The sequence below is a fragment of the Clostridium beijerinckii HUN142 genome, assembly GCF_000621745.1.
In the GTDB taxonomy this organism is placed as follows: Bacteria; Bacillota; Clostridia; order Clostridiales; family Clostridiaceae; genus Clostridium; species Clostridium beijerinckii_A.
In genome coordinates, this window is record NZ_JHXK01000005.1 from 288,356 (window position 1) to 346,026 (window position 57,671).

A 57,671-nucleotide genomic window follows, 5' to 3' on the forward strand; every position below is an offset into this window, starting at 1 on the left:
ATTCTCATAGAGGAGTAAATCACATTCTTTAAATTCACCTTGTCAATAACAAAATATACACTACATCTCTAACTCGTTATTTTCTATCGTATTTCTTAGTGTCAATAATACTAATCTACTAGTTTATTTGCATCTAACACAAACTGCTTTATCTTATCTTCATCTTTTAATCTCTTTATTGTCTTATTAACTTGGTCTGCTAATTCAGTTGAACCTTTTTTCATAGCTATAGCAGATCCGCCGTCTGGATCTTTAACTTCTAATTTATCTGCAATTGCTATGCCTTCATTCTTGGCAACATTTATTTGAGCAACTGGTTGTTCAGCTAAAACAGCATCAACTTTATTATTTTTTAAATCTAATATTAAATCAGTAACTTTGTCCAATGATTTAATATTTGCTGCATCGAAGTTATCCTTTGCTATACCTTCTTGTATAGAACCTTTTTGTACTCCAATTTTCTTTCCTTTTAAATCTTCCATTTTAGTTATTCCAGCTTCATCACCTGATCTAAGTACAAATCTATGTGTTGCAGTATAATATATGTCTGAGAAATCTGCATTCTGTTTTCTTTCATCTGTTGGAGTCATACCTGCAAATACCATATCTATTTTATCTGATTGAAGTGCTACTAGCAATCCATCAAAAGCCATGTCTTTTATTTCAAGTTCTACTCCTAAATCTTTTGCAATTTCTTTTGCCATTTCAATATCAAATCCAACTATTTGATCTTTTCCGTCTACTTCTTTATGGAATTCATATGGTGGATAATCTGCACTTGTTCCAATTACAAGTTTACCTTTTGATTTTATTGCCTGTAATGCTGAAGCATTACTACTTGTATTTTCTTTGTTTCCAGTACTGCTTCCACAGCCTACCATACCTATTGCAATAGCTGATGCTGCTGCAATAGCAACTAATTTTTTCACTATACCAACTTTCATTTATTAATACCTCCAAAAATTTTCTCTAATAACGATAGCATAATTATACACACTTTTTCATATTTACTCAATAGTAATATGATAAAAAATTTTAATTATTATTCATTAAAATTAAATTTACCTTCACTAGTTATTATATATTTAAATATATATTTTATGTATTAGAAATAGTTGTATATATTATTATTATAAGTCGTACAAGCTTATTTCAAGCTTTATTTAACCTATTTTAAAATTCCAAAAGAATTTTATTTAATATTTCTATATATTTCTATAATTTTAAAGTTATGAAATTTTATTCTTATTAAATTTATATTATAATTTTTCACTTTGCATACTTTATGAAAAATTATTCACATAATAAATATAAGTAGCACTACTATGCAAATCATATTATTAGTGCTACTTATTCGTTATTTAAAATTTGCTATTTAATTTATTACATTATATACTTAACTACAGATAATCTGTGTAATGCTCTAGTACACATTATATACTTAACTAGTGATTCAATTCTCTCATTTTCTACTATTATAACCCCATCAAATTCTAAGCCTTTTGCTAAATAAGCTGGTATGAGTATTTTTCCGCCCTTGTATAGAATATCATCATTATCCAAACTTTGTATATTAATCTTTTCTTTAATAATATGAGATAATTTACTTAATTCATTTTTATCTTTGAAAATTACCGCAATATTCTCATATCCTTCTTCTTCATAATCTTCAATTAATGATATTATTGTATCAACAAATTCCTCATCGTCGGAAACCTCTTCTTCAATGACAGCTTCTCCTTTTCTAACTAAAGGAACAATTTTATATTTATCTAAGAACTTATTTGAGTATTCCATTATTTCTTGAGTAGATCTATAACTCTTATTTAACTCATACTTTGTAATTTCTACATTAAGATCTTTAAATACTTCCTCGAGATTAAGCATTGCAGGCTCTTCACTAGTTGTAATCAATCTCTGATTTGAATCACCAACAATTGTATAACTCTTACAACCCGTTATTTCTTTAATTATTTCAAATTGGATAAAACTATAATCTTGTGCTTCATCAATTACAATATGTTTTATCTCATTTTCTACTTTTATTCCTTTTAATTTAATCATTAAATAAAGTATGCCAGATAAATCCATATAACTTAGTTTCCCTTTATTTTCGCTTAAAGCTTCATTATATAGATTATCTAAATCATTGATGTACTCTTTATCACTCTCTAAATTAATGATTTTCTTATAAATATCTATTACTGGTTCATGCTTAATCCAGGCAGCTAATTCATCACGAGATTTCATAACTGCTTTTATAAGATTTCTTATTTTAATTCTTCTTAAATATTCTAGATTACTTCTTTCCATTTCACGTTCTTTTTCTGATAAACTGCCAATCTTTTCTTTAAACTCAGTATTTATTTTATAAAATTCTTCATCTCTCTTATCTTTTATTTTAGATATTAGTATTCTTTTTATTTTCTCACTTCTTCTAAATAAAGGCATATCCTTATAATAATTTGTAAATAGCTCCTCTATTTCTTGAATTGTGACGATCTCTTCTTCCTTAAATTTAATTGCTTGTATCTTAAAATATTCTTTATTTAAAATTTCTAAATTAGAATTCAATAAATCAACAAACTTCTTAGAACTCTTATATCTATATTCTTCTAAGGCGTCATCATTTCCATTCATGACATCTTCAATATAGCTGCCGAAGCTCTTTATATTTTCATATTTCAAATGAATTTCTTTTTTCGCAAAACCTTCAAAAGTTGTTTGCTTAATATTGCTTTCTCCAAGTGAAGGCAATACTTGAGCTATATAATCCATAAAAATATCATTAGGTCCAAAAATTAATACTTTATCTCCAAATTGCTTTCTAAAATTGTATAGTAAATAAGATATTCTATGAAGCGCAATAGTTGTCTTTCCAGAACCAGCAACTCCATTTACAACAACTATTTTATTTCTATCTTCTCTTATAATTTCATCTTGTTCCTTCTGAATAGTCATTACTATATCTTTCAATTTATCCGATGAATTGTCTGTTAGAACCATTTGTAGTATTTCATCTTTAACATCTATAGCTGAGTCGAATACTCCTTTTAACTGACCTTTCTTAATTACAAGTTGTTTTCTTGATAATATATCTGCTTCTATTTCTCCTGAAGGTGGATTATAACTAGCTCTGCCAAGAGTCCCCTTATAAAAAAGTGATGCAATTGGTGCTCTCCAATCAACAATTAGTGGTTCAAAACTATTTTCTAGTGTTAATCCATATCTACCTACATAAATTTCTTCTGGAATGTCTTCTCCTTCTTTAAAGGAAACCTTTCCGAAATAAGGTATCTCTTTAAGCTTTGTAAATTCCATAAGCCTTTTATCAATTGTCCTATAAGCTTCTTCTTTAACATAATTTTCATGATCAAAATAATCTATAATTTGGTCTTCATCATCTTTATATTCTTCAACGTATTTCTTTCTAGCTTCAAGAATATAGTTTGTAACATTCTTTCTTTTTTCTAGATACTTTAAAATCTCTTTATTTAAAATCTCTAAGATTTCATTTAGCTTTTCTTCTTCTCTTATAAAATCTACTTGTTTACTCAATATTACGACCCCCTTAGATCACTAGATAGTTAATTTATCACATTACAAGATCATATAAAATAATTAACCATCAATAACTATTTTTTTATTTCTTCCTGTGAAATATTATTATATACTTATAGCAATATTTTTACACAAGTTCCATCAATTTTGTATTGTTAATTATACATTATAAACTATAAAATGCACAATGTATGGCTAAAAACTCTTTTTGGTTTTATTCCTCCATTGTGCATTAAATGCTATATTTACATTTTTTATAGTTAGCTATTTTTAATATATATTACAATTGAGTTTCTACACCTTAATACTAGTTAGTTACTTAACTTGCTAGATTTCTATATAAACTTATTGTTGCGCATATATACTATATTGGTCTGCTTAAATATTATTACTTTCAGAATCTTTCTTATCAGATCCATCTTCTTTAGATATAGGTCTATCATCAGTCATATTTTCAGCCGCACCCTCTGCTTTAGCTTCACTTTCCATAATAACAGAAGTTTGATCATTTATTATTAATTCTGATTTAAATGCGTCTTGAGAATCTCTTTCTGACCTTTCAGGCTTATCATCTATAACAATATCTAAAGAGTGCTTTTTAGCTCTTCTTTCTGCTAACTCTTTCACTCTTTTTTCATTCTCTGATTTTTCTTTTTCTTTTTCTTCCTTCTTTTCAGGATATTTTTCATAAACTAAATCGAAGAATTCTTCTCCAAATATTGTTTCTTTCTCTAAAAGTACTTCTGAAATTTTATCTAGTAAATCTCTATTATCTCGAAGAATTTGTCTAGCATTTTCATGTGCAAGCCTTATTATCCTTAGTGTTTCTTCATCCAAAATAGTCGAAGTCTCTTCACTACAGTTTCTGACAGCTCTACCATCCAGATATCTATTCTGTACTGATTCTAAAGCCATCATATCAAATCTATCACTCATTCCATAAATCGAAACCATGCTTCTAGCCTGCTGAGTGGCTCTCTCTATATCATTTGATGCTCCTGTAGAAACTAAATCAAATACTTCCTCTTCAGCAGATCTACCACCAAGCATTACAGTAATTTGATTTATTAATTCTTCTTTTGATGTTAAATACTTTTCTTCTTCTGGTAATTGCATAGTATAGCCTAATGCTCCCATAGTTCTAGGTACTATTGTTATTTTATGTACAGGATCCGCTCCTTTAAGCATCGCTGCAACAAGTGCATGCCCAACTTCATGGAATGCAACAACTTCTCTTTCCTTAGGTGATAAAATTCTATCTTTCTTTTCTTTACCTGCAATTATAACCTCAACAGCTTCTCTTAAATCCTCTTGAAGAACTGTTTTTCTTCTTCTTCTTACAGCTCTCAAAGCACCTTCATTTATGATATTCGCAAGATCAGCTCCTACAGCTCCAGGGGTACTCTTAGCTATTTCAGCTAAATCTACATCTGGCCCTAGCATTACACTCTTTGCATGAACATGAAGTATAGCTTCTCTTCCTTTAAAGTCTGGTCTATCAACTATAACTCTTCTATCAAATCTACCTGGCCTTAAAAGCGCCTTATCAAGTATTTCTGGTCTATTTGTAGCTCCAAGTAAAACTACACCTTTAGATGAATCAAATCCATCCATTTCAGAAAGCAATTGATTTAGAGTTTGTTCTCTTTCATCGTTACTTTGCATCTGATTATCTCTGCTCTTACCAATTGCATCAATTTCATCTATAAAAATGATACATGGAGCTTTAGCTACTGCATCTTTGAATAACTCTCTTACTCTTGATGCTCCAACTCCAACGAACATTTCAACAAAACTTGAACCTGAAAGTGAGAAAAATGGAACTCTTGCTTCTCCTGCAACTGCTTTTGCAATAAGGGTTTTCCCTGTTCCTGGAGGTCCTACAAGTAAAACACCTTTAGGTAATTTAGCTCCAATTTCAGTATATTTGGCTGGCGCATTTAAGAAATCTATTACTTCTTTTAAAGATTCTTTAGCTTCTTCCTGACCTGCTACATCATCAAAAGTAACTTTTATTTCACTTTCCATATAAACCTTAGCGTTGTTTTTGCCGATGCCCATGACACCGCCTCCGCCTCCGCCCATCTTAGAGAACAAAAATCTCCACATAAAGAATATAAGCACCATAGGCAATATCCATGTAAGTAGAATATTCATCATTGGTGATTCTTTAGGATTTTTACCTGTAAAATCAACTCCGGCTGCATTAAGCTTAGTTATTAATGTTTCATCATTTACATTTGCTGTATATAAGGTCTTTCCTTTATATTCTTCATTATCCTCACTTGGTGTTATTAATAAGTTTTCACTAGTTATAACTACCTTTGAAATTTCCTTATTATCTAATAAAGTTAAGAACTCATTATAGTTAATTTCTTTCGTTGTAGCTGTATCTTTTGCATAATTAAACGCCATTAAAAACGCAAAAGCTATTAAAAAATAAGTAATTGCTACAGTAAAAGAATTCTTATTTTTATTATTCTTTTTGTTACCATTATTATTATTCTGCATCTAATCACCTTCCCATTATATTTATTAATCCTTATGTCTAATACTGCAATACTTCTACATTCATCAATTCCTTTAGTGATTATAATATTAGTAACACAATTCCAGACAATATAACATTTCATTACCTTTTATTTTTTATTGCAAGTTAAACTCAACTTCAATTATATCTGAATTGGTTTTAACTTTACGCTTTGATAATATTCATCGATTAGATTATTATTTCCACATATCTTTCATTTCATCTTCTATTTGTTTTTTACGAATTTCTGTGAACTTTTTATCTACTTCAAAATATTTATCATCTATATTAATTAAAATATCTCCTTCTTTAAACTCCCCTTTAACATTACTAATAGATATTTTATCTATATCTGCATTTTCCTTTTCAATTATAACATACTTCCCTTCCACTCTATCTATTATATACTTTTCACTCACTTAACATCCTCTTTTCATAGTATAAATTAATTCCAAGAATAGTGAATCGCTTACTTAGAGAGCGAACGCAAGTCAGTTTTCCTCTGATCTCCTAAATTATACATTATATCCAGCAAAATATCATCAATAACTCTTAATTTAAGCTTCCGAAATCTTTAAATGGATAGAATTTCAATACAGCTCTTCCTTGTATATTTGAAGCATCTATATATGGATTAATCCATCTTCTTGCATCATTTGATCGGCTCCTATTATCTCCTAAAAAGAAAAATTTATTTTCAGGCACATCAAAAACGCCATCAAAATTCTCGTTATTTTTTACATAATCCTCTTTAATATCTGATCCATTTACACTAACAATACCATCACGTATTTCAATATGATCTCCTGGAAGACCTATAACTCTTTTTATAAGCACCTGATCAAGCTCCTTTGAATAGAACACTGTTATATCTCCTCTATTAATTCTATTAGTGTTATAAATCTTGGTTACTATTAATTTATCACCAATATTTAAAGTAGGAACCATTGATTCGCTAGGTATATATACTGTATAAATCAAAAATTTATTTATCAAAAAAGCCATTCCTATAGCTGCTAGTATAGGAATTATCCACTCCCTAAAAAAGGTGCTTTCAAGTGAAAAACTTCCTATAATGCTTTTATTAGATAGCAATTCTTTATTCTCTTTTTCATTTAATTTTTTCTTCAAAAAATCTCTATCTGATTTATTAGTGATGTTCTCAGAACAATTTAAATCTATGTCCTTTGATTCCATTATATAATCATTTTCATTCATTAAATGTTCTCCCTTTTTGCAAGATTCGTTTATCTAATGCTGCATATTAAGTATTATTCACACTTTATAAAAATTTTAACTAATATTATTTTAATATTTCAAAATCTTTTATAGGATAATACTTTATTTGAGCCTTCCCTTCTATATATGATTCATCAACGTAAGGATCTTTCCAATACCTAGAATCATCTGAATTTGCTCTATTATCTCCCAAGAAGAAATACTTATTATCTGGCACTTTAAAAGCTCCATTATATATCTCATTATTTTTTACATAGTCTTCATTAAGCTCTTGACCATTTCTATAAACAATACCATTTTTGATTTCTATTGTATCTCCTGGAAGTCCTATTAATCTTTTTATTAAAATTTCACCCTTAAACTCATCATTTTTAAATAATACAATGTCTCCTTCTTTTAAATTTTTAGGATTATGCACTCTAGTTACGATCAATCTGTCTTTAACTTCTAATGTTGGAATCATAGATCCACTTGTAATCCAAACACCATATCCCACAAAGTTCCATAATAGAAGCGCTATGCCAAGAATAACTGCAATATCAATTATCCATTCATTCAATATGGACTTCTTTTTTTCTTTTTTATCTGCTACAATTTCATCTTCGTTATTTTCTGCCACAATATTCCCTCCATGTCCCACATTACACATAAATTTTCATTAATACCCCATTTTTCATAACCCTCGATCATCTATTATTGTATGTTTTAATATACTATTTTAGTATAACATATTTTACTATCTAAAATATTTATAGGATGTTAATTTTATAACAAAAATATGCACCAATCTTAAAAATTAGTGCATAATCCTTTTAAGGAATCTATATATAATTTAAACTCTTACCTGAACATAGTCAATATACTTATATCTATTCAACATCATTCTTTAACAAATCATCATAAGACTCTCTTCTGCAAATAAGTCTTGTTTCATTATCCTTAACCATCACCACTGCTGGCTTTGGTATCCTATTGTAATTGCTTGACATAGAATAACCATATGCTCCTGTAGTCATTATGGCTAGAACATCTCCGCTTTTAGCTTCTGGAATCTTAATGTTTTCCAATAATATATCCCCTGATTCACAGCACTTCCCTGATATTGTAACAGTTTCTTCTTTTTCACACTCAACTCTACTCGCAAGAATACACTCATATCCTGCATTATAAAGAGCTGGTCTTATATTATCAGTCATTCCGCCATCTACTGACACATATTTTCTAACACTTGGGATTTCCTTAACTGAGCCTACAGTATATAAAGTTGTTCCTGCATTGGCTACAATGCTTCTTCCTGGCTCTATTGTAAGAATTGGTCTTTCCTGACCTGTTCTTGCACACACTTCATCAACTTTGTTAATTATTGTGCTACAATATTCCTCAGTACTTCTTGGTTCATCTCCATTGGTATAGTATATACCAAAACCTCCACCAAAATCTACTTCTTTTATCAGGTAACCTAGGTTCTCTTTTGTATTCCTTACAAGTTCTAACATTATTTCAACAGCATCTTCATATGGCTCCAAATCAAATATTTGGGAACCTATATGACAGTGTATTCCTGCAAGATTTATATTCTCTAAACTTATGGCTTTTTTAATAGCATCTTCTATTACAGTACCAACTGGCGCAAAACCAAATTTCGAATCTATTTGTCCAGTCTTGATATACTCATGAGTATGCGCTTCAATTCCTGGTGTTATTCTTAAATAAATATTTTGTATCTTATTATATTCTTTAGCTATATCATTTAACGCGTCTATTTCGTAATAATTATCTACTACAAAGTTCCCTACACCTAGTCTTACACCAAGCTCAATCTCTGATAAAGTCTTATTATTCCCATGGAACATTACTTTTTCAAGTGGAAATCCAGATTTATGTGCAGTATATAATTCTCCTCCTGATACAACATCAAGACACATATTCTCTTCCTTCAATAGTTTACACATTTGAATTGTCAAAAATGCTTTTCCCGCGAAAGCTACTCTATTGTTATTCTCTTCACATTTGAAATATTTCCTATAATCCCTACAGTATTCTCGTATTAAAGCTTCATCAAATACATATAATGGACTCCCGTATTCCCTTACTAAATTTTTAGCACTGATGCCTCCAATCATTAATTGATTCTCTTGTATTTTCATTGTTCCAAACAATTTCATTTGATTAACCCCCAAATTATATTTTATTAGCTATTGCTTTATTGACTAAGTTACTTAAACTAAATCCCAACACCAATTTCAACAAAAAAATATCCACTTTCTTCGTTCTCTTTGAATTATTGCTGTTGTATTCCACTAATAGTTATAATAAAAAACAAACGCCACAGAATATGTCTGTGACGAGCGGTAGATCTTTACGCTAAATTTATGCACAATATTTTCGTTAATTATCAATTCTTTACAAAAAGATCAACAAATGAATTTGAAAATCTATATTAACAAAATCATTACTGTTCTTTTCAAACTGTTAATTTTCAACTGAAAAAAGTACCTTGTAGCTCAACACTCTTCGTGACAGTTATTCACATATTCTATGAATACCCAGAAAAAAATTATCGCATAATAATTTATTTTCTTCGGCCATAATACCTTTTAGCATAAATCAATGTCTGCCAACTACTTATGCCTACTCTTTATTACAGCACCTCTACCCCAGGTCATGTTATATATTACATTATTAGAATTCTTTAACATTAATGATATTATAGATCACTATCTGCATAATATCATTTTATTAAACTGTTACAAATATGATACCATAAATTAAACTTAAAGCAATACTTTTTTAACTTTAAATTAATGGTATAAAACCCAAGTTTGTTGTATTCCTATTCTTTCCTATACTCATCCATAAGATCTCCCATAATACTTGCTGATGATGGTGGAGTAAAAGTTATAGCATTTGCTCCAGCTTGAATTGTCTCTTTAATTGACTCTTCTGTTGGACCACCAGTTGCTATTATAGGAAATTCTGGAAACCTCTTTCTGATATTTCTAACTATACTAGCGGTATTTCTTCCACCTGAAACATTTAGTATTGTAGCTCCAGCTTCAATCCTTTTAGCAATATCTTCATCTTCAGAAATAACTGTCACTATGACCGGTATATCTATGGTTGATCTAATCTTATTAACAACTTCATTACTTGTAGGAGCATTTACAACCACTCCCATAGCACCTTTAAATTCTGCATCCATAGCTAAATTTACAACTCTTTTTCCTTGTGTTATTCCTCCGCCTACACCACAAAAAACTGGGACATCAGCTGCCATAACAAGTGCCTGTGTTATTACAGGCTGTGGTGTAAATGGGTATACCGCAATAATTGCATCTGCATTACTGTTTCTTATTAATGCTACATCAGTACTAAATAGCAATGACTTTATTCTTTTTCCAAAAATTTTGATTCCGCCACAATTCCTTATAACTGTTGGAACCTCAATTACATGATTTCTAAGCGTACCTTTTATTTGAGGAACATATTTAACATCTTTATTTGTCATGATTTTTATCCCCTCCCCATTAACTATTGGTTAGATTTTTATAATAAATTTCTCTAGTTATAAATTTTTATTTTATTATATTTATAATTATATTTTCCTATAAACTCACACTCTATTAAAAGTTCCTTAAATTAGAACTATCTTTCTCATATATACTCACAATTATAATATTTTCAAAACAAATCACTTATTTTAGGTATAATATGTTAAATTCCATTAATTACTATTTATATTATACTACTTTCTCCTATTACTTAAAGTTAAATTTTATTTATCCACAATATCCACAGTTTTTATCCACAAATGTGTGAATATTGTTTATAAATATATATCATAAAATTTCTTAACAAGAAATCGCTAAGAAAGACTTTCTACAAATTTCTCTTATTATACTCAATTATCTCCATATTTATTGGAATCAAGTCTGTCATTACTTCTAAAATATTCATAAATAACTAATTGAATATCATATTTGACAATTAAGTTATCCACAGATTTTATACTATTATCAACAATATACACAAGCGTTATGTTTACTAGCCTAAGGCTTAGTTTTATTTTATAATATTTAAGTTTGTCCACAAGTTTATTCACAAAATTTCTTGTTTAAGCGTATAATTACAAAATTCGATTCTAGAATTAAACATATTTATGTGGATAACAATAACAACAATAATATCAAAATACTATAAAATCCTTAAGAGTTTCTTAATACTTTGTTAATTTCTAAGTTATAACACCTTAATAAAACATTAAAGTATAAAGTAATATCTTGTGGTCTTTTCATTCCTATCATATACTTTTAATCAGGAAATATATTCTTAAGTTACAGTAAAAGGAGATTTATTATAATGACCCAAAATGAATTTTTTAACATTTTAATGGATGGTTTAAAAGACTTTCCTGAAATAAAGCTGCAAGATATTATTTCTTATTATGAAAACTACTTTAAAATTAGATTAACTGTTGGAAGAACAGAAGACGATATATCAAAGGAGTTAGATAATCCTAATTTAATAGTTAATAAACTTAGAAGTGAAAATTCACATATTACCGTTAACTTAGACAATTTAACTAATAGTTCTAATACTAAAACTAGCGATAAGATTTCTAACATAGATACTACTGATATAGATATTAATAATAGTCATAGCAATGTATATGACAGTTTTAAAACTAACAGAAAGTTTGGTAATATCTATTCAGAAAACAAGAATGATTTAAAAACTGATTCCAACTTTAATGATTTTAAGTCTAATAATTCTTATGCTTCAAATGATTGTTTTTATGACCTTCATAATGAAAATATATCACTTGATATTCAAAAAAGCAATTATAAATGTGCTGAATTAAAAGAATCAAAATATAATATCAATAATGAGGATAAATTTAATCGCAGTGATGATATTTCCTTCAACTCAGAATTTAATTTTAGTACATGTCAAATAAAGAATATTTTTAATACTCATAAATCTAAAAATAAGATTCCTAACTTTAATATAAATATTATCTTAAAGATTTGTATTATAATCTTATCTTTAATAATATTGTTTCCAGTTATAACTGGTATTGTTGGTTGCTTTATAGGGCTTTTAGGAATAGCGATAAGTCTTTTTATTGCTAGTATTGGAGTGCTAATTGGTGGAACTTTTACAAACCTTTTTACTATTCCTAATATTCCAGCATTTGTCTCCAATTTTCCGTACCCAGTAATAGTATTATTTTCTTTGGGTTCACTCTCATTATCACTGCTTTTAATAATTATATTTTTCTACCTTTGTAAATTTCTTATATTAATTCTGGCCAAAATATATAACTTTTTAAAGTTTAAAGGTGGTGAATCATTATGAAAAAAAAATTCATTTCTTCTAATATGAAGATATTTATGTTAATATTATTGCTTCTATCTATTACGTTCTATACTTCTGGATGCATTGCTCTAGTTCAAAGTGGCTACAAGCTTTCTAATTATGCTGATGAACTTCATATAAATCCTTATACATTGGAACATAATTTGAATTTTAAAAATTTTAATCTCGACTTTAATACTTCATACTTATCTAAGGATTATGTCCTCAATAATAATGTCAATGAGATCGATTTTAACTTAAACTCTCAGGATATTAAATTAGTTGATTATAATGGTGATGATTTAAAGATTCAAATCAAGAGTAACAATAATATTTCTAATGATTTATCTGAAATTCAAAGCGGAAGTAAATTAACTTTCAGCACTAGATATGATACTCCAAGTGATGCAAGTATTTCAGTAAGTATTCCTTATAAATTTAAAGACAGAAGAATTCTAAAAATAATCACAAGTAGCGGTGATATAAATATTTCTGGTTTATCGCTAAATACACTGAATCTTTCATCTGCTAGTGGATCCATAGTTCTTTCAGATTCATTTTTAAATTATTTAGGATTAAATAGTTCCAGCGGAAACATAAATTTTAATAATATAGAAACATCAACTGAAACAAAACTATCTTCTTCTTCTGGTAATATTATTGGAAGTGGTAATTTAGGAAGTATAATTGGAAATATCTCATCTGGAGATATTAATTTGAGGATCATTAATTATTTAAATAATATATCTTTAAGCTCTCATTCTGGATCTATAAACTTATCTATACCAGAAGGCTCAGGCTATAAAATAAACTATGAAACAAATTCCGGAAGTTTAAATTCGCCTAATAATCAATTATCTTCTGGCGATGAAAGTTCTCTTATAAACATTACTACTGTAAGTGGAGATCTTAATATAAAATAAAAACTTTAATGCACAATGAACAGTCTTATATTAATTGTTCATTGTGCATTACGTTATATAACCCTATAACTTAAACTTTGAAATAACACTGCTTAGTTCTTCAGCTTTAATTGCTTCCCTACTTATCGTTTCAACTACTTGTTTCATAGCTGTTGATGTATCATCTATTCCTTGTTGTATACTATGTGTGCTACCAGAAACTTCTTCAGAATTTTTTGCAGTATTTGATATGGCTGCGCTAACTTGTTCAATTGATGCATTCACATGCTCAGACATCTCAGCTATTTGCTTAGACATTGTACTTATAAATGCACCATCTTTAGTATATTGCAAAGCGATACTTCCATATCCCTCTAAATCTTCTTTTACATTAGTTTTAATAAAGCGAATTATTTCTTTGCTATTCTCTGAAAGATTATTAAATGCTTTTTCTACTCTTTCTATTGTATTTTGTATTGTAATTACTGATGATGCTGACTCCTCTGCAAGCTTTCTCACTTCTTCTGCAACGACTGCAAACCCCTTACCTGATTCACCAGCTCTAGCAGCTTCAATTGCTGCATTCAATGCCAATAAATTTGTTTGCTCCGCTATACTCGCTATTGAATCTGCCATCACTTTTATTTCTTCTACTACCTTAGATTCTTCGATTGCTATCTTTATATGCTCTTCTTTCTCACGATATACAAGTGATGTATTTTCAATTGCCCTTTTGCTATTTTTTTCTACAACCTTAGCTCTTTCCTTTATACTATTTGAATTCTGATTACCTCTTTCCGCTTGTGCCTCTAATTCCTCCATATTAGCAGTTACTTGTTGAATTGATGCATAAACCTCTTCAACATTGCTGCTATTAGCTTGTGTTTTTGAATCAATTTTTTCAAACTCTAGATTTATATTTTCTAGACTTGTTGATATTTCTTGAACAACAGCGGAGGCTTCTTCACTTAAAGCAGATACATTTGCTGCATTATCTGCACATAATTCTATCATATATCTTAGATTATCTTGAGCTTTGTTCAAAGCTTGTCCTATAAATCCAAATTCATCTTTTCTTGTAATTGTAATATTAGTTGAGATATCATACTCGCTCATTCTTTCTGCTAACTTCTTTATTTTATGTAGTGGTGTAATTATTTTGCCTAATGTTGTAACTACAAATATAACTCCTAATATAATGGAAATTCCTACAGCTATAATCGTAAGTGTTGTACTAGTTTTTATTCCTATTCCTATTCCGATTCCCATTAATGCCATTATGAAATATCCAGAGAAAATTTTTACTCCAACAGATTGTAACAAGCTAATTTTTTTATCTTCATTCATATAAAACACCCCTTCTTTCTGCTTCATCGTATAATTAATACTTATATTTAATTTTACTAAAATTATTTATACTTTAATTTTTAACAAATATAATTATCTAATATCTAAAAGATTTCCTAACTATAGTTAATATTAATCTGTACTAAATATAATTCACTGTAATCGTTCTACCACTTTTTAATATTTAATGTAAAATTTCTACTTTTTTATACACATATTAGCATATCATGCGATTTTTTTATTTTCAACCATATTGATTAAAGTTTCATGTTATTTTAAGTTTAACTAGATTTAGCTTAATGAGGTTCATATATAATATTATTTCTAATCATTCACTAAGATATATATATTGCTATTGAATTTCTACATTTGTCTTAACTTAGGACTTACCTGACTGAAATTTAAAATGTAAATTTATTATTGCAACATATATATTATATTTTTAGTGATAAATTTACATATATAAACCTTACAAGTTAAGTTACAAATTAAAACTAAAATTGTATAAACTTAATTGTAATATATTCCTAAATAAATTACTCTATTATTAATTATTATTGTAAAATGTGATAAACTATATATATTAAATTGAACATGCTTGTAAAAAATTAGAATAAATTTTAAATATAAATCGGGGGGGCTAGAAATGATATCAAATAAAATGAAATCTCTTGTTGCAAATAATTCCATTATAAGAGCTATGTTTGAAGAAGGAAAAAGATTATCTGAAATATATGGAGAAGAAAATGTTTTCGATTATAGTATAGGAAATCCAAACGTTGAACCTCCAAGTAAAGTAAAGGAAGTTATCTTTGAAATCTTGAATGAAGAAACACCAAATTTAGTACATGGTTATATGAATAATTCTGGCTATGAGGATGTTAGAACGAATATAAGTGATTTTATAAACAAAAAACATAATTTAACACTTTCAAAAGATAATATTGTTATGACTTGTGGGGCTGCCGGCGGATTAAATATAATTTTAAAATCTATATTAAATCCTGATGACGAAGTTGTTACCTTTTCTCCTTACTTTGGAGAATATGGAAACTATGTAAGAAACTTTGATGGCAAACTAGTAACTTGTCCTACTAATACTGAAACTTTTGAGCCTGACTTAAAGGCTTTAAGTGAAGTTATTACTCCTAGAACAAAAGCTTTAATAATAAACAATCCAAATAATCCTACTGGTGTTATTTACTCAGAAAAAGCAATAAAAGATTTAGCAGTGTTACTTAATAATAAGCAAGAAGAATTTAATACATCAATATATTTAATCTCTGATGAACCATACAGAGAAATTGTTTATGATGATATTGAAGTCCCTTGTATCTTAAAATATTATGATAATACTTTCATCGGATACTCTTATAGCAAATCTTTATCTTTGCCTGGTGAACGTATTGGTTATGTAGTTGCTAGCTCATCTATGGCTGATTTTACAGATATGATGGCTTCACTAAACATTGCAACTAGAATTTTAGGATTTGTAAATGCTCCATCTTTATTCCAAAGAGTAATTGCAAAATCCTTAGATGCTGAAGTAGATGTAAATATTTATAAGAAAAATCGTGATCTTTTATATAATCATTTAATATCTCTTGGTTTCACTTGCGTTAAACCACAAGGTGCATTTTACTTATTCCCAAAATCACCAATTGCTGATGATAAAAAATTCTGCGAAGCTGCAAAACAATTTAATTTATTACTTGTGCCAGGATCTTCGTTTGGATGCCCTGGGCACGTAAGATTAGCTTACTGCACTTCATATGAGAAAATAAAAAAATCTTTGCCCGCTTTTGATAAGTTAGCTCCTCTATACAATTTAAAATAATACTTTCTATAATTTAAGTAGATATAAATATTACTCAGATAATATTTATATCTATTTTTTATAAAAGCATGATTTCTACTATTTTTCTAAAAAAATTACTGTATCATTCTAAGCCTCTCATATGCTAATTTCTTTACAGTTATATATAGATCTATTAATAATATAGCTCCTCCTAAAATCACAGAGATATTAAGAATTTTCATATTCTCCATATATAACTCATATAAACTAGGTTGCAAATAATAAAGCCCAATAAGGCTAAGCACCATCCAATATATAGAGAATCTAAGAGTGACAAATCCATGAATATTATACTTAAATCCAGAGTAATCCCAATATACTTTGTTAAAAGAGTGCTTAAGTATATATCCACTTATATATTCTACTGTTGTTGGTATTAAGAAACATAATAATATTAATGGAAGTCCAGAAATCTCTAACAATTCATTGCATATTATAAGAAACGTAACTGCTGTTCCATACATAGGCTTAAACGGTCCTATTAAGAAACCATCTTCTTGAAACTTTTTTGTAGTTGAAAAGCTATAACCTTCCTCTAATATCCACCCTATAAATGAATAAAATATAAAATTAAATACCAGATAAAACACTACATTCATATTAATCACCTCTTCTAAATATCAAGGTATAAAAGATATGTATCTTTTTGTACACCTAAAGTTATTACTATTATTTGTAGGGTTTAACTCTTTTATCCCGTAAAAAACTTCTACTATAGGGTAATAATAATTCTTAAGGAAATTTTGTACCTATTTCTTAATCCTTAAAAATGCAATATTAATAAACTATCTGCTATAATAGTATTATTGAACTTTTCTTAGACTCAGGTTAAACAAACTATAAAAATTATTTATAGCTGAGCCTTAGATATTATTATATTTTAGGAGGCTAATTTACATATGGAAAAATTATATTATGATAATCGATACCTTAAAGAATTTACTGCTGAAATTATTGATATAAAAGAAATTGATAATAAATTTCATGTTGTATTGGATAAAACAGCATTTTTCCCAGGAGGTGGCGGACAAAGCTGTGATATTGGAACTCTAGAAGATCAAAAAGTTATTGATGTATACGAAAAAGAGGAAATTGTTTATCATGTGGTTGAAAAGAAACCACTCAAAATACATAAAGTTAAATGTTCAATTGATTGGAATAGAAGACAAGATGGCATGCATCAGCATTTAGGTCAACATGTCTTATCAGGATCTTTCTTCAACCTTTTTAACGCTAATACTTTTGCTATTCACCTAGGTTCTGATATAAGTACAGTTGATATTTATGGTGTTCTAACTGAAGAACAAGTTAGAGAAGCAGAAAGACTTGCTAACAAAGTTATAGGGGATGCTATACCTGTAGAATCTTTTGTTCCAACTAAAGCTGAACTTAAAAAGATATCTCTTAGACGTGCTCTTCCAAATACCGAAGAGGATATCAGAATCGTAAAAATAGGAGATTTTGATATTAATGCTTGCTGCGGACTTCACCCTACGTCTACTCTTGACTTAAGACTTATTAAAATTAAAAAATTTGAGAAACATAAAGAAGGAACAAGGATAGAATTTCTAGCTGGTGAACGTGCCATTTCTGATTCTTTTAAGAAAGATGAATTTCAGACTTCTATATGCAGATATTTAAGTTGTAATGAAAATGAAGCTATAAATGGCATAAAGAACTTAAATCAAAGTCTTCGTGAAGCCAATGAAACAAATAAAAACCTTAATATTTTACTAGCCAAATATCAAGTTAAAGAAATTCTTGAAAATGCAGCTAAAATAAATAATGTTAAAGTAATTAAACAAATATTTGATGGTGAAAACCTAAAATATGTGAATAACCTTACTTCTAAGCTTATCGAAACTGAGAACACAATAGCTCTAATGGCAGTAAAATCTGATGAAAAAGTAAATCTATTATTTGCTTGTTCTAAAGACATTAAAGATATCAAAATGAATGAACTTTTGAAAGATGCTATATCTCTTGTTGATGGAAAAGGCGGCGGAAGTCCTTTCCAATCTCAAGGAGCAGGAAAAAATAATTCAAATTTAGAAAGTGCAATGGACTATGCATTTAATAAAGTATCTCAATCCCTAGTATAAAATATATTTTATACTATTAGATTTACTTAAATAAATTTGATAGTTATTCCTAATATCTTTGTTAATTTATGTAGGTTTTAATTCAAAAAGAAGAGCGTTGAACTTTCTTTCAACGCTCTTCTCTTTAATAAATTTATATTATGATATTACGAATTTATATCTTTCACCTATAACATACTGTTTTCCTATATGTACCGGTCTATTCTTATCATCATAAATAACAGTCTTTATATAAAACAAAGGTTCACCCTTTTGCACCATCAATAACCCAGCCTCTTCATCCATGGCTTTTGCAATTTCTATTGTGGTATGGTCATTTCCTGAATTAGGTGAATCAGATGGATTTATATCATATTTATCTCTTAACAATTCATATAGTGAACCACTTAAATCTTCTGTTAGTAAAAAATTAAACCTTTTAAAAGAAAAATAATTATTTTCTAACATTAATGGCTCTCCACCTGCAAATCTAACTCTTTGAATATATATTAACTTATCATCATCATCTAGTTCTAGAGCTTTCTTGTCTTCTATTTTGGGCTCCATTACCTCTCTTTTAATAATTTCATTAGTTACTTTTAATCCACTAGCCTCACAGGCGGCAGTAAAACTAGATAAATATTCAATTTTCCTCTGAACTTTTGGCTTACTTACAAATGTTCCTTTTCCTTGTTTTTTTATAATAAAACCTGACTCAACTAATTCATTTATAGCTGCACGTACTGTTATCCTACTAACATTATATTTTTCACTTAACTCAACTTCTGTTGGAATCTTATCTCCATATTTTAATTCTCCGCTCGTTATTGAATTACGTATAATATCCGCTAATTGTTGATATAAAGGAATAATATTATCTTGTATTAGCATATAAAGACTCCTTTTAAACATCTATAATATTAACTATATACTATCACAACATTTTTGAAACTTCAATTAATCTATTGTTGTGATAATATCAATTTTTTGCTTTATCACAGTAATCTTAAAATAGCTGTTGTATACTAGTCATTAAATAATCACCATTCAACAGCCACTATACTTTTAATTAATATTTTTTACCATATCCAAATGAGCCTTCTACTAGACATGTTTTAGCTGAAAATATAGCACCCTCATTTAGACTTTCTTTAATTATAGTTTCCCTATCCAATTCATTTTCTTTAATTTTGCTTATGTAATTTATCAAGAACGCTGTTATGAATGAATCCCCTGCTCCCATTGTATCTACAGCTTCAACGAGCTCTGGCTCTTGTGAATAGAACTTAGTTCCATCATATAGTAATGCACCTTTTTCTCCCATAGTAACTACTACTATTTTACTTCCAAGCTTATGGGCTTTCATTATTAGATTAAGCATTTCATCAGTCTTTAAATGACTACATGAGAAGAAGCTAAAATCTACTTTAGGCGCAATTCTTTCAACTTCCTCCATTGTAAAATCATCAGAGAAATCAAAAGATATTGGAATATTTAATTCTTTTATTTTATCAAGTTCTAGCTCAGTATATCCGTATAAACCCGCATGTACTAAATCGAAGGTTTTAATATATTCTAAATCATCTTGCGTAAGATTTAATCCATTTTCTCTTAAAACTCCACCTTCATTACTTCCAAAAAAAACTCTATCACCATCTTCTAAAGTTACTCTTGCACATCCATTTTCTCCATTAAAATGTCTGCACTTTGAAATATCTAAATCAAGCTCATGAATTATATTTTGAACATGTTCTGCTTCAGCATCTGATCCAAATGCTCCTAAAAATGCTGAACTTGCTCCTAATTTTTTTGCATAGGCTGCAAAATTTAGTGCATTTCCACCTGGATACATTGTTCTAATATGCTCATATTTATCTACAACGTTATCTCCTAACCCAATAACTTTTACCATAATATCTTCTCCTACACTTAAATGTTTTAATATTCAACTTTTCCCATATATCTTCTAGTATCTAAATCATGGTTTCTGAGTTTTGCTAATTCTCCTCTATACACACATAATATGCTATAGAATACTATAGGATTAAAGAATTCAACGACTGAACTATCAATTACACTGATTCCAAGTTCCTTACAATCCACAACTTCAACTTTTCCACCATATTTATTTAAGAATTTAAGTGCTCTTTCATCTAATTCTCTAGTTCTTCCTTCATTCATTAATAATAAATATAATGTTTCTTTATCAGTTACTTCAAATGGTCCGTGGAAGTATTCACCTGAGTGCACTGCTGATGCATTCATCCATTGCATTTCCATTAGCGAACATATTGAGAATCCATAGGCATGACCATATGATGCCCCGCTTCCTAATACATATGTTATTGGCTCATCTTTATATTTTTCTGCATATTTCTTTGCTCTTTCTGCAACTAAGCCTTGCCCCCTTTTTACAACATCATTTACAATCTTTAAACCTTCCATAAATTTATTATATCCTTCATAAATTTCTGTTTGATTTAATATTTCAACAGCTATATTTAGAATTATTGCCATTGGATTATCTTCTACACTTGTATCATTTCCCCATTTGTAAAGGATATTATAATCTGCATACTTGATTAAATCTGCATCCTTATTATGCGTTAATGTTATAGTTGCTGCACCTTTCTCTTTAGCTACTTTAGCCGCTTCAACTGTTTCAGGAGTATTTCCACCGTGTGAGCATACTATTACTACTGAACTTTTTCCTAATGATTTTGGTGTTGCATGTACAAATTCATTACTTGTATATGATAAAGCCCTTAATTCTCTTGCTTCACTTTGTAAAAAATATTGTGATGCATACATATCTACTAAAGACCCACCACATGCTACTAAAAATACTTCTTTTATTCCATCTTCCTTACTTGATCTAATCTTCCCTACGATTTCTCTAATATTCATTGTTATTCCTCCTATACATTTATAATCTCATTCTATGGATTTATATTTTTTCATTTTTTATGATGATGAATATTCTTCTTAACCGAGCTTATTAATACGTATTATAACGTATTGTATAATGTTATACAACTTATTTTAAAATTAAATATTGAGTATATGTTTTCCGCCTAAACAGTGTAAGTTGATAGAAATATTACTCGCCAATTATTTAAGCATATTATATTATATAGATACCTTTTCTCGAACCTGATTGATCTATTACCAAAACTTCTCCATTTAAAATATAAAATTATTGATGTAAGGTATCAATAACTTCCTTACACCAATAATTATGTAAATAATAAAACTTTATTAGAATCTAATCCATTAACTTATTTGCTTCTACAACAAATTCATCAATTTTTCCTTCATCTTTTAATCTTTTTATTGTTTTATTGATTTCTGTTTGCAATTCAGTAGAACCTTTCCTCATTGCTATCGCTGCTCCATCTTCTTGCGCCGCAATAGTTACTGAAGTCAATTCTATATCATTGTTTTTCTCACAATTAAACTTAGCCACTGGTGAGTCAAGTAATATCGCATCAACTTTTTTATTCTTTAAATCAAGTACTAGGTCAGTAGCTTTTCCTAATCCTTTCACTTCCGCACTTGGTAAGTTATCTTTTACTAAGCCTTCTTGAACTGATCCTTTTTGAACCCCAATTTTCTTATTTTTCAAATCATCCATTGATTTTATTGAATCCGCTTCACCTTTTCTAACTATAAATATATTTTTCTCTTTGTTGTATATATCTGAAAAGTCAGCATTTTCTCTTCTTTCATCCGTCGGATTCATTGCAGCAAATACTAAATCAGATTTTCCTGCCTGAAGCGATACAAGAAGTCCATCGAAATCCATATCCTTAATTTCAAGCTCTACACCTAAATCTTTAGCAACTTCTTTTGCTATACTTACATCAATACCTACAATTTGATCCTTACCATCTATTTCTTTATGAAATTCATATGGTGGGTAATCGGCACTCGTTCCAACTACAATTTTGCCTTTTGATTTTATATCACTTAATGATGATGACTTAACATCTGAGTTTTTGCTAGAACTATTAGTGTTACTACTACATCCTATAATTCCAACTGCTACACTGCTAATTGCCACAAATACTATTAACTTTTTTAATAAAAATTTTTTCATATATTGTCCCCCTTTAAATTTTATCGAGTATTATTCTTTAGTATTTTGCTACTAATTGAATAATATTGCTATAAGATAAAAATGTCAATACATTATAATAATGTTTTAATACGTATTAATAAGTAATAGTATTTTTTATGCCTATTACTTTTTTCTAGAATCTATAAACAGATAGTTTAATTTAATAAAAAAATAGTTAACAACATGAAAAATAAATCCTTGTTGTTAACTATTTATTAAAATTATTTAACTTATTCTTTTAATTCCTTAAATCAAAAAATTTCCCATTTACCCAAATTTATCAAAAGAATATTGTGTGCTTTTATTCTTCTATTTTAACTACATCATAGCCTTCTTCTTCAATAGCTTCTTTTATTTCTTCATTACTATTTTCTGTTTCAACTATTGCACAATTATCCTTAAGGCTAACTTCAACTGAAGTTACCTTATCCAAATTTTCTAATGCTTCCTTTACGTGAGCAACACAATGTTCGCAACTCATTCCTTCAATTAATATTTTCTTTTTCATATCTATTACCTCCCGTTTATTAATGATTAAAATTTAGAAATCAAAATATAGCTATTTGAAATAAATTTCTTCAAGAATATAGATACAATTATCTGATACCTAAGAAATGTCCTAATATGCTATTTTTGCTTATCATCGTATCTTATTAATTAGGCTTTAAAATTTTTAAGCCTTAATGCATTTGTAAGTACTGAAACAGAACTTAAGCTCATTGCTGCAGCTGCTATCATAGGATTTAACAATGGACCTCCAAAAACATGAAGTATTCCCATGGCAACTGGTATTCCTAGTACATTATATCCAAATGCCCAGAATAAATTTTGTTTTATATTTTTAATGGTTGCTTTACTTAGTTTTATTGCTGTTATAACATCCATCAAATCACTTTTCATAAGAACTATATCTGCTGATTCTATTGCGACATCAGTACCTGATCCTATAGCAATTCCAACATCAGATTGAGCTAATGCTGGTGCATCATTTATTCCATCTCCAACCATAGCCACTTTCATATTCTCCCCTTGAAGCTTCTTGACCTCATTAGCTTTATCTTCAGGTAATACTTCAGCTAGCACTATATCAATTCCAACTTGTTTTGCTATTGCATCTGCAGTTTTTTTATTATCTCCAGTAATCATAGCTACCTTTATTCCCATGTTATGAAGAGCTTCTATAGCTTTTTTACTACTTGGCTTAACAGTATCTGCAACAGCTACTATTCCACTCAAAGTATTATCAACTGCTACATACATAGGAGTCTTACCTTCAGCTGCTAATCTATCACTTTCATCTGCAAACATAGCAATATCAATATTTTTTTCTATCATTAACTTTTTATTTCCAAGTAAAATATTTTTTTCTTCTATCTTAACTTCTATTCCATGTCCTGGAATTGCATTGAATTGTTGAATTTCTTTAAGTTCCAAGTTTTTATCATTTGCTTCTTTAACTATTGCTTCTCCTAACGGATGCTCTGAACCTTTTTCGCTACTTGCAGCTAAAATTAATATCTCATCTTCCGATATTCCATTTGTTATTATATCTGTAACTACTGGTTTTCCTTCTGTTATAGTCCCAGTTTTATCAAATACAATAGTTTTTATACTATGAGTAGTTTCTAACGCTTCACCGCCTTTAATTAACACACCATTCTCTGCACCTTTACCTGTTCCAACCATTATTGCAGTTGGAGTTGCAAGGCCTAATGCACACGGGCAAGCTATAACTAGTACTGCAATAAATATTGTTAAAGAGAATATTGTTGTTTCTCCTGAAATTAACCATCCTATTGAAGCTATTATCGCTAGCATTATAACTATTGGCACAAAATATGCTGATATAACATCTGCAAGTTTAGCTATTGGAGCTTTAGATCCTTGTGCTTCTTCAACTAACCTAACTATTTGTGCAAGTGCAGTATCTTTTCCAACCTTAGTTGCTTTATACTTTATAAAGCCAGTTTTATTGATACTTGCTCCAATTACACTACTTCCTACTATCTTTTCTACAGGAATACTTTCCCCTGTAAGCATTGACTCATCAATTGATGTACTACCATCAATAATTTCTCCATCTACCGGTACCTTTTCACCTGGTTTAACTAAGACTATATCACCAACAATTACTTCTTCTATAGGTATTGTAATTTCAGCATTATTTCTTATTATTGTTGCAGTTTTAGGTGCTAACCCCATTAGTGCTTTAATAGCTTGTGATGTTCTTCCTTTTGAAACTGCCTCCAGATATTTTCCAAGTGTTATTAGAGTTAAAATGACTGCTGCTGACTCAAAATATAAGTGCATAGCATATTCAGTTTCGCCTGTTTGTATTTTATAAATTCCAAATACTCCATATAAAACTGCTGCTAAAGTACTTATTGCTATCAACGAATCCATATTAGGACTTAGTTTAAATAAATTCTTTATTCCAATTAGATAGAACTTATATCCAGCTATCATTACAGGTATTGTTAATACTAATTGAATCACAGCAAAATTCAATGGATTCATCATAGAATCAACAATATATGGAAGAGGCATACCTAACATATGTCCCATAGTTATTACTAAAAGCGGAATTGCAAATATTAGAGATATAATAAATCTCCTTAATAACAATTGACTTGCCTCTAGTTTTTTCTTTTCTTCAACTTGCTCTTCTTCCTTAATCAGCTTATACCCTGCTTTATCTACAGCAGCTTTAATTTCACTATATCCAATTTCATCTTCATCTATATTTATAGTCAACTTCTCTGTTGCTAAATTAACAACAGAATCTTGAACTCCCTTAAGCTTTTTAGTAACTCTCTCAACTCTACTTGCACACGCTGAACATGTCATTCCTTCAACTTTAAAAGTATAAGTCTTCATATTCTTCTTAACACCATAACCAGCTTTAACTACAGTTGCTTCTATATTTTCATTATTAAGCTTGTTTTCATCAAACTCTACATTCAGTGTTTCTGTTGCAAAGTTAACACTTGCACTATTTACGCCTTCTAACTTTTTAACAAATCTTTCAACTCTATTTGCACATGCTGAACATGTCATTCCTTCAATTTTAAATGCTTTTTTATTCATACTTCACCTCTTTACCTATTTAACATATACTTTTAAACTTACATTAAGTTCATTTTAATTTTACTAATCAATTTACAACTTTTTCTCTATATTTAACTAATGAAATAATGCTTTTATATTTCATTTCATATTGTCAGCTCTTAATAATCGGTTCTATTTTGAAAGTAACTTTTCTAAAACCTTATTAAATTCTTCTATTTTCTCATCTGGATTGTTGTTATAGCAAGCTTCTTTTACGCAATGACGTAAATGACCTTGTAATATCATTAAATCTGCTTTTTTTATTAAAGATTGAACTGCCATTAATTGATTTGCAACATCTATGCAATATCTATCGTCTTCAATCATTTTTATTATTCCTTCTATTTGTCCCTTTGCTGTTTTTAGAGATTGTAATGCTTTTTTTCTTTCCTCGCTCATTTCTTCCTCCCCTCCCCCTGTGTAGGGGGGTCTTATTAATTTCATTATATATTAATAAATTATTTTGTCAATATTATTTCTAATATATTCTTACGGTTATCTCACTCTTCTGTCTATTCTTATACTTATCTTGAATACTCATTTTTTTATTCTTGACACTTAACTCCACGTTCCCCTAATGCCGTGATAAGATAAAATACTGGCTTTAACGTAGAATTTGCTAAAAAAATAAGCTCCATATAACAATGAAGCTCATTTCTGTAAATATCTATTTATATTCAATTATAGGGCTTTCTTTAACTTTCATAATTTCTCCGATATGAAAATTTAGAATTTCATGACCATTTAAATTCGGAATAATAAGCATTGTTATATCTTCTATCCCTTTTTCTTTTAGGAGTTCTTTATCGAATTCTAAAAGTAATTCGCCTTTTTTCACGTATTTTTCTTCTTCACAATGCAAATTAAAGCCTTCACCTTTCAAATTTACAGTGTCAAGTCCCACATGAATTAGAATTTCTACTCCATCCTCAGTTCTTATTCCTATTGCATGCTTGCTTTCCTTCATTATTGTAACAATAGTCCCATCACATGGTGAAAATATTTTATTAATACTTGGCTTAATAGCAATACCTTCGCCCATCATTTTCTGAGAAAACACTTCATCTTTAACTTCACCTATATCTACGCTAACTCCATCTGTAAAAGCATATAATAATTTATTTTTGTTTCGCTTTAATATATTTTTAAACATTCTCTATCCTACTTCAATTCTGGCCAATATTCTTTATTAGCTTCAATCATATCATCTAAGATCTGTTTTGCTACAAATGAAGATGGAATTGTTTTGTTCATAGTAAATGCCATAAGTGCTTTTTCATATGAGCCTTCAATAGCAGCCTCAACTACAAGTTTTTCTGATGCTTCTTGTTGTTCAATTATTCCTTTATAGAAAGTTGGGATTTCTCCTACACGCACTGGTTCTGGTCCATCTTTAGTTATATATGCAGGTACTTCTACCATAGCATCGTCAGGTAAGTTTTTTATTGCCCCATTATTTTCTACCATAACTAAGTGCCTCTTTCTTAAATCAAAAGCTAAGCTCATAGCAACTTCAACAATAAATTCTCCATGCACTCCAGTAAAGAATTGTGTAAGATCAATTTGCCCTGTAGCATTATATTGATCTACAGCATCAAATATCTTCTTCTCTCTTCCTTCCATTACTTCGTTGGCTCTAGTATGATTTTTATCTGCCTCTTTTACAATTCTATCTCCTAAAAGATAATATTGCATATACGTATTTGGAAGATATTTAGGGAACATTTGCATTATATGTTTAGCATTATCAAATGTATGAAGCCATGATGCATCATTATGTCTTACTTCACTTCTTGAATCTGGTGGAATATAACCATGTTCCTTTACATATGCTTTTAACTCCTCAGTTTTATCTTCACCACTAACTCTAATTTTTGTAAACCATCCAAAGTGATTTAATCCAAAATAATCTGCTTCTATATCATGTCTATCACAATCTAAGATATTAGCCATATTTCTCATAATTGCAACTGGCATATCACATATATTTAAAATCCTTGCATTTGGTCTTAACTTATACATAGCTTTTGCTACAATAGCTGCTGGATTAGAATAATTAACAATCCAATAATTTTTATTTGCATATTTTTCACAAAAATCTATCATTTCAACCATAGGATATATTGTTCTTAATCCATATGCTAATCCTCCTGGACCACATGTTTCTTGACCAACCACATCATATTTTAGTGGAATTTTTTCGTCTTGTTCTCTCATCTTATATAATCCAACACGCATTTGAGCAAAAACAAAGTCTGCATCTTTAAAGCCTTCTTCTGGATCAGTTGTAAGAACAAGCTTTACCTCTGGATCAAACATTTCTACTACTTTCTTTACTATCACTCCTACTTTATTTTGACGTTCCGCATTTATATCATATAATCTTAATTCTGATATTTTAAAATCCTCTTTCTTTGAAAGTAAACTCTTTACAATCCCTGGTGTATATGTGCTTCCCCCGCCTACTATTACTAATTTAAATTTTTTCATTTTAATAATTCCTCCTTCATTTTATTCTGCTCTGTCTAATGCTTCATCTACTATTGTTCTAATTTTATTAATTGAAAGGCCATATACAACTTGTATATTATTTCCCTTTTTCACAACACCTGCTGCGCCTGTTCCTTTTAAAGCTTCTTCATCAATTAAGGTGTTATCTATAACATCCACTCTAAGTCTTGAAAAACAATTTTCTACTGTTACTATATTTGCTTTTCCACCTAATGCTTTAATTATTGTTAATGCTTTTTCATCATCGTTATTAGCTTTACTATTATTTTTATTTGCTGATTTCATATCTTGCTTAACTTTTGCTGCATTCTCATTTAAATCAACTACAACATCTGTATCATTCTCTTCTCTTCCAGGTGTTCTTAAATTCATCTTCTCAATCATAAATTTGAATACTAGGAAAATCACAGCTATTTCAACCAATCCTACTAATATATACATAGGCCAATGAGTTTTGCCTATACCCGCTGGCAAGTTTATTACTAAAAAATCTAATATTCCATTAGTTGCACATACTCTTACATTTAATAGGTATACAAACATTTGGAATAATCCATCAATCACTGAATAAACAAACCATAATAATGGTGCTGCAAAAATAAATGTAAATTCTAATGGTTCCGTGATACCAGCAATTACTGCTGTTAAAGTTGATGGTATTAATTGTGCCTTTAAATTATTGCGCTTTGCTTTTTTAGCAGTGAAGTAAAATGCTAAGGCAACTCCAATTACACCAAAGGTTTTAACTAATCCATATGTTAAAAATCTTGCTGAATCAGGCATGATAGAAATTGTTGAATCATTAAGCAATGCTAAGAAAACTGGTTTTGCTCCAATTACATTTTGGCCATTTATTATCATCTGATCACCAACTGCTGAATATAGGAATGGAGACCAAATTAAATGATGTAAACCTGTTGGAACTAAGAATCTATTTAAAAATCCATAAACAAATACTCCAGCTGCCCCTGCAGAACTCATAAATCCAGTAAGAGCTGTGATTCCAGCAGCTATTGTAGGCCATACATATGTAGTACCAATACTTAATGTGGCTACTACAGGAATCATGATAACGAATACAAACTTACTATTACCATATGGAGCCATAGCGCCACTAAATTCCTTATCTATATATTTATTATGAACTATAGCAACTAGGACTCCTAGAATCATTCCTAGAAATACTCCCATATCTGTCACATGAAATCCTAGTTGGATTGTCTGGCCAGTTCCATATAAAGCTGATGCTGTATCACCTTTAATTATTTTTCCAGATAGCTCTAACCACTTACTATTCGCGCCTAGGAACAAAATATATGACATAATTGAAATGAATGCTGCTTCCGCTTTTTTCTTCTTTGACATCCCCATCGCTATTCCGACACAAAACAAAATGCTTAAGTTCCCCATAATCGGTGATAACATTCCATTAAAGAATTTTCCTGTTACCCAAATTGCTCCGCCTTCTTTTACAAATGTTGTATTGGTGAAAACTGCTGTTAATGCAATCAACATACCTACAATGGGTAAGAATAAGACCGGTCCAATCATAGCTTTGGCAAATTTTTGCATACTATTTAAAATCTTATCTTTCATTTAAATATTCCCCTTCACTATTTTATAATTTTCTTTGGGTAATTACCTGTGAGAATAGGATATCATTATTAATAGCTATTGTTAATAGTTTTAAACGTTTCAGCAACATGTTGACTCAAAAGTAAACATGTTTACCTTTACACAAAAAAGCTATCTCATTAGTTAACCTTGAGATAGCTTTATATATATAATTTCGGTAAGTTTCCACATGAGTATGACTAATTTGGATATCTATATTTTATAAATTACTCATTACCTTATCTAGCAAATATTCCATTACAATCATTACCCTAGCATAAAAGTAGTTCGCAGTAAGATTTCTATCATCTAATTCTTTATCATCTAATATCATAAAATTTAAGGTTGCCTTTTTAGCCATGTGATTCTCTGACTTACCAGTAAAAGTTATAATATCCAATTGATTTTTTGATGCATAATCAATCACTTTTGTTATACTTTCCGTTTCTCCACTTTTAGATATTCCAATAACTAAGGCGCCTCCTATCTGATTGCTGTCATATACTCCATAAGAATTTGTTTTAATGCATTTAAACCCAAGCACTAACATCTTTCTCCAAAAGAAATCTGCAATCGAATCAGAGAATCCAGTAGCTGTTATAAAAATTATATCTTCTCTATGTTTAATTAGCATAGAAATGAAATCTTCTATTTTCTTATTTTCAATTTCCGATATGAAGCTAGTAATATCAGAGGTATGTTCTTGATTGTTTTGATGATTTTTTACTATGAAGTTTAGTCGATATATCATATCTACATAGCCTGTATAACCTAGCTTCTTTGATAACTTTATTATTGTTGCCGCCGATGTATAGTTAATTGTTGCAACATCTCTTACACCTTTAGTTAAAACAGAATCAATATTAGTCAATATGTATTGCAAAACCTGTCTCTCTGTTTCTGAGAGCTTGTAATTATCAGCTATTTTATAAATATCAAATTTCATATCACACCTCCAATATAATGTAATTACTTCATATGATATCATACTTATATCCTTATTACTTAATGAATACATAAAAAAATCCCTTAACGTAGGGATTGTAATCAAAAATAGCAGCTTTCATTAAGTTACTTATATCTCACATCATGAATATCTTCTCTCTTATTATAAATTCCCAATAGATTTTATTATTCCTCAATTTCTTCTAAGTATTCTATAAATGCCTTAACTATAATTGGATCAAATTGTTTCCCTGAACATCTTTTTAATTCTTCAACTGCTTCTTTTTTATTTAAACATCTCTTGTAAACACCATTATTTGTCATCGCATCATATGAGTCTGCAACACTAACAATCCTTGATACTAAAGGTATTCTCTCTCCTTCTAATTTAAGTGGATAACCATTTCCATCCCATCTTTCATGATGAGCTAAGACACCTTTTGCTACATTATCTAATTGATTCGATGCTTTTACTATTCTATATCCTTTTTCTGTATGAGTTTTAACTACTTCAAACTCATCTTCTGTTAACTGACCCTTCTTAAGTAATATTTCTTCATTTATTCCTATCTTACCTATATCGTGAAGTTTAGCAACTATTGTTAGCTCATCCATTACTGATATCGGAAGTGATAATTTTTCTCCTATAGCGATAGAATTTGCTAGTACTCTATCCGTATGTTCTTCAGTTTCCAAGCTCTTGGCTTCTAGCCCCATTTGTAAAGAATACATAATAGAACTATTAAGACTGGTTTTCTGCAACAACTTTTGCCTATATACCTTATCATCTGCTTCTTTTAATGCTTCATATATACTCTTATTTAAACTATCTGCTACCGATGCTCCCAAAGATATGCTCACATTAATTAAATCATGCTTATACATTTTGCAACGCTCAAATATGTTCCTAATAATAGTTTCACACTCATGCTCAGTTGTATTTTTACTTAAAATTACAAATTCATCTCCACCAGTTCTGAAAATCAACTGTTTTTCACCACATACATCTTTAAGTGCCTTGGCTATTAATCTTAATAGTTCATCTCCTTGATCATGGCCTAATGTATCATTTACTAATTTTAGTCCATTGGCATCCCCCATTATCACCCCTACTGGAAGACACTCTTCACTTTGAAACTCTTTTACTTTTTCTTCAAAATATGTTCTATTGTATAAACCTGTTAGAATATCAGTAAAACTTAATTGTCTTAATTTTTTCTCTGCTTCTTTTTTCTCAGTTACATCTAATATTAATCCTACAACACCTGCAACATCACCATTCTTATCGATTACAGGTACCTTTACTGCTTCTGTATATATTTCCTCTCCATCTTCTGAATAAAGTATTGTTTCAGCTTTTATACTTCTCTTATTTTTTATTACTTCATTATCTTCTCTTGAATATTTTGCAGCTAATTCTTCTGTCCGATGTATATCAATATTTGTCTTTCCTGCTACTTCTCCTATACCATCCTTATTGTAAAATTCATCAAACTGCTTATTTACATATACATATCTACCTTCTTTATCCTTAAAAAACACTCTTCCTGGAAGTGTATCCATTACGACTTTTAATATGTTTTCTTGTTCTTCTATAATCTTATCTTTTTCTCTCATAATATCTAAATTTGCATATATGCCAGCTATCGCAAATATTTTTCCCTCATCAATTAATGGAATTATAGTAATTTTTCTACGTTTTCCATCAAGATACCCTTCTTCAGTTAATGGCTTTAAAGATTTTATAACTTGATTGCAGTATTTATAACATTCCGCTCTCACTACACCATCAAATATCTCCGCATCATTTTTCCCAATAAATTCCTCATTTATATCTTTATATATAGTTTTATATTCCTTGTTTACATATATAAATCTCAATTCAAGGTCTTTTATCCATATAGGCTGTGGAAGATTATCTGCTAATAATTTAAATAGCTTGTACTCCATATCCTCATTTTCCCTCCTTTGCATTCCAATCTATCGTAACAATTCTCAGAAATCATTTGTACATAATAGTCTCTAGCAAACTCTTTTGAGTATTTATACAAATTTTTCTTGAGATTTACTAATTACAACCAACTTATTACACTCTGTAATTTCTCTCAATTATTACAATCATTTGTTAGGGATTTACTTTTAAAATTTAAATTCCATTTTTTCAAATCAATTATATGATTTACGACTCTTTAATTCTCTATTATATTACAAAATAAATATTTAAATTAAGTACTATATCTACTTAATCTTATGTTTATATTCTTTATCTATTATTTCTTTTAAAGCACTTTCTGCTAATTGTGCAAAATATTTTGAGCAATTTAAAATCGCCTTCTCATCAACTTTATATTCTGGATGATGGTGTGCATAAGATTTTCCGGTTCCTACAATTATAAATGCACCAGGTATTTTCCTTTGGTAATACGCAAAGTCTTCCCCTTCTAGTCCCATAGATATTCTTCTAACATCATAGCCAACTCTCTTTCCGATTCTAGCACTAAACTCTACCCATTCTTCGGTATTATTGGTTGCTGGAGAACCTGAATGCCAAATAAGCTCTGCTCTTCCACCAAAAGATTGTGCTATTCCTGTTACTATTTCATCCATTCTCTTAGCTATTAAATGACGTATATCCTCATCTAAAGTTCTTACTGTTCCTTCAAGATATGCGAATTCCGGAATTACATTCCATGTATTTCCCCCTTCTATGTGAGTTACACTTAACAGCGCTTTTTCTGTTGGACCTACATTACGACTGACAATTGTTTGAAGTGAAGTAACTATATTACTCGCAATTATAATTGGATCTATTCCTTTTTCAGGCTTGGCAGCATGGCTACCGATCCCTGTAATCTTTATCTCAAACCTGTCAACAGCAGCTGTCATCGCTCCAGTTTTTATTCCCATTATTCCAACTTCTGAATCTGAAACATTATGTATTCCAAAAATTGCATCTACATCATCTAAAATACCTGTTGATAAGATTTTTTTTGCTCCATCAGCACTTTCTTCACCAGGCTGAAATATAAATTTTACTGTTCCTATTAGTGATCCTTGATGCTTTTTCACTAAATACGCCGCTCCCAAAATCACAGCCATATGAAAATCATGACCACAAGCATGCATCATACCATCGACTTTAGACTTATAACACAAACTTGTCTCTTCTTTAATTGGCAATGCATCTATATCACATCTTATAGCAACCACTGGACCATTAGGATTTCCTTTTACCTGCGCTACAAGACCTGTCTCCAAAGGCAAATCAAAAATATCTATATCCACTCTTTTTAATAGATCTTTTATAAGTTGTGTCGTTTTATACTCTTTATTAGACAATTCAGGATTCTCATGTAGTCTTCTATACACTCCTATAAGTTCATCATCTAAATTTTCTATTATAGATAGTAATATTTTATTTGTCATATTAATCCCCCTTTAAGTACATAAAATAGAATCGCGTATCAATACAGTATATATCTATTGCTTAAGATCATATTATTCTTTAATAATGTTACATAAATTACTAGCTTCTATATGGCATTAAATATACAAATAAAAGAATGTTCTACCACATACTTATTATGCCTTGATTGATGCTTAAATTATATTCATCCATTTTTATAGTGTCAATATCTATTCTCTAATTCAGCATACGCACTAATTCAAGTTAGAACTCTGTAGTTTAAGGCCTAATATTTATTACACCCTAAAATAACTCTTCTATTTTTTATCCTCAATTAAATTACTTTATTAAATTAGTTGCTGCCATAGTTACAACAATAAATATTATATAGAATACTATATAAGCCTTAGCCCACGCCCCACTAAAAGAATATTTAACTTTCTGGTAAGTTTTTAATATTCTTGTATCTTCTTTTACTATCTCTAAAAATCCACTTTTATATTTATTAATAAATAACAACAGTGCAGCAACTCCAACCAAAAAGTACAAAGTTCCAAATACATACTCTAATATCGGCATATTTAATAATGATATACCTGTTGCAGCAAAAGTTATTGTATTATTAAATATATGAGCTATCATCGATGGTATAATAGATTTTGATTTAATCGCAATAAATGCCAAAACAATTCCCATCAATATTGGATTAATGAATTGAACTAAATTTAGATGGAACATAGAAAAAAGAATCGAAGAAACGATCATTGCCGTTAGATTCCCATACTTCTGCATACTTCTAAGTATAAAGCCTCTAAATATAATTTCTTCTAAAATTGGTCCTACTAAGCACACATATATTAAAAATAATATTAAAAAACTGCTTTGTTTCGGGAAACTAAAGTCTGGCTGTGGAATGTGTAATCCTAAAATCCTAAAAATTGTTGAGTATATCATATATACCATACTTGAAACCATTCCAACTCCTATACAAGAAAGCGTCCCTAGTAGTACAAACATCTTAGTTGACTTATTCTTTGAAAATATTTCTTGCCGGAATTTCACCTTTATAGTTTTTATTGCTATAAGGATTGCTATAAGATCGCCAACTATACATGTTAAGTATCCAGCAAAAAAGTTATAAGCATCACTTGAAAGCCCTAAAATTATATTTTCTTTTGGATTACTTATTATATTAAAACCTACAATTGGTCCTATAAATTTTATAGAAAATGTCATTATAAATACTAATCCGTATGTTGATAATACTAATGCTAAAAGTATTCTTGCGCAATTTCCACCACTTTTCTTTATATCTTTTTTCAATGATAACTTTCTATATTCAATTTCTTCTTGAAAATCATTTATCATAACTTTACCTACCATTCATTACTTTAATGTAAAATAGAATTACAATTACTTATGCTTATATATAAATCTTCTCTTCTATCATTCTTTATATCAAATTGTTCTTTAACTGTTTTTATCATATTCATATTTAACTCTTTTATAATCAAAGTTTCTTTCTCACTTATTTTATTTAATATATCACCATCTGGACTTACAAAAATTGATTTTCCATTATACTGAAGATCATTTCCTATGCCTATTCTGTTTATACCTATTATATAACATTGATTTTCTATAGCTCTCGCCTTCAATAATGTTATCCAATGTTTTTCTCTTTCTTTAGGCCAGTTAGCAGCTATAGTTATTATTTGTGTTTCTTTAGATGCTATTTGAAATATTTCTGGAAATCTTAAATCATAACAAATAAATGGAGCTATTTTCAATCCATTAATCTCACATGTGAGTATTTTATTTCCTTTATGATATTTATCATCCTCACCACTGTAGGAAAATGGATGTATTTTCGTATATTTAATTAAACATTTCCCTTCTTTTGATATAATAATATATTTATTACTGCCTTTTTTATCACTCTTTATTGCAATACCAATTCCTATGTTTATATTATTATCTATAGCCTTTTTTTCAATCCATTTCATTATCTCATCTTCAGATAATACGAGCTTGTTTATATTCATAGTAAAACCTGTTAAAGCCATCTCAGGAAATAAAATTAAATCAACCTTATTTCGTGAAGCTTTTTTAATAAATGCTTCAACCTTATTTATATTTTCATTAATATCCTCCCAGATTACATTCATCTGAGCAATTCCTATAATCAAGTTGTACCTCCTTAAATATTATAAATAAAGGATACTATATGGATTATTACATCAGAGTACCCTTTACTTTAGGTTACCTATATCTAATTATGCTTAAAAGTTCTTTCCATTCCATCCCCAATTTTCAACTTCCTCATATTTCACATATATCTTATTTTGAGGTATTTCCAATTCTTTTTCGTATATGCTACAAATTTCTGCTGTTAGGGTATCATAGGCATCTTTACTTGACTTTCCAAATATTTTTACTTCTATAAACGCCCCCTTTTCTAATTTTTCACCTCCAAAATATAATGAGTAGTTATCTTCGAAACCAACCATCAAAAAAGTTTCACTTTTTCCTGGAAGCAATTTTATTGCTTCTCCTAGTTTCTTCTTTATAGTTTCCTCTTTTTCTTTTGAAATTTTTACACTAACTTTTGATCCTATAAATGGCATCTCCTGTTATCCCCTTTCTACATATGACATAATAAAATATACTAAATTATACCATAATTCTATATATTTTATTATTTACAGTTCTATACTTAACTTATATCATAATTTTTAATATGATATTCAGATTTATCAATCCAATATATACCATATTAAACGCTAATTATTAGTTTTAATTATATCACATCTTATACTCAACCTTACGTCATATTTCATTCGCCTTTCTTAAATCTTTGGGCAATATTCCATCAATTTAGAAATATCCTACGTACGCTAATTTATTATCTTCTAAATATTGTATGTATATATTTAAAATATATAATTTATTCCTTGTGCAAATGTTCATTGTCTTGATGATTCTTTAATTGTTGAATCTTATTTATTAATTTCATATTTACTTTAACACCTTCTACTGAAATAATTATAAGAAAAAACTAAAATTTGGTTAAACTTTTTGCTAAAATATGTTATATTATTTATAATAGGTATTAATTTGTAAGTATTTCAGTGTTGACTTTTAAGTTTTTTTGAGAGGGGATTAAATTAATTATGAATTTCGATAAATCAATGTCAAAAATTTTGATAGTTGATGATAATATTGCTAATGTTTTACTACTTGAAAGAATGCTTAATATATCCGGTTATAATAATGTAAGAACATTAACAGACTCTAGAGAAATTTTGAAATTATATTCTACATATAAACCTAATTTGATACTATTAGACTTTAGGATGCCATTTGTTGATGGACTTCAGATTATGGATGAACTAAATCTTATAAAAGATAATAGCAAACTATCTATAATTATGATCTCCGCTGAAAACGATAAAGAATATTATGATAAAGCGTTGGCTAAAGGTGCTACTGATTTCATTACTAAACCATTTTATTATGATGATATAGTTTCAAGAATACAGAGTGCCTTCGAATGTTTATAATTACTAGGCATACTGGATGAGGTGATATTATGGATAAAACAAATACTCATAAAAACATTTCTCTTTACAAATGGATTTGGCAGTCTCATATTCGTAATGTACTAATTCCATTAATAATTATTGAAATAATTTTTACTTGCATATATTTCATTTCGAACTATTGGTCTCATAAAAATTCAGTTACTTTTTACAAGAATCAATCAAAAAGTGAACTCAATCAAATTATTAAGCAAGAAGTAAACTTAATTGATCAGCACCTATCATCTATATCAAATTCTGCAATGTTTTTCAGTTTACAAATGGGACACGCTTTGTCAACGCAAGCTTCTTTAACCACTATAGATTCTGATAGGCTATCCTATTCAAAAGATGGAGCTTATTATACTAGTAAAAATAGTCCAACTGACGGAGCAGCAATTTTTTATAATAATTTTGCGCCTACTACAAAAGATGAGAAAGGAAAAAAAATTGCTAAGGTTTTAACACAACAAAAGTTAATGGCAGATATTAAGAATTCCTGCCCCTTGATTAATTCCATATATTTCAACACCTTTGATTCCTTAAGGATAACTTACCCTTATATTAATGTTCTTAACAGTTATGATTATTCTTCACAGGTATCTTCTAATAAGTTTTATTATGAAGCCGATGCTAACCATAATCCAGAAAAAAAGATTAAGTTGATTAATCATGATTTTAATTCAGATAATAGTAATTTTATAAGTTCTGCTATATATCCTGTTTATAAAGGTGATTTTTTAGAAGGTGTTGTTGGTATTGATGTAAACTTGAACGCAATTGTCAGTAAGGTTTTGACAATTGATATTCCTTGGGATGGTTATAACTTATTGATTGGAGAAGATGGCAGCATCCTTTCACTTTCCGATGTTGGAAAAAATGATTTAAATTTAACTCAATATAATATGTATAAAAGTAATGATTTAAGTTCATTAATGGATGAAATCCAAACTAATGAAAACGGATTTTCAAATTTTACACTTAAGGATGAACCTAGAATTGCATGTTGGTCTACCGTACCTAATACGGATTTAAAATTACTAATAGTAGTTCCAACAAAAAATATCTACTCAAATGCTGATACGCTAAGAAATGAGCTGTTAAAAATCGGAATAATTACAGTCTTAGGATTAATTTTATCGTATTTTTTACTTTTCTTAATTACCTATAAAAAGGTGAAAAATATGGGCTACATTGTTTCTGATTCTCTTTTGAGCATTAATAATATTGTTCAAGAAATTAGCAATGGTAAATATGATATATCTGATCCACTCTTAAAGATCTCAGAATTAGAAGATATAGCATTAAATTTAATAAAAATGGGACATCACATAGGCGAGACAAATAAGAATTTATTAACTACCCAATCTGAACTCAGAAAAAAAGAAGTTGATTTCAGATCACTTGTTGATTCAATTAATGACATAATCTCAGAGGTAGATATAAACGGCAACATTACCAAAATATGGTCAAGCGTCCATGTTTATTTATATAAGCTACATATGAAAGGTCATTTTAATTCGATACATGATATTTTAGATGAAAGTACAGCTAAAGCCGCTGAGGAAAAGATCAATTATGTTATTAAAACAAAAAAATCTACCAATATGGATTTTAATATTAAATCCACATATGGACTAAAATGGTTTGAGGCATGTATTTCCCCACATTTAAATTATAAAGATAGAGTGGTAGTGTTGACTCGCGATATTACAGAACAAAAGAAAATGGCTCGTTCTATCATTTTAGCAAAAGAAGAAGCAGAAAAAGCTAGTAAAGCAAAATCTGAATTTTTATCTAGCATGAGTCATGAGCTTAGGACACCATTAAACGCTATATTAGGATTTTCTCAAATCTTAAAATTAGATACTGAATCCCCATTAACTAATTCTCAAAGTCAGAGCGTTAACGAAATATCAAAAGCTGGCAGCCACTTACTAGAATTAATTAACGAAATATTAGATCTAGCTAAAATAGAATCAGGAAAGCTGAGCCTTTCAATTGAATCTGTTCCAGTTAAACCTGTAATAGAGGAAACTGTTGCTATAATAAAACCATTTGCAGACAAACATAAGATAGATATTATTACTTATCCAATAGATAATTCAGATGAATTTGTTTCTGCTGATAATACACGACTAAAACAAATTTTACTTAATTTATTATCTAATGCAATTAAGTATAACAAGCAAGATGGCCAAGTAATCTTTTATCATGATAGGGTTGATGATAAATATAGATTCCATGTTATTGATACTGGCATTGGCTTATCCAATTCTGATTTGGAATTGATTTTCAAGCCATTTCACCGTCTAAATAGAATTAATAATTCAATCGAAGGGACGGGAATTGGCCTTGCAGTTGCTAAGCAACTAACTGAATTAATGAATGGCGAAATATTTGTAACTAGCGAGAAAGGTATTGGGAGTCACTTTTGGATTGAACTTCCTTGTATAGAATCATCTAGTTTGCAAGTTTCCGAAAATACAATGATATCTGAAAATAAAGTTTACTTTTCTAATGATAAATTTCGTACAATATTATATGCTGAAGATAATCCTGCTAATTTACGACTTGTTGAGCGTGCTCTATCTCAAATTAGTAATTTAAAAATGCTTTCAGCAAATTCCGGTGAGCTGTGTTTAGATTTAGCTATCGCGCATAAGCCAGACATTATATTGCTAGACATAAATTTACCCGGGATAGATGGTTATGAAGTCTTTAAAAGACTAAAAATGCATAACGAGACTAAACATATCCCAATCATTGCCATTAGTGCGCATGCAATGCCTAGAGATATAGAAAAAGGATTATCACTAGGATTTTCAGACTATATTACTAAACCAATTAATATTCCAAGCTTTATTGAAAAAGTGTGCATTATATTAGCTAGCATTAGTGAAAAAGACACCTATTAACAGAACATACTATGGAAAGAGGCGTTATATAATTTATGAATTATGACATAATTGGCTTTTCTAATGATTTAGGCCTTAACCTTCAACAAGTATCAGAACTTTATGCCGAATTGATTAATGAGTTTAATCTGGCACTATCGGAGTTGAAAGTTTCTATGATAGAAAAAGATTTAAGAAATATTCAAAAAATAATTCATAACTTAAAAGGTGTTTCAGGAAATTATAGAATAACTGATATCTATGAAGAAACAACTAAAATTAATAACTTACTAAAAAGCAACAATTATAATAATCTTGAACTAGATTTAAACAGTCTCCTTACTGTTAGCAATCTAGCTTTAAAAAAAATTAAAAGTTTCTTTTATGAAAGGTCTATAGTAATATAAATATTTTAAAAAAAGATAGTACCAAAGAATTATTATTTAAAACGGAACCTATGAATTATTCCTTTTCTGGTGTCTATTTCACAGTTTCTATTTTAATTCTTAATACTATCTTTTTAAATTATCAACTAATTTCTACGACTATTTATTAGAAATTCTCCTAAATCTCTATCTGCGTTTAGCATATGTTCCCTACACCATTTAAATATTTTTTGTTGCATATGTATAATAAATAATGTTGATACTTCCCTTGTTTCCAAAAAGCTCCTTATATCTCTTAAGCACTCTTTAAATTCTTCATGCTGCATCTGGTGAATATCGAATCCTGGATAGTTATTTTGCTTTTGAATTGCCTCTTCTTCATTAATATGGTGAATTGCATGTTCTTCAAGAGAACTCAAAGCTTCTATAATTTCTATCTTACTTTTTTCTTCATTCATAGCATTTACTAAATTATTAATTAACTTAAACAATTCTTGATGCTGTCTGTCAATATTATCAACTCCAGTGGATAACACAGCGTCCCAATTTGAGTTCATAAAGTGCATAAGTACATCACCACTAATATTGATTCTACTGATATCCATAATAACTGAATCATTATCTTCCTGAACAAACTTTACCATTGATGACGCTATTTTATTATTTATTAATCCGCTTTCATCTTTTTTTAATATTTCGTACATATCAATACACCCTCTCATAATCTATCCTTTTATACCCAAATATTATCATCCATATATAATTCTTACTGTCAGATTTTAAGTATTTAATATAAGTAATTAATCTACACAAATATACTCATTAACAATCTCTTCTGGTAATTCTTTGTAATCAAATGGTGATATGTCATCAATTTCAAATTTAACTAACTCCATAACCTTTATTAATACCCTATCCATTTTTACTAGAAACTCTTCTTTTTCTTCTGCCTTAATAACAAAGCTATTGAATGGCACATTATATTTATTTACAAACTTCAAATTTAAATTTACAACCCAACTTTTCATATATATCCCCCTTATCCAAAATATCTTAATATTATTTAGAATTTTCTATCAAAAAATTTCATAAATCCTTATATAAATCACGTATATGGCTTTTCCACTAATTACTTTTTATTATCTAAATCTAAATTTAATTTCTTCATAACTTCAGTTAATTTGTCAGTGTTTATTGGCTTAGTTACATATACTTCACATCCTAGTTCAAAAGCATTTTGAACATCTTTAGCATTATCTAAAGCCGTAATCACAAATTTTTTAGACAAATTTTCATAATTTATTTGTTTTTCCTTCTCAATTAAATTAATCATCTTTAGTGCTTTTAAGCCATCTAACTTTGGCATCATTATGTCAAGGCATATAACATCATATTCGTCTTCCTCTTCTAGTGAAAATATAAATGCCTGGACCGCTTCCTCTCCATTAACCACCATATCACAATCGCCATATTGTGAAAAAAATTTAAATAAAAATCTTCTATTTACATAATCATCTTCTGCAATAAGAATTCTCATATACCAACCTCTTTTCTACCCAAATTTTATATATTCATTAGACTAATAATGCGTTCTCTTAATTGCTCAAAAGTTATTTTTACTTTTTCACCATTTCCATTTCGTGCATTTGCTTTCAACTTAAATCCCATCATTACTAGTTCATCAAATTTAGAAATAACTATAGAATTATTTATAATCTCTGCTATCTTTTCAATTTCAATTAGTTTCCCATTTGCCTCGTCCATTTTTTCAACTAATCTTCTTAATTCTGTATCTAAATCTGTGTTTCTATTTATTTCATTCGTATTTTTGAAATTTCTTTTTTCTTGTAACTCATTTGAATTAATATTCAGCTTTCCTTTCTTTACTAGTCTGAAAGTTGCTGTAAAACTAAAGGTGCTCCCTAATCCCATATGACTTTCAACACAGATCCCTCCCCCCAATATTTCAACCAATTGTTTTGATAATGCAAGTCCTAGGCCAGTTCCATTATGTTCACGCGAATAAGAATTATTTAATTGGCTAAAACTTTTAAATAACAAATTCTTATCTTCTTCATCAATTCCTATCCCCGTATCTTTAACTAAAAACCTTAAAATAACCTGTTCGCCTATTTTTTGCTCTATTTTAATTGTTAATGAAATCTTTCCTTCATCTGTAAATTTTATTGCATTGCTTATCAAATTATTAAGTATCTGTTGTAACTTTTCAAAATCCCCGTACAATAAATCCGGAATTTCATCTGAGTCATTATATTCTAAAGTAATTCCTTTTTCCCTTACATCATATGAATAAATTTTAAGCATATTATATATTAAATTCTTAAGATTAAAATTTGATTCCTTCAGTTCCATTTTCCCTGCTTCTGATTTTGAAAAATCCAATATTGCATTCACAATGTTAATTAATGAATACGCACTATCTTTTGCAATCAGAAGATTTTCTCTCGATTCATCCTTTAAATCACTATTCATTAATGTGAGCTCAATCATCCCTATAACACCATTAAGTGGTGTCCGTATCTCATGGCTCATATTTGCAAGAAAATTACTTTTTGCTTTATTTGCCGCTTCCGCTTCTTCCTTTGCTCGTATGAGAAGATTTCTCATTTCTTCCTCTACTCTTTTTCTCTCAGTTCTTTCATGTAAATCCTTAAGCTCCCTTTTTACAACTGCTCCTAGACGTACCATTTTATCCTTCATGATATAATCCTTACATCCAGCACGCATAGCTTCAACAGCTATCTCCTCTCCAATTTCACCCGATACTATAACAAATGGTATATCTAACTTTGTTTCATTTAATATTTGTAGCGCTTCAATAGAATTAAAATTCGGCATTACATGATCAGATAAAATTATATCCCATTCCTTATAATTTAACGCTTTTCTTAAATCCTCTGCATTTTCTACTTGCTCATAGCTAACATTAAAACCACTTCGTTTAAGTTGCGCTACCTCAAAATTCAAAGAAGCTTTTGAATCTTCTATTATTAAAACTCTAATATCCTTTATCATAGGCTTCACTCCGTAGAAAGAATTTTAAATTATTCGTATTTTGATATCTTGCCAAACTCTATATTTTTAATCGAATCATTGATTAAACAACTTCTAGTTTTCCTTAATTTAAATTTTGAAACTTGCTCTTTCAACATCTCTGATTGAGAAGCCAATTCTTCGCTTGCAGATGCACTTTCTTCTGCTGTTGCTGAATTAGTTTGTACTACTGCTGATATCTGAATAACTCCCTGATTAATTTGAGCTATACCTTCTGCTTGTTCATTTGAAGCTACTGCTATTTGATTTATAAATTCAGCAACTTTCACAGTATCTTCTACAATTTTATTTAATGCTTCAGACGTTTGTTTTGCTATCTTGCCTCCCATTTCTGCTTTTCTAATAGCCCCTTCAATCATTTCCGCAGTTTCCTTTGCAGCTTTTGCAGATCTTGCTGCCAAATTTCTAACCTCTTCTGCAACCACTGCAAAACCTTTTCCGTGCTGCCCAGCCCTAGCTGCTTCAACTGCCGCATTCAAAGCTAAGATATTAGTTTGAAATGCAATTTCATCGATAACTTTTATGATTTTATATATACTCGTTGAAGCACTATTTATATCATCTACCGCTATTTTCATTGCTTTCATTTCTTCATAACCTTGTTCAGCATTTATTTTAGCACTACCAGCAATTTCATTAGCATTTGCAGAGTTTTCTGCATTCATTTTTGTTTGAGCTGATATTTCCTCAATAGATGCTGTTAACTCTTGAATCGAGCTAGCTTGTTCCATAGCTCCTTGTGAAAGTGCTACACTTGAATCAGAAACTTGTTTCGCTCCTGCTGTAACTTGTTCTGTCGCTGAACTTATGTTGCAGATAGTATCGTTTAGCTTTTCGGCCATTCTCTCAAAAGAAAGTGCTAATAATCCAATCTCATCTTTGCTATCTATATTAACATTTATATTAAAGTCTCCATCAGCAATTTTATCCGCTACCATTATTATCTTACGAACTGGTCTGCTTATTGACAAAGAGATAAATACTCCTATTAATACTGATAAAATTACTCCTATTATTAAAATTATTGTTGTTAATAATGTTGTATTGTCTGCTGTTTTACTATTACCATCTGAAGTTTCTTTAGCTATATTTAGTTTTAAATCTTGATATGTTTTTAAATTTGATTGCAGCTTTTCTAAAACTGGTTTTCCTTCTGAATATAAAATATTAATTGCTTCTTGATTTCTATTTTGATTCTTTAATTGTGTTATCTTACTTATAAGATTCATATAATCGGACTTAGAAATCTTTAAATCATCAATAATCTTTTTTCCTTCAATGGTCAAAGTTGTTTCTGATAATTTATTCAGGCTATAATCAAACTTATCACTATTGTCCTTAATTTGATTAATATAATCTTGAATTTCCGATGCATTATCTGTAAGCAGAATATCTCTAGTATTCGCTCTTATATTATTAAAATTATTAGATACCTCAATAACATCTCCCAGTGGCCGAGTCATTTTATCGTATAATTTAGTATCAAGATCACTAATCTTATTTATATTCGAAATACAATAAATTCCCGTAATACCTGCAATAAGCGCTGCAACTAAAAATCCCAGAAGTATTTTTAAACCTATTTTCATATTGTTGAACCATTTCATAATAATGTCCTCCCTCTATTGTTCAATGTTATTTAGGGTTTCAGCATCCTCATCATTTATTAACTTATTACAATCCAAAATTAATTTAACTTGATTCTCTATTTTCCCTATTCCTTTTATATACTTATTACTAATTTTATTTAGATTTGGTGGAGGCACAATATCTTGATCTGGTATTATTAGAACTTCTGAAACACTATCAACAATAAGGCCAATTGATAAATCGTTTATATCTATCACTATTATACAAGTCCTATCATTATATTCCCTAAAATCCTTCTTAAATCTTAATCTTACATCCATTACTGGAATTATCTTTCCCCTTAGATTAATAATTCCTCTTATATAATCTGGAAGTTCTGGAACTGAGGTTATAGGTTGTATTCCAATAATCTCTGTAACATTATTTATTCCTATACCATAAGATTCATCATCAAGTATAAACGTAAGGTATTTCCCTTTCTGAGTATCTTCTTCCATATCTGTATTATCATTAATCATATTTGTATTCATGCTAACACTTCCTCTCTTCTACTAAAAATCAATATCAATACTTCCCAAACTCTGTATCATCTAAATTAATACTAATTTTTTTCCTTATGTTAGACCTTTGTCCAAATTCTTTATTATCAATGTCATTTTCTAGCCTTGCTCCCTCCTTTTCTTCTATGCTATCTAGATATATTTTATTTAAATTCATCTTTTTCAGGTTGAATTGAGCAACCCTTTGTTTCAGAGTTTCTGCCTGACTAGACATCTCTTCACTTGAAGAAGCAGTTTCTTCAGATGTCGCAGAATTTATTTGAGTAACCCTTGATATTTGTTCAACTGCTTCATTTATTTGTGATACTGCAGAGGCTTGTTCATTACAAGATGCTGCTATTCTTCTTACTATCTCGGAAGTAATGCTAATATCGTTGACTATAGAATTTAACGATTCAGCTGTGTTATTAGCTATTTGGGTTCCAGCAGTTACTTTTTTCATTGAACCTTCTATTAAAGCGGTTGTTTCCTTAGCTGCATTTGCACTTCTACCTGCAAGATTTCTAACCTCCTCAGCAACTACAGCAAATCCCTTTCCATGCTGTCCTGCTCTTGCGGCTTCTACTGCCGCGTTAAGTGCCAGTATATTAGTTTGAAAAGCTATTTCATCTATCACTTTTATTATTTTGGAGATATTTTCAGATGCTTCATTAATCTCATTCATAGCTTTTAGCATAGTACTCATTTCTGTATTTCCATTAACAGCATTTTTTGTAGCCTTTGTAGCCAACTCATTAGCCTCATTAGCACTTGTAGCGTTTAATCTTGTTTGTTCTCCTATCTCTGAAAGTGATGCTGTTACTTCCTCCACAGCACTTGCTTGCTCCGCAGATGCTTGCGATAAGTTTTGACTTGCATTTGATACCTGTATTGATGCCGAGGCTACCTCATTTGCTGATATATTTATATCAGTAAGTACTTGATTAATTTCTTGTACAGATAAATTTAAAGCGCTCATTATATTTCCGTAATCACCCTTATAAGAATTTTCAATACGGACATTAAGGTTACCTTTTGACATCTCCTCTAGAACATCTTTTATTTCTCCTATAGGCTTAGCAAAAGCATCAACAGCTTTGTTTATTACATTTATCAGTTCTTTGAAACTTCCTGTATACTTTTCACTTTCACCTCTAATTTCTAAATTCCCTTCAGTAGCTGCTGAAAGAACCATTATCTGTTCATCTAGAACTTTAAGAATATTAGATTTTAGTCCATGCAGACTTTCATTTGCAATTCCGTATCTGCCAGGCAATTTTTCAAGTTCAACTGAAAAATCTCCTTCTGAATAAGATTTTAATACTGCAAATATTTTTATTAATACATCTATAGATATCCACATTCCATCATTAACACTTTGAGCCATTTGTCTGTATACTCCGTCAAATTTTGAAACATCTATTCTATCTCTTGTATTACCTAATTTGAATGTATCATTCATCCAATTAACTTCTTTCACAAACAAATTTAAAGTATCAATCAATGTATTGAGATTGTTCTTTATTTTATTAAATTCACCTTGATATTCACTTTTAATCTTTTCTGGCACCTCTCCATTACTTATCCTTTTTACGTAATCCGCTGTAATATTAATAGGCTCAATAAACGCTTCAATTACATCATTAATTCCATCAATCATTTTAGCCCATGATCCATTAAATTTGGATGAATCTATCCTTTTTGCTAAATTTCCTGACTTAATTTCATTAGCTATATTAATCTGTTCCTTAGATATATTTAATAAATTATTTCTTAACTCCTCTATATTCTCATTTACTAATCCATACCTTCCTGGGAATTTTTCAAGCTCAACTGTAAAGTCTCCCTTTGAATATGATTTAAGCACTGCAAATAACTTAATAAATACTTCTATCGATATCCATGTGGTGTCATTAATACATTCCACCATTTCTTTATAAGAGCCTTGAAATTTTGTAACATCTATTTTATCTCTTGTATTCCCTAATCTAAAACTTTCTTTGAATAACTGAATATTTTCCATTAGATTGTTAAGATTATCTACAAGTTCATTAATGCTTGTTTTTATAATATTAAATGATCCTATTTCCTCTCCAGTGTACTTCTCACTAAATTCGCCTTTACTTATCTTTTCTATGTAATGTGACGTTGCTCTAATATTCTTTATAAACATATTCATTGTTGATAAACTCTTCCTATGTACATTTCCCCATGCCCCTGAGTACTTTGATAAATCTAAAGCTATATCAAAATCACCTTTTTTAATGTAATCCTCAATCAAATTAGAATCACTGATCAAATTGTTTATATTTTTTTGTATCTGCTTAAGCAAATTAACTAAATCACCAAATTCATCAATAAAATCTACCTGTATATCTTCATCAAATTCTCCATTTGCAATCTTCCTTGCAATATTAGTAAGTTTTCTTATGTGTTTGTAAATAAAATTTATTAGTAATAATCCCATGATTGCTGTGATTATTATAGAAAATAATAATATTATTATCATTTTAATTCGCATTTCTTTTATATCTGCTGTGTTTCCTAGTCCTATATTAAATGCGGTAAACAAGGTAATTTCCATAGCTATAATAAATGTAAATATCAACCCAATTTTATTTCTTATTTTCAGATTACTTATATCAAACATCTTAATCCACCCTATCTAATAAAATTTACTCATATTATGTTATCTTAAATTTCAAGTTAACTTCCTAGCATTTCTAATGAAATATTCACTTTAAAGTTTTATTTACTAATATTTCTCTCAATATTTAATAGTTGTTTAGATACAATATCTTCCCTAAAAGGTTTTAATATAAATGATATAGCTCCTGCTAACATTGCCTCCTTAACTTGGATTTTATGCCCCAATGATGAAATAACTATAACTTTTGCATTCTCATCTATTGATTTAATAATCTTTATTGCCTCTACTCCTCCGAGTTCTGGCATGGTTAAATCCATTGTCACAATATCTGGTTTTAACAAATTATATAGTTTTACGGCTTTTATCCCAGTATCAGCTTCCCCTACAATATCAAATCCGCAATTTTGTAAAATAGATTTTAAAGCTAGCCTCATGAATTCCGCATCATCTACCACTAAAACTCTTTTCATATGATTTCACCCCCATGAAATACTATAAAAATACTACTTTTCTTTTAATTTTATTTTAAATGTTTTTAAAATCAGTTAGTAGTACCACAAGTCATGTAGTATCATGCAAATTGCATAATTAATTTGTATAAATATGCCGATTGCATTTTTATTTAAAACTTACTTCCTCTAGTTAACATTTATAATCAACTTCCACCATAAATGGTATCATAGCCTCTCTAGTTGTATTTAAAAAACTATATTCTTATCGATTTTATACATTAATATTTTATTAGTTAATTAAGATTAACTTTATACATTGTTCAAGTATTGGTAAAATGTTATAATTTATATTAGAATCTACAAAGGATTAACCTGTGTTTTCATTAGATTTAATAAATATTATTTGTCTATTTTTCACGAAAATTTAATATATTGCTTATTTGGGTAAAGAGAGGGTTCGTATATGACAAGAGTAATTATTGCAGAAGATCAGAAACTTTTAAGAGAAAGTTTTAAAAACATAATTGAAAATAACAGTGATATAAAAGTTGTAGCTTGTGCTACTAATGGAAATGAAGCTTATGATCTATGTAAAGAATATATGCCTGATGTTGTTTTAATGGATTTGTCTATGCCTGTATGTAGCGGTACGGAAGCTACAAAACTAATAAAAGCAAAACTTCCATCAGTTAAGGTACTAGTTTTAACTGCATCTGATGATAAATCTGATGTTACAGATGCCATAAGTAATGGCGCTGACGGATATATCTTAAAAGATATAAGTACTGAAGAACTTATACTATCCATAAAGAGTACCTCACTAGGGCTTGGCATAATTACTAAAGATATTTTAAGTCCTATGATACTAAATCTACGTAAAGAAAATAGAAAAACTAGAAAAAAAATTATTGATATTAATGGTATAAATATATCATTAACTGAAAGAGAACTAAAAATAGTATCTATGATTGTTGATGGAAACGATAATAAAGAAATTGCATCGTCTTTGTTTATTGCTGAAGGCACTGTTAAAAATATCATTACAGAAATTATTTCAAAGCTTAGTTTGAGAGATCGTACTCAGCTTGCAGTTTATGCGGTTAAAAATGGACTAGTATAAATAGTCCATTTTTACTTTAACATATCGCAAATAATACTAGGTATGTTTAAAATAGATACTTGCTTTTCAACGGCTCCTATTTCAAAAGCGACTTTTGGCATACCATATACAACGGAAGATTTCTGATCCTGTCCCACAGTTCTCGCTCCTGCTCTTCGCATTGACATAAGTCCCACTGCTCCATCATGACCCATTCCTGTTAGAATAACTCCTATGGCATTTTTTGAAGCCACCTTCGCTACAGATTCGAAAAGTACGTCTACAGATGGACAATGTCCATTAACTTTATTCCCTTGAATAGTTTCTACAATATATTTATCTGCAGCCTTCTTAAGCTTCATATGCTTATCTCCTGGCGCTATCAAAACTTTACCGGGCTCAATAGTATCTCCTGTTTGAGCTTCTTTAACAGTAAATTGTGTTTGCAAGTTTAATCTATCTGCAAACATTTTAGAAAACACTGGGGGAATATGTTGCACTATGATTATCCCTGGGATATCTTTAGGAAGACTTTTTAATATATTGTATATAGCTTCTGTTCCTCCAGTAGATGCCCCTATAGCAATCACTTTATTTCTAGGATTTATATTACTCTTTTCCATTACCTTATTGCTACTACTCTTTTCAATCTGCCCTAAATTAGCAGATAGATTCACATTTACCGCTCCTCTAATTTTAATTATTAACTCGTTAATAAAAATTCCAAATCCATTAGGAGTTCTAGCATCAGGTTTACTTAAAAAGTCCACTGCTCCTGCATCCATAGCATCGAATACTACATCACTTATAGAACTTACAACTATTATTGGAATCTTATATTGTGGAAGAAGTCTTTTAATAAATTCTACACCATTTAATTTTGGCATTTGTACATCACAAATCATAACATCAGGATTTAATTCTAAGAGTTTATCTCTAGCATCATATGGATCTATAGCCTTTCCAACAACCTCTATGTTATCATCTCTTGATATGCCCCTTGATATTGCCTCTCTAAATACCAAACTATCATCAACTACTAATACTCTAATTGGTTTCATTAACTTCACCTTCTCAGCCATTTAAATTATCTTAAGATAAACTTATTCCTTTCTATATACAGATGGCATTATATACTTAAATCCAGCAGTATCACCACTTAAGGATTCTGAATGTCCTATAAAAAGGTATCCACCATATTCCATACCGTTATAGAACTTGCGAATTAGTTCATTCTTTGTCTTATTGTCAAAATAAATCATTACATTTCTACAGAAAATAACATGAAATTTCTTCTTAAACGGAAACACTTCTTCCATCAAATTAAATTTTCTGTATATAATCTCATCCCTAATATTGTCCAAAAACACTAAATTTTCCTCATCATATTTTTTCAAATAAATTTTCTTCCAAGCTTCTGGCAACGGTGCAATTTGTTCTTTATGATATACTCCACTTTTAGCAATGCATAATACCTTTTCAGATATATCTGTTGCCAGTATTTTTTTATCCCACCATAACTTTTCTTGTTTAAAAAACTCATTTAATATCATAGCAATGGTATAAGCTTCTTCTCCTGAAGAACATCCTGCTGACCATATTCTTAGATCTTTATCTCTTATCGAATTAATTAAATATGGAAGTACTTTTTCTTTCAAGTAATCAAAATGTGATTTCTCACGCATAAAATATGTGTGATTTGTTGTAATCTTATTGAGCAGCGTGCTAACTGCCTTACCGGTCTTGTCAGAAACCACATACCGGTAATACTGAGAAAAATCTTCTATATTATTCTCTGCTAATACATTATGGAGTCTTCCAATTACCAACATCTTTTTTTCTTCTCTAAGATTAATCCCATAGTTCTCCTTTATATAGTTAGATAATTGAGCAAATTCTTTTTCCGTAATTGCAATCATATAATCACCTTATCTCTAATATTTTCCAAACTCATTATCGCTAAGTATTATCTTTTTAGTATTAGATACTTTTCTCTCTAAATGTTTATCCCTTGCTTCCATTAAATCTCTTATTCCTTTACTAACATCGCCGTTAATACTATGGTTCATGTAACTATTGTCTAAGTTAGTCATTGCATTTCTATCACTTACTAATTTAAACATTTTAACTTGTTCTTTTAAAACTTCTGCCTGGCCCGCTAACTCCTCACTTGCAGCCGCGCTTTCTTCTGAAGTCGCTGAATTACTTTGTACAACTTGTGATATTTGTATTATTCCTTGTGATATTTGTGAAATTCCTGTAGCTTGTTCTTCAGAGGCATCTGCTATACCATTAATTATTTTTGCGACCTCTTCTATATCATTAACAATGCTTTCAAGTGCATCTGCAGTTTGATTTGCTATATTGGTTCCATCTTGAATTTTAACAATTGATTCTTCTATTATCGTCGTGGTTTCTTTAGCAGCATTTGCAGATCTTGCTGCTAAGTTTCTAACTTCTTCAGCCACCACAGTAAAGCCTTTACCATATTGACCAGCCCTAGCCGCTTCTACAGCTGCATTTAAAGCAAGTATATTAGTTTGAAATGCAATTTCATCAATTACCTTAATAATTCTTGATATATTATTAGATGAAACATTAATTTCATCCATTGCTTTAAGCATTAACTTCATTTCATTATTTCTTTTTCCTGCATTTGTTTTAGTATTATCTGTTATAATATTAGCCTTCTTAGCATTTTCAGCATTTACTGATATTTGAGAAGATATTTCTTCGATAGACGCCGTTAATTCTTCAACAGCACTCGCTTGCTCTGTAGCCCCTTGTGATAATGCTATAGTTGAATCTGCTATTTGCCTAGCTCCAACTGTAACTTGCTCTGATGCAAAGCTTATATTCCCAATAACTTCATTTAATTTATATTTCATTCTTTTCATTGACTCTGATAATATCCCTATCTCATCTTTTGAATTATTAACAATCTCTACATCTAAGTTTCCTTCGCTTATTTCACTTGTTATAAACATGAGCTTAGATATAGGTTTACTTATAGCTTTAGAAATCAAAATACCCAGTGACATTGCCATAGCTATAGCTACTACTATTACTACAATCATAATTATAACAGCATTATTTACCTCTCCTGAATACTCATCCGATTTACTGAAGCCACCTGATTCTTTTAATTTAAATAAACTATCTACCGAATTATTTATTTGATCAGATAATTTTTGTGTTGAGTCTTGCCCCATTAAAGCAAGAGCTTCGTCTTTCTTCCCCGAAAGAGATAAATCTATAATTTTATCCTTTAAGTCATCATATTTACCTAAAAGTGTAATAAGATTTGAAAACTCAGCTTTTGCTTCATCACTTTGAAGTGACTTTTCAAATTTCTTTAAACTCTCCTGAATTTTTGCATCATAATTTTTTATTCTACTCACATAATCGCTCACATCTCTACCATCTTTATACATTATAATATTACTTAAATTTATGTTGAGTCTTTGAAATGATATAGAAACATTCGCAATATCAGCAATGGATGCTCCATAGTTTGTATATAAACTAGTATAGTTCTGATCTATTTTTTTTATCTTTGTAATTCCCACAGCACCAACTATTCCAGCTAATAGGGCCACTACTATAAATCCAATTATTAATTTTGTTCCAATCCTTATATTGCTTAACCACCTCATAGTATCTTCCTCCATTAACTACATACTTTACTTAAACTTAGGTTTTTTAATATCTATACCGTTGTCATTAGCCCATCTATATCAATTATTAGACTTATATTTCCATCTCCCAAAAGAGTACATCCAGCTAAATCTTTAATATTTCTAATATTTTTTATATAATTGGGGAGCGCTTTAACAACTACTTGTTGCTGCCCTAATAACTCATCTACTAAAATGCACACCCATTTTTCATCCTGCTCTATCATTATTAGAATTCCGTCTGATAATTTATCTGTATCAGTTCTTATTGAAAAATGCTCATTTAATCTAAGTATAGGATAACATTGGCCTCTAACCATAATCATCTCATTACTATCTGGATCTTTTATAATATCGCTTTCTTTTGGTTTAAAAAATTCTTTTATAGAACTAGTTGGAAGAGTGTATCTAGAGTTCCCAACCCTTACATTCATTCCATCTATGATTGCAAGAGTTAATGGTATCTTAATAGTGATGCTTGTACCAAATTCTAACACACTATCTATACTAACCGTTCCTCCTATCTTTTCAATATTTTTTACTACAACATCCATCCCCACTCCTCTGCCACTGAATTCTGACACAGCCTCTTTAGTTGAGAACCCTGGTAAAAATATCAAACTAAATATTTCCTTCTTAGTCATTTCACTTTCATCTTTAGTAAGTAGCCCATTTTTTCTTGCTTTTTCTAATATCTTTTCTTCATTTAAACCCTTCCCATCATCTTTTACTATAATTAATACATCGCTACCTGCATTTTTAGCTTCTAATACCAAATTTCCTGATTGCTGTTTCCCTTTATCAATTCTTTCTTCCACGGTCTCTATTCCATGATCAATAGAATTACGAACTAAATGCATTAAAGGATCTGATATATGTTCAATTATATTTTTATCTACTTCTGTTTCTTCCCCTATAATTGTTAATTTAACTTCCTTATCCATTTTCTTACTCATATCTCTAACAATTCTATTCATCTTTTGAAAAGTTGCAGAAAGTGGTACCATCCTTATTGACATTACTGTATCCTGCATCTCTGCTATAATCTTACGAAGCTGCCTTGCTGATTTTTTGAAATTATCAATTTCAAGTCCAATTAAATCTGGATTTTGCGTAACCATCGATTCTGAAATTACTAACTCTCCAATAAGATCCATAAGCCTATCTGCTTTAGCTACACTTAGACTTATGAATCCCTGGTGAGAAGATGTCTTTTCATTTTTCTTTTCCTCCGGTATATTCTTCTTTTCTTCTTCCTTCTTGATACATTCTTTTTCTATCGCAACTTCTTCTATAACTTCTTTACTACCTAGAAAAGCATCTTCGTCGTCTCCCATCAAGCTAATATCAAGTGCACTTAAAAAAACAGTTTCATTTAGGATTGTTTCTACGTCCTCCAAAATTAAATCTGAAGAGAAACATATTTTAAATCCATTCCTTCTTATTTCTTCACTGGCTTTTTCATCATCATCAATTATATTTTCCGGTGAGCTACATATTATTTCAGCTACTTCTGATAGTTTATGAAGAATACCAAAACATCTTATGTTTTCCATTCCGCAATCTTCGGAAAACTTAATTTTAGCCTTATATTTTTGATTAGATAGGTCCCTTTTACTTTTTCCACTTGTTATAAAAAATTTTTGTTGTTCTAAATTATTCTCATTAGGTTCTGTATCACTATCAATTATTTCCATTCCCTTGAGCTTACTTAAGAAATCCTTTATGCAAGTAATTTTATTTGCGCAATCTCCATCTGGTGTACTTCCTTGCTGAATTTTAGAAATTTCGCCTTTGATAAAATCAATTGAATCTAATACAATATCACTCAATATATTATTATCCACTTCACCTGGCTTATTTTCTCTAAGATAATAAAACAAATCTTCTACAGAATGAGAAAGTCCAGAAATGTTATTAAAAAGCATCATGGCTGACGATCCCTTGACCGTATGCATAATTCTAAATATTTCATCTATTGAATTTGAAAAACCATTTTCTTTTTCTCCATCAATAACTAATTGCTCTAATTGTTCTATAAGCTGCGTTGTTTCAAAAATATACATATCTAACATAGATTCATTTATAAAGCTTTCTGACATTTTAATTACCTCCTTTTTTACATATTTCTTATATAAAACGTAATTTCTCTATTTCTATATTAAGTTTTTTATTGGCATCTTTTAAGTCACTTAAGTCATTGATTTCTATGCAAAATGCACTACTATACTACATATAAATGCAAATTGCACAAAATATCTTGAATTTTATATAAAAAAATGCATTCAACCGCTATAGATTGAATGCATTTCATTAGCTTATGTAAAATTTCTTATTAAACTCTTAGCTCTTGTTTTGTTAATTTGATTTCTCATCTGTGGATACTGGATATTTACGTACTACAAAAATCTCTACTCTTCTATTTTTAGCTCTTCCGTCTTCTGTAGAATTAGATGCTTTAGGCATATGCTCTCCATACGCTTGTATTGATATCTTCTCCTGATTAATGCCTCCTGTACTAACCATGTAATTCAATACATTGATAGCACGCATAGCACTTAAATCCCAATTGGAACGAAACTTTCCGTTACTAATTGGCACATTATCAGTATATCCTGCAACTTTAATTTCATTATCTAATCCATAAAGCATATGTGAAATTTTTAAAAGCAATTGTGATACATCTTTCAATACATCTGCCTCACCTGAATTAAAAAGTACAACATCTTGTATAGAAATTGCTAATCCCTCACTATTAAGATCAACTTTAACTTTATCAGAATAGCCTTCTTTTTTAATTTCCTCTTCTATCATTTTTTTAACTTCCGTCATCTTGTCTTCTTCAGCCTTATTGTCACTAATCCCAGACTCCTCCATAGGAATTGTAGAGTTACCATCTTGATGCATAACACCAGTCCCACCGGCAAATATCATATTAAATTCTTTAGCCATTGACTGAAATTTTGCCTTATCTGTTTGTCCCATCGCAAACATAACGATAAATAGCGCTAGAAGAAGTGTTAACATGTCTGAATATGGAAGAAGCCATGCTTCATCTACATGCTCTTCATGATGTTGCTTTTTCTTACTCATCACTTTTCTCCTTTTAACTAGTTATCATTATTATTTTCTTCAAATCTTATTC

The 57,671-nt window shown here is 29.5% G+C and carries 48 protein-coding genes and 1 riboswitch (1 of these 49 cut by a window edge); of the genes, 8 read left to right on the forward strand and 40 right to left on the reverse strand.

Going from position 1 to position 57,671, the window contains the following annotated elements; genetic code table 11:
• Positions 1 to 110: 110 nt before the first annotated feature.
• The 8 genes from T483_RS0101115 to T483_RS0101150 all read right to left on the reverse strand — a co-directional run bounded on the left by T483_RS0101115 (position 111) and on the right by T483_RS0101150 (position 10,838).
• Positions 111 to 944 carry an ABC transporter substrate-binding protein gene (locus T483_RS0101115; RefSeq protein WP_026885153.1) on the reverse strand — a complete coding sequence of 278 codons (834 nt, stop codon included), beginning with the start codon at positions 942 to 944 and terminating at the stop codon, positions 111 to 113.
• A gap of 439 nt (positions 945 to 1,383) precedes the next feature.
• Entirely contained in the window at positions 1,384 to 3,558 is a 2,175-nt protein-coding gene (gene helD / locus T483_RS0101120) for an RNA polymerase recycling motor HelD (protein ID WP_026885154.1), read from the reverse strand.
• 381 nt (positions 3,559 to 3,939) lie between these two features.
• Complete coding sequence (gene ftsH, locus T483_RS0101125) at positions 3,940 to 6,072, reverse strand: ATP-dependent zinc metalloprotease FtsH (protein WP_026885155.1); 2,133 nt, start codon at positions 6,070 to 6,072, stop codon at positions 3,940 to 3,942.
• 216 nt (positions 6,073 to 6,288) lie between these two features.
• Positions 6,289 to 6,510, reverse strand: a complete 222-nt coding sequence (locus T483_RS0101130; RefSeq protein ID WP_026885156.1) for a DUF3006 domain-containing protein — start codon at positions 6,508 to 6,510, stop codon at positions 6,289 to 6,291.
• 133 nt (positions 6,511 to 6,643) lie between these two features.
• Positions 6,644 to 7,186 (reverse strand): signal peptidase I, encoded by a 543-nt coding sequence (gene lepB / locus T483_RS0101135; protein ID WP_026885157.1) that lies wholly within the window; start codon positions 7,184 to 7,186, stop codon positions 6,644 to 6,646.
• 208 nt (positions 7,187 to 7,394) lie between these two features.
• Positions 7,395 to 7,979, reverse strand: a complete 585-nt coding sequence (gene lepB / locus T483_RS0101140; RefSeq protein ID WP_051560263.1) for a signal peptidase I — start codon at positions 7,977 to 7,979, stop codon at positions 7,395 to 7,397.
• A 220-nt stretch (positions 7,980 to 8,199) separates the two neighbouring features.
• Positions 8,200 to 9,495: a diaminopimelate decarboxylase gene (gene lysA, locus T483_RS0101145; protein ID WP_026885159.1), complete on the reverse strand. Its 1,296-nt coding sequence runs from the start codon at positions 9,493 to 9,495 to the stop codon at positions 8,200 to 8,202.
• Positions 9,496 to 9,822: 327 nt separating this feature from the next.
• Positions 9,823 to 9,993, reverse strand: a riboswitch (Lysine riboswitch).
• A gap of 170 nt (positions 9,994 to 10,163) precedes the next feature.
• On the reverse strand, positions 10,164 to 10,838 hold the full coding sequence (locus tag T483_RS0101150; RefSeq protein ID WP_026885160.1) for a hydrolase: 675 nt from the start codon (positions 10,836 to 10,838) through the stop codon (positions 10,164 to 10,166).
• A gap of 851 nt (positions 10,839 to 11,689) precedes the next feature.
• Here T483_RS0101150 and T483_RS0101155 point away from each other — a divergent pair.
• Positions 11,690 to 12,688: a DUF1700 domain-containing protein gene (locus tag T483_RS0101155; protein WP_026885161.1), complete on the forward strand. Its 999-nt coding sequence runs from the start codon at positions 11,690 to 11,692 to the stop codon at positions 12,686 to 12,688.
• Positions 12,685 to 13,611 carry a DUF4097 family beta strand repeat-containing protein gene (locus T483_RS0101160; protein ID WP_026885162.1) on the forward strand — a complete coding sequence of 309 codons (927 nt, stop codon included), beginning with the start codon at positions 12,685 to 12,687 and terminating at the stop codon, positions 13,609 to 13,611. Before T483_RS0101155 ends, T483_RS0101160 begins: the two co-directional genes overlap by 4 nt.
• A 63-nt stretch (positions 13,612 to 13,674) precedes the next feature.
• Here the strand turns inward: T483_RS0101160 and T483_RS0101165 are convergent, their stop codons facing one another.
• Positions 13,675 to 14,937, reverse strand: coding sequence for a methyl-accepting chemotaxis protein (locus T483_RS0101165; protein WP_026885163.1), 1,263 nt, complete (start codon positions 14,935 to 14,937; stop codon positions 13,675 to 13,677).
• Positions 14,938 to 15,583: 646 nt separating this feature from the next.
• Here T483_RS0101165 and T483_RS0101170 point away from each other — a divergent pair.
• On the forward strand, positions 15,584 to 16,774 hold the full coding sequence (locus T483_RS0101170; RefSeq protein WP_026885164.1) for a pyridoxal phosphate-dependent aminotransferase: 1,191 nt from the start codon (positions 15,584 to 15,586) through the stop codon (positions 16,772 to 16,774).
• 95 nt (positions 16,775 to 16,869) lie between these two features.
• Here the strand turns inward: T483_RS0101170 and T483_RS0101175 are convergent, their stop codons facing one another.
• Complete coding sequence (locus T483_RS0101175; RefSeq protein ID WP_026885165.1) at positions 16,870 to 17,394, reverse strand: putative ABC transporter permease; 525 nt, start codon at positions 17,392 to 17,394, stop codon at positions 16,870 to 16,872.
• Between the two features lie 300 nt (positions 17,395 to 17,694).
• Between T483_RS0101175 and T483_RS0101180 the strand changes: the two genes are divergently transcribed.
• On the forward strand, positions 17,695 to 18,897 hold the full coding sequence (locus T483_RS0101180; protein ID WP_026885166.1) for an alanyl-tRNA editing protein: 1,203 nt from the start codon (positions 17,695 to 17,697) through the stop codon (positions 18,895 to 18,897).
• A gap of 138 nt (positions 18,898 to 19,035) precedes the next feature.
• Here T483_RS0101180 and T483_RS0101185 read toward each other — a convergent pair whose 3' ends face one another.
• The 16 genes from T483_RS0101185 to T483_RS0101260 all read right to left on the reverse strand — a co-directional run bounded on the left by T483_RS0101185 (position 19,036) and on the right by T483_RS0101260 (position 37,207).
• A complete protein-coding gene (locus T483_RS0101185) occupies positions 19,036 to 19,767 on the reverse strand; it encodes a GntR family transcriptional regulator (protein ID WP_026885167.1) in 732 nt (243 codons plus the stop codon).
• 178 nt (positions 19,768 to 19,945) lie between these two features.
• A complete protein-coding gene (locus T483_RS0101190) occupies positions 19,946 to 20,788 on the reverse strand; it encodes a fructoselysine 6-kinase (protein WP_026885168.1) in 843 nt (280 codons plus the stop codon).
• Between the two features lie 26 nt (positions 20,789 to 20,814).
• Positions 20,815 to 21,783 carry an SIS domain-containing protein gene (locus T483_RS0101195; protein WP_026885169.1) on the reverse strand — a complete coding sequence of 323 codons (969 nt, stop codon included), beginning with the start codon at positions 21,781 to 21,783 and terminating at the stop codon, positions 20,815 to 20,817.
• A gap of 358 nt (positions 21,784 to 22,141) precedes the next feature.
• Complete coding sequence (locus T483_RS0101200; RefSeq protein WP_026885170.1) at positions 22,142 to 22,975, reverse strand: transporter substrate-binding domain-containing protein; 834 nt, start codon at positions 22,973 to 22,975, stop codon at positions 22,142 to 22,144.
• A 322-nt stretch (positions 22,976 to 23,297) separates the two neighbouring features.
• Positions 23,298 to 23,504, reverse strand: a complete 207-nt coding sequence (locus tag T483_RS0101205; RefSeq protein WP_026885171.1) for a heavy-metal-associated domain-containing protein — start codon at positions 23,502 to 23,504, stop codon at positions 23,298 to 23,300.
• A gap of 149 nt (positions 23,505 to 23,653) precedes the next feature.
• A complete protein-coding gene (locus tag T483_RS0101210) occupies positions 23,654 to 26,083 on the reverse strand; it encodes a heavy metal translocating P-type ATPase (protein ID WP_026885172.1) in 2,430 nt (809 codons plus the stop codon).
• Between the two features lie 153 nt (positions 26,084 to 26,236).
• Positions 26,237 to 26,503 carry a metal-sensing transcriptional repressor gene (locus T483_RS0101215; protein ID WP_012060955.1) on the reverse strand — a complete coding sequence of 89 codons (267 nt, stop codon included), beginning with the start codon at positions 26,501 to 26,503 and terminating at the stop codon, positions 26,237 to 26,239.
• A 268-nt stretch (positions 26,504 to 26,771) separates the two neighbouring features.
• A complete protein-coding gene (locus tag T483_RS0101220; RefSeq protein WP_026885173.1) occupies positions 26,772 to 27,257 on the reverse strand; it encodes a PTS sugar transporter subunit IIA in 486 nt (161 codons plus the stop codon).
• A gap of 8 nt (positions 27,258 to 27,265) precedes the next feature.
• Positions 27,266 to 28,594 carry a 6-phospho-alpha-glucosidase gene (locus T483_RS0101225; protein WP_026885174.1) on the reverse strand — a complete coding sequence of 443 codons (1,329 nt, stop codon included), beginning with the start codon at positions 28,592 to 28,594 and terminating at the stop codon, positions 27,266 to 27,268.
• 21 nt (positions 28,595 to 28,615) lie between these two features.
• The gene (locus T483_RS0101230; protein ID WP_026885175.1) at positions 28,616 to 30,211 is read right to left on the reverse strand and encodes a PTS transporter subunit EIIC; all 1,596 of its coding nucleotides are present in this window, start codon (positions 30,209 to 30,211) and stop codon (positions 28,616 to 28,618) included.
• A gap of 238 nt (positions 30,212 to 30,449) precedes the next feature.
• Complete coding sequence (locus T483_RS0101235) at positions 30,450 to 31,175, reverse strand: MurR/RpiR family transcriptional regulator (RefSeq protein ID WP_026885176.1); 726 nt, start codon at positions 31,173 to 31,175, stop codon at positions 30,450 to 30,452.
• A 185-nt stretch (positions 31,176 to 31,360) separates the two neighbouring features.
• Complete coding sequence (locus tag T483_RS0101240; protein ID WP_026885177.1) at positions 31,361 to 33,124, reverse strand: sensor domain-containing diguanylate cyclase/phosphohydrolase; 1,764 nt, start codon at positions 33,122 to 33,124, stop codon at positions 31,361 to 31,363.
• 288 nt (positions 33,125 to 33,412) lie between these two features.
• Entirely contained in the window at positions 33,413 to 34,600 is a 1,188-nt protein-coding gene (locus T483_RS0101245) for an amidohydrolase (RefSeq protein WP_026885178.1), read from the reverse strand.
• Positions 34,601 to 34,919: 319 nt separating this feature from the next.
• Entirely contained in the window at positions 34,920 to 35,948 is a 1,029-nt protein-coding gene (locus T483_RS0101250; protein ID WP_026885179.1) for a CPBP family intramembrane glutamic endopeptidase, read from the reverse strand.
• A gap of 23 nt (positions 35,949 to 35,971) precedes the next feature.
• On the reverse strand, positions 35,972 to 36,769 hold the full coding sequence (locus T483_RS0101255) for a nitrilase-related carbon-nitrogen hydrolase (RefSeq protein WP_026885180.1): 798 nt from the start codon (positions 36,767 to 36,769) through the stop codon (positions 35,972 to 35,974).
• A 93-nt stretch (positions 36,770 to 36,862) separates the two neighbouring features.
• Positions 36,863 to 37,207, reverse strand: coding sequence for a phenylpyruvate tautomerase MIF-related protein (locus T483_RS0101260; RefSeq protein ID WP_026885181.1), 345 nt, complete (start codon positions 37,205 to 37,207; stop codon positions 36,863 to 36,865).
• Positions 37,208 to 37,753: 546 nt separating this feature from the next.
• Between T483_RS0101260 and T483_RS0101265 the strand changes: the two genes are divergently transcribed.
• From T483_RS0101265 to T483_RS0101275, 3 genes are all read left to right on the forward strand, one after another.
• Complete coding sequence (locus tag T483_RS0101265; protein ID WP_026885182.1) at positions 37,754 to 38,143, forward strand: response regulator; 390 nt, start codon at positions 37,754 to 37,756, stop codon at positions 38,141 to 38,143.
• Between the two features lie 299 nt (positions 38,144 to 38,442).
• Complete coding sequence (locus tag T483_RS0101270) at positions 38,443 to 41,079, forward strand: hybrid sensor histidine kinase/response regulator (protein WP_242841785.1); 2,637 nt, start codon at positions 38,443 to 38,445, stop codon at positions 41,077 to 41,079.
• A 35-nt stretch (positions 41,080 to 41,114) separates the two neighbouring features.
• On the forward strand, positions 41,115 to 41,465 hold the full coding sequence (locus T483_RS0101275) for a hypothetical protein (protein ID WP_026885184.1): 351 nt from the start codon (positions 41,115 to 41,117) through the stop codon (positions 41,463 to 41,465).
• Between the two features lie 125 nt (positions 41,466 to 41,590).
• On the opposite strand, the gene T483_RS0101280 is transcribed toward T483_RS0101275, so the two are convergent.
• The 8 genes from T483_RS0101280 to T483_RS0101315 all read right to left on the reverse strand — a co-directional run bounded on the left by T483_RS0101280 (position 41,591) and on the right by T483_RS0101315 (position 49,768).
• Complete coding sequence (locus tag T483_RS0101280) at positions 41,591 to 42,148, reverse strand: bacteriohemerythrin (protein ID WP_080696871.1); 558 nt, start codon at positions 42,146 to 42,148, stop codon at positions 41,591 to 41,593.
• 96 nt (positions 42,149 to 42,244) lie between these two features.
• Entirely contained in the window at positions 42,245 to 42,472 is a 228-nt protein-coding gene (locus T483_RS0101285) for a hypothetical protein (protein WP_026885186.1), read from the reverse strand.
• Positions 42,473 to 42,573: 101 nt separating this feature from the next.
• Entirely contained in the window at positions 42,574 to 42,981 is a 408-nt protein-coding gene (locus T483_RS0101290) for a response regulator (RefSeq protein ID WP_026885187.1), read from the reverse strand.
• Between the two features lie 26 nt (positions 42,982 to 43,007).
• Positions 43,008 to 44,480: an ATP-binding response regulator gene (locus T483_RS0101295; RefSeq protein WP_026885188.1), complete on the reverse strand. Its 1,473-nt coding sequence runs from the start codon at positions 44,478 to 44,480 to the stop codon at positions 43,008 to 43,010.
• A gap of 29 nt (positions 44,481 to 44,509) precedes the next feature.
• The gene (locus T483_RS0101300; RefSeq protein ID WP_026885189.1) at positions 44,510 to 46,126 is read right to left on the reverse strand and encodes a methyl-accepting chemotaxis protein; all 1,617 of its coding nucleotides are present in this window, start codon (positions 46,124 to 46,126) and stop codon (positions 44,510 to 44,512) included.
• 15 nt (positions 46,127 to 46,141) lie between these two features.
• Positions 46,142 to 46,639 (reverse strand): chemotaxis protein CheW, encoded by a 498-nt coding sequence (locus T483_RS0101305; RefSeq protein ID WP_026885190.1) that lies wholly within the window; start codon positions 46,637 to 46,639, stop codon positions 46,142 to 46,144.
• A 34-nt stretch (positions 46,640 to 46,673) separates the two neighbouring features.
• Positions 46,674 to 49,298: a methyl-accepting chemotaxis protein gene (locus T483_RS0101310; protein WP_026885191.1), complete on the reverse strand. Its 2,625-nt coding sequence runs from the start codon at positions 49,296 to 49,298 to the stop codon at positions 46,674 to 46,676.
• A gap of 98 nt (positions 49,299 to 49,396) precedes the next feature.
• Positions 49,397 to 49,768 (reverse strand): response regulator, encoded by a 372-nt coding sequence (locus T483_RS0101315; RefSeq protein ID WP_026885192.1) that lies wholly within the window; start codon positions 49,766 to 49,768, stop codon positions 49,397 to 49,399.
• A gap of 445 nt (positions 49,769 to 50,213) precedes the next feature.
• On the opposite strand from T483_RS0101315, the gene T483_RS0101320 reads away from it, so the two are divergent.
• Complete coding sequence (locus T483_RS0101320; RefSeq protein WP_026885193.1) at positions 50,214 to 50,870, forward strand: response regulator; 657 nt, start codon at positions 50,214 to 50,216, stop codon at positions 50,868 to 50,870.
• Positions 50,871 to 50,881: 11 nt separating this feature from the next.
• Here T483_RS0101320 and T483_RS0101325 read toward each other — a convergent pair whose 3' ends face one another.
• The 6 genes from T483_RS0101325 to motA all read right to left on the reverse strand — a co-directional run.
• Positions 50,882 to 51,910 (reverse strand): protein-glutamate methylesterase/protein-glutamine glutaminase, encoded by a 1,029-nt coding sequence (locus T483_RS0101325; RefSeq protein ID WP_026885194.1) that lies wholly within the window; start codon positions 51,908 to 51,910, stop codon positions 50,882 to 50,884.
• Between the two features lie 42 nt (positions 51,911 to 51,952).
• Positions 51,953 to 52,768 (reverse strand): CheR family methyltransferase, encoded by an 816-nt coding sequence (locus T483_RS0101330; RefSeq protein WP_026885195.1) that lies wholly within the window; start codon positions 52,766 to 52,768, stop codon positions 51,953 to 51,955.
• A 15-nt stretch (positions 52,769 to 52,783) separates the two neighbouring features.
• Entirely contained in the window at positions 52,784 to 54,505 is a 1,722-nt protein-coding gene (locus tag T483_RS0101335; RefSeq protein ID WP_026885196.1) for a methyl-accepting chemotaxis protein, read from the reverse strand.
• Positions 54,506 to 54,558: 53 nt separating this feature from the next.
• Positions 54,559 to 56,628, reverse strand: a complete 2,070-nt coding sequence (locus tag T483_RS0101340) for a chemotaxis protein CheA (RefSeq protein ID WP_026885197.1) — start codon at positions 56,626 to 56,628, stop codon at positions 54,559 to 54,561.
• A gap of 256 nt (positions 56,629 to 56,884) precedes the next feature.
• Entirely contained in the window at positions 56,885 to 57,619 is a 735-nt protein-coding gene (locus T483_RS0101345; RefSeq protein ID WP_026885198.1) for a flagellar motor protein MotB, read from the reverse strand.
• Between the two features lie 17 nt (positions 57,620 to 57,636).
• Positions 57,637 to 57,671 carry the end of a flagellar motor stator protein MotA gene (motA, locus tag T483_RS0101350; protein ID WP_026885199.1) on the reverse strand. Its footprint extends 751 nt past the window's final position, so the window shows 35 of its 786 coding nt (coding positions 752-786); the start codon falls outside the window, past its right edge; the stop codon is at positions 57,637 to 57,639.

Coding starts and splice junctions, on each gene's coding strand:
- T483_RS0101115 (WP_026885153.1), bottom strand. CDS start 944: ATGAAAGTTGGTATAGTGAAAAAATTAGTTGCTATTGCAGCAGCATCA.
- ftsH (WP_026885155.1), bottom strand. CDS start 6,072: ATGCAGAATAATAATAATGGTAACAAAAAGAATAATAAAAATAAGAAT.
- lepB (WP_051560263.1), bottom strand. CDS start 7,979: ATGTGTAATGTGGGACATGGAGGGAATATTGTGGCAGAAAATAACGAA.
- lysA (WP_026885159.1), bottom strand. CDS start 9,495: ATGAAATTGTTTGGAACAATGAAAATACAAGAGAATCAATTAATGATT.
- T483_RS0101150 (WP_026885160.1), bottom strand. CDS start 10,838: ATGACAAATAAAGATGTTAAATATGTTCCTCAAATAAAAGGTACGCTT.
- T483_RS0101155 (WP_026885161.1), top strand. CDS start 11,690: ATGACCCAAAATGAATTTTTTAACATTTTAATGGATGGTTTAAAAGAC.
- T483_RS0101160 (WP_026885162.1), top strand. CDS start 12,685: ATGAAAAAAAAATTCATTTCTTCTAATATGAAGATATTTATGTTAATA.
- T483_RS0101165 (WP_026885163.1), bottom strand. CDS start 14,937: ATGAATGAAGATAAAAAAATTAGCTTGTTACAATCTGTTGGAGTAAAA.
- T483_RS0101170 (WP_026885164.1), top strand. CDS start 15,584: ATGATATCAAATAAAATGAAATCTCTTGTTGCAAATAATTCCATTATA.
- T483_RS0101175 (WP_026885165.1), bottom strand. CDS start 17,394: ATGAATGTAGTGTTTTATCTGGTATTTAATTTTATATTTTATTCATTT.
- T483_RS0101180 (WP_026885166.1), top strand. CDS start 17,695: ATGGAAAAATTATATTATGATAATCGATACCTTAAAGAATTTACTGCT.
- T483_RS0101185 (WP_026885167.1), bottom strand. CDS start 19,767: ATGCTAATACAAGATAATATTATTCCTTTATATCAACAATTAGCGGAT.
- T483_RS0101190 (WP_026885168.1), bottom strand. CDS start 20,788: ATGGTAAAAGTTATTGGGTTAGGAGATAACGTTGTAGATAAATATGAG.
- T483_RS0101195 (WP_026885169.1), bottom strand. CDS start 21,783: ATGAATATTAGAGAAATCGTAGGGAAGATTAGATCAAGTAAGGAAGAT.
- T483_RS0101200 (WP_026885170.1), bottom strand. CDS start 22,975: ATGAAAAAATTTTTATTAAAAAAGTTAATAGTATTTGTGGCAATTAGC.
- T483_RS0101205 (WP_026885171.1), bottom strand. CDS start 23,504: ATGAAAAAGAAAATATTAATTGAAGGAATGAGTTGCGAACATTGTGTT.
- T483_RS0101210 (WP_026885172.1), bottom strand. CDS start 26,083: ATGAATAAAAAAGCATTTAAAATTGAAGGAATGACATGTTCAGCATGT.
- T483_RS0101215 (WP_012060955.1), bottom strand. CDS start 26,503: ATGAGCGAGGAAAGAAAAAAAGCATTACAATCTCTAAAAACAGCAAAG.
- T483_RS0101220 (WP_026885173.1), bottom strand. CDS start 27,257: ATGTTTAAAAATATATTAAAGCGAAACAAAAATAAATTATTATATGCT.
- T483_RS0101225 (WP_026885174.1), bottom strand. CDS start 28,594: ATGAAAAAATTTAAATTAGTAATAGTAGGCGGGGGAAGCACATATACA.
- T483_RS0101230 (WP_026885175.1), bottom strand. CDS start 30,211: ATGAAAGATAAGATTTTAAATAGTATGCAAAAATTTGCCAAAGCTATG.
- T483_RS0101235 (WP_026885176.1), bottom strand. CDS start 31,175: ATGAAATTTGATATTTATAAAATAGCTGATAATTACAAGCTCTCAGAA.
- T483_RS0101240 (WP_026885177.1), bottom strand. CDS start 33,124: ATGGAGTACAAGCTATTTAAATTATTAGCAGATAATCTTCCACAGCCT.
- T483_RS0101245 (WP_026885178.1), bottom strand. CDS start 34,600: ATGACAAATAAAATATTACTATCTATAATAGAAAATTTAGATGATGAA.
- T483_RS0101250 (WP_026885179.1), bottom strand. CDS start 35,948: ATGATAAATGATTTTCAAGAAGAAATTGAATATAGAAAGTTATCATTG.
- T483_RS0101260 (WP_026885181.1), bottom strand. CDS start 37,207: ATGCCATTTATAGGATCAAAAGTTAGTGTAAAAATTTCAAAAGAAAAA.
- T483_RS0101265 (WP_026885182.1), top strand. CDS start 37,754: ATGAATTTCGATAAATCAATGTCAAAAATTTTGATAGTTGATGATAAT.
- T483_RS0101270 (WP_242841785.1), top strand. CDS start 38,443: ATGGGACACGCTTTGTCAACGCAAGCTTCTTTAACCACTATAGATTCT.
- T483_RS0101275 (WP_026885184.1), top strand. CDS start 41,115: ATGAATTATGACATAATTGGCTTTTCTAATGATTTAGGCCTTAACCTT.
- T483_RS0101280 (WP_080696871.1), bottom strand. CDS start 42,148: ATGTACGAAATATTAAAAAAAGATGAAAGCGGATTAATAAATAATAAA.
- T483_RS0101285 (WP_026885186.1), bottom strand. CDS start 42,472: ATGAAAAGTTGGGTTGTAAATTTAAATTTGAAGTTTGTAAATAAATAT.
- T483_RS0101290 (WP_026885187.1), bottom strand. CDS start 42,981: ATGAGAATTCTTATTGCAGAAGATGATTATGTAAATAGAAGATTTTTA.
- T483_RS0101295 (WP_026885188.1), bottom strand. CDS start 44,480: ATGATAAAGGATATTAGAGTTTTAATAATAGAAGATTCAAAAGCTTCT.
- T483_RS0101300 (WP_026885189.1), bottom strand. CDS start 46,126: ATGAAATGGTTCAACAATATGAAAATAGGTTTAAAAATACTTCTGGGA.
- T483_RS0101305 (WP_026885190.1), bottom strand. CDS start 46,639: ATGAATACAAATATGATTAATGATAATACAGATATGGAAGAAGATACT.
- T483_RS0101310 (WP_026885191.1), bottom strand. CDS start 49,298: ATGTTTGATATAAGTAATCTGAAAATAAGAAATAAAATTGGGTTGATA.
- T483_RS0101315 (WP_026885192.1), bottom strand. CDS start 49,768: ATGAAAAGAGTTTTAGTGGTAGATGATGCGGAATTCATGAGGCTAGCT.
- T483_RS0101320 (WP_026885193.1), top strand. CDS start 50,214: ATGACAAGAGTAATTATTGCAGAAGATCAGAAACTTTTAAGAGAAAGT.
- T483_RS0101325 (WP_026885194.1), bottom strand. CDS start 51,910: ATGAAACCAATTAGAGTATTAGTAGTTGATGATAGTTTGGTATTTAGA.
- T483_RS0101330 (WP_026885195.1), bottom strand. CDS start 52,768: ATGATTGCAATTACGGAAAAAGAATTTGCTCAATTATCTAACTATATA.
- T483_RS0101335 (WP_026885196.1), bottom strand. CDS start 54,505: ATGAGGTGGTTAAGCAATATAAGGATTGGAACAAAATTAATAATTGGA.
- T483_RS0101340 (WP_026885197.1), bottom strand. CDS start 56,628: ATGTCAGAAAGCTTTATAAATGAATCTATGTTAGATATGTATATTTTT.
- T483_RS0101345 (WP_026885198.1), bottom strand. CDS start 57,619: ATGAGTAAGAAAAAGCAACATCATGAAGAGCATGTAGATGAAGCATGG.